The sequence below is a fragment of the Bradyrhizobium sp. HKCCYLRH3059 genome, assembly GCF_051168035.1.
In the GTDB taxonomy this organism is placed as follows: domain Bacteria; phylum Pseudomonadota; class Alphaproteobacteria; order Rhizobiales; family Xanthobacteraceae; genus Bradyrhizobium.
Genome location: NZ_JBNPUF010000011.1, coordinates 1 through 56,819, shown reverse-complemented (window position 1 = coordinate 56,819; position 56,819 = coordinate 1). Strand labels below are relative to the sequence as shown.

51 protein-coding genes and 1 pseudogene (1 of these 52 running past the window's edge) are annotated in these 56,819 nt (G+C 65.7%); 35 read left to right on the top strand and 17 right to left on the bottom strand.

Features of this window, described 5'->3' with window-relative positions; genetic code table 11:
• From ACQR13_RS28290 to ACQR13_RS28260, 7 genes are all read left to right on the top strand, one after another.
• On the top strand, positions 1-687 hold the 3' portion of the coding sequence (locus ACQR13_RS28290) for an intradiol ring-cleavage dioxygenase (protein WP_316192816.1). 198 nt of this gene lie to the left of the window's left edge; only the last 687 of its 885 coding nucleotides appear in the window; the start codon falls outside the window, past its left edge; the stop codon is at positions 685-687.
• Between the two features lie 64 nt (positions 688-751).
• Positions 752-2,146 carry an FAD-linked oxidase C-terminal domain-containing protein gene (locus ACQR13_RS28285; RefSeq protein WP_316166180.1) on the top strand — a complete coding sequence of 465 codons (1,395 nt, stop codon included), beginning with the start codon at positions 752-754 and terminating at the stop codon, positions 2,144-2,146.
• On the top strand, positions 2,143-3,666 hold the full coding sequence (locus tag ACQR13_RS28280; protein WP_316165907.1) for a sugar ABC transporter ATP-binding protein: 1,524 nt from the start codon (positions 2,143-2,145) through the stop codon (positions 3,664-3,666). The genes ACQR13_RS28285 and ACQR13_RS28280 overlap by 4 nt, the downstream gene beginning before the upstream one ends.
• The gene (locus tag ACQR13_RS28275) at positions 3,659-4,609 is read left to right on the top strand and encodes an ABC transporter permease (RefSeq protein ID WP_315713513.1); all 951 of its coding nucleotides are present in this window, start codon (positions 3,659-3,661) and stop codon (positions 4,607-4,609) included. The genes ACQR13_RS28280 and ACQR13_RS28275 overlap by 8 nt, the downstream gene beginning before the upstream one ends.
• Entirely contained in the window at positions 4,606-5,583 is a 978-nt protein-coding gene (locus tag ACQR13_RS28270) for an ABC transporter permease (RefSeq protein ID WP_316169848.1), read from the top strand. Before ACQR13_RS28275 ends, ACQR13_RS28270 begins: the two co-directional genes overlap by 4 nt.
• 38 nt (positions 5,584-5,621) lie before the next feature.
• The gene (locus tag ACQR13_RS28265; protein WP_316192815.1) at positions 5,622-6,596 is read left to right on the top strand and encodes a sugar ABC transporter substrate-binding protein; all 975 of its coding nucleotides are present in this window, start codon (positions 5,622-5,624) and stop codon (positions 6,594-6,596) included.
• A 66-nt stretch (positions 6,597-6,662) separates the two neighbouring features.
• The gene (locus ACQR13_RS28260) at positions 6,663-6,950 is read left to right on the top strand and encodes a YciI family protein (protein WP_315752359.1); all 288 of its coding nucleotides are present in this window, start codon (positions 6,663-6,665) and stop codon (positions 6,948-6,950) included.
• Between the two features lie 156 nt (positions 6,951-7,106).
• On the opposite strand, the gene ACQR13_RS28255 is transcribed toward ACQR13_RS28260, so the two are convergent.
• From ACQR13_RS28255 to ACQR13_RS28225, 7 genes are all read right to left on the bottom strand, one after another.
• On the bottom strand, positions 7,107-8,000 hold the full coding sequence (locus ACQR13_RS28255) for an NAD(P)-dependent oxidoreductase (RefSeq protein WP_434863466.1): 894 nt from the start codon (positions 7,998-8,000) through the stop codon (positions 7,107-7,109).
• Positions 7,997-8,401, bottom strand: a complete 405-nt coding sequence (locus tag ACQR13_RS28250; RefSeq protein WP_315713518.1) for a carboxymuconolactone decarboxylase family protein — start codon at positions 8,399-8,401, stop codon at positions 7,997-7,999. Before ACQR13_RS28250 ends, ACQR13_RS28255 begins: the two co-directional genes overlap by 4 nt.
• Before the next feature lie 210 nt (positions 8,402-8,611).
• Complete coding sequence (locus ACQR13_RS28245; protein WP_315769591.1) at positions 8,612-10,072, bottom strand: aldehyde dehydrogenase family protein; 1,461 nt, start codon at positions 10,070-10,072, stop codon at positions 8,612-8,614.
• Between the two features lie 360 nt (positions 10,073-10,432).
• Positions 10,433-11,410 (bottom strand): HEAT repeat domain-containing protein, encoded by a 978-nt coding sequence (locus ACQR13_RS28240; protein WP_434863465.1) that lies wholly within the window; start codon positions 11,408-11,410, stop codon positions 10,433-10,435.
• Between the two features lie 2 nt (positions 11,411-11,412).
• Complete coding sequence (locus ACQR13_RS28235) at positions 11,413-11,646, bottom strand: 4Fe-4S dicluster domain-containing protein (protein ID WP_006609939.1); 234 nt, start codon at positions 11,644-11,646, stop codon at positions 11,413-11,415.
• Positions 11,647-11,667: 21 nt separating this feature from the next.
• The gene (locus ACQR13_RS28230) at positions 11,668-13,410 is read right to left on the bottom strand and encodes a fumarate reductase/succinate dehydrogenase flavoprotein subunit (protein WP_315752355.1); all 1,743 of its coding nucleotides are present in this window, start codon (positions 13,408-13,410) and stop codon (positions 11,668-11,670) included.
• Positions 13,411-13,522: 112 nt separating this feature from the next.
• Positions 13,523-14,296, bottom strand: a complete 774-nt coding sequence (locus tag ACQR13_RS28225; protein WP_315752354.1) for a ferredoxin--NADP reductase — start codon at positions 14,294-14,296, stop codon at positions 13,523-13,525.
• A 253-nt stretch (positions 14,297-14,549) separates the two neighbouring features.
• On the opposite strand from ACQR13_RS28225, the gene ACQR13_RS28220 reads away from it, so the two are divergent.
• The 6 genes from ACQR13_RS28220 to ACQR13_RS28195 all read left to right on the top strand — a co-directional run bounded on the left by ACQR13_RS28220 (position 14,550) and on the right by ACQR13_RS28195 (position 20,103).
• Positions 14,550-14,840, top strand: a complete 291-nt coding sequence (locus ACQR13_RS28220; RefSeq protein WP_315713523.1) for a gamma-butyrobetaine hydroxylase-like domain-containing protein — start codon at positions 14,550-14,552, stop codon at positions 14,838-14,840.
• Positions 14,841-14,914: 74 nt separating this feature from the next.
• Positions 14,915-15,700 carry a Crp/Fnr family transcriptional regulator gene (locus ACQR13_RS28215; RefSeq protein ID WP_315752353.1) on the top strand — a complete coding sequence of 262 codons (786 nt, stop codon included), beginning with the start codon at positions 14,915-14,917 and terminating at the stop codon, positions 15,698-15,700.
• Positions 15,701-15,863: 163 nt separating this feature from the next.
• The gene (locus tag ACQR13_RS28210; RefSeq protein ID WP_434863464.1) at positions 15,864-17,279 is read left to right on the top strand and encodes an ABC transporter substrate-binding protein; all 1,416 of its coding nucleotides are present in this window, start codon (positions 15,864-15,866) and stop codon (positions 17,277-17,279) included.
• A complete protein-coding gene (locus tag ACQR13_RS28205) occupies positions 17,276-18,163 on the top strand; it encodes an ABC transporter permease (RefSeq protein WP_316165898.1) in 888 nt (295 codons plus the stop codon). Before ACQR13_RS28210 ends, ACQR13_RS28205 begins: the two co-directional genes overlap by 4 nt.
• On the top strand, positions 18,160-19,032 hold the full coding sequence (locus tag ACQR13_RS28200; protein ID WP_315769575.1) for an ABC transporter ATP-binding protein: 873 nt from the start codon (positions 18,160-18,162) through the stop codon (positions 19,030-19,032). Before ACQR13_RS28205 ends, ACQR13_RS28200 begins: the two co-directional genes overlap by 4 nt.
• 312 nt (positions 19,033-19,344) lie before the next feature.
• Positions 19,345-20,103, top strand: a complete 759-nt coding sequence (locus tag ACQR13_RS28195; protein WP_434863463.1) for an SDR family NAD(P)-dependent oxidoreductase — start codon at positions 19,345-19,347, stop codon at positions 20,101-20,103.
• Between the two features lie 13 nt (positions 20,104-20,116).
• Here the strand turns inward: ACQR13_RS28195 and ACQR13_RS28190 are convergent, their stop codons facing one another.
• Positions 20,117-21,142, bottom strand: a complete 1,026-nt coding sequence (locus tag ACQR13_RS28190) for a LacI family DNA-binding transcriptional regulator (RefSeq protein ID WP_315825325.1) — start codon at positions 21,140-21,142, stop codon at positions 20,117-20,119.
• Between the two features lie 18 nt (positions 21,143-21,160).
• Entirely contained in the window at positions 21,161-21,427 is a 267-nt protein-coding gene (locus ACQR13_RS28185; protein ID WP_316192951.1) for a hypothetical protein, read from the bottom strand.
• Here ACQR13_RS28185 and ACQR13_RS28180 point away from each other — a divergent pair.
• The 5 genes from ACQR13_RS28180 (at position 21,366) to ACQR13_RS28160 (ending at position 27,522) form a co-directional block, all read left to right on the top strand.
• On the top strand, positions 21,366-22,505 hold the full coding sequence (locus tag ACQR13_RS28180) for a sugar ABC transporter substrate-binding protein (protein WP_434863462.1): 1,140 nt from the start codon (positions 21,366-21,368) through the stop codon (positions 22,503-22,505). The genes ACQR13_RS28185 and ACQR13_RS28180 overlap by 62 nt on opposite strands.
• Before the next feature lie 76 nt (positions 22,506-22,581).
• On the top strand, positions 22,582-24,123 hold the full coding sequence (locus ACQR13_RS28175) for a sugar ABC transporter ATP-binding protein (protein ID WP_315752347.1): 1,542 nt from the start codon (positions 22,582-22,584) through the stop codon (positions 24,121-24,123).
• Positions 24,120-25,100 (top strand): ABC transporter permease, encoded by a 981-nt coding sequence (locus tag ACQR13_RS28170; RefSeq protein ID WP_315752346.1) that lies wholly within the window; start codon positions 24,120-24,122, stop codon positions 25,098-25,100. The genes ACQR13_RS28175 and ACQR13_RS28170 overlap by 4 nt, the downstream gene beginning before the upstream one ends.
• Complete coding sequence (locus tag ACQR13_RS28165; protein WP_315713532.1) at positions 25,097-26,077, top strand: ABC transporter permease; 981 nt, start codon at positions 25,097-25,099, stop codon at positions 26,075-26,077. Before ACQR13_RS28170 ends, ACQR13_RS28165 begins: the two co-directional genes overlap by 4 nt.
• Positions 26,078-26,538: 461 nt before the next feature.
• Positions 26,539-27,522: a phosphatase PAP2 family protein gene (locus tag ACQR13_RS28160; protein WP_316191440.1), complete on the top strand. Its 984-nt coding sequence runs from the start codon at positions 26,539-26,541 to the stop codon at positions 27,520-27,522.
• Positions 27,523-27,596: 74 nt separating this feature from the next.
• Here ACQR13_RS28160 and ACQR13_RS28155 read toward each other — a convergent pair whose 3' ends face one another.
• The 7 genes from ACQR13_RS28155 to ACQR13_RS28125 all read right to left on the bottom strand — a co-directional run bounded on the left by ACQR13_RS28155 (position 27,597) and on the right by ACQR13_RS28125 (position 35,483).
• Positions 27,597-28,292, bottom strand: a complete 696-nt coding sequence (locus ACQR13_RS28155; protein ID WP_315713534.1) for an ABC transporter ATP-binding protein — start codon at positions 28,290-28,292, stop codon at positions 27,597-27,599.
• Complete coding sequence (locus ACQR13_RS28150) at positions 28,292-29,041, bottom strand: ABC transporter ATP-binding protein (RefSeq protein ID WP_315752344.1); 750 nt, start codon at positions 29,039-29,041, stop codon at positions 28,292-28,294. The genes ACQR13_RS28155 and ACQR13_RS28150 overlap by 1 nt, the downstream gene beginning before the upstream one ends.
• The gene (locus ACQR13_RS28145) at positions 29,038-30,330 is read right to left on the bottom strand and encodes a branched-chain amino acid ABC transporter permease (RefSeq protein ID WP_315752343.1); all 1,293 of its coding nucleotides are present in this window, start codon (positions 30,328-30,330) and stop codon (positions 29,038-29,040) included. Before ACQR13_RS28145 ends, ACQR13_RS28150 begins: the two co-directional genes overlap by 4 nt.
• Positions 30,327-31,274, bottom strand: a complete 948-nt coding sequence (locus tag ACQR13_RS28140; RefSeq protein WP_316165890.1) for a branched-chain amino acid ABC transporter permease — start codon at positions 31,272-31,274, stop codon at positions 30,327-30,329. Before ACQR13_RS28140 ends, ACQR13_RS28145 begins: the two co-directional genes overlap by 4 nt.
• Before the next feature lie 118 nt (positions 31,275-31,392).
• Entirely contained in the window at positions 31,393-32,625 is a 1,233-nt protein-coding gene (locus ACQR13_RS28135; protein WP_316169855.1) for a branched-chain amino acid ABC transporter substrate-binding protein, read from the bottom strand.
• A gap of 246 nt (positions 32,626-32,871) precedes the next feature.
• Positions 32,872-34,143 carry a serine hydrolase domain-containing protein gene (locus ACQR13_RS28130; RefSeq protein ID WP_434863461.1) on the bottom strand — a complete coding sequence of 424 codons (1,272 nt, stop codon included), beginning with the start codon at positions 34,141-34,143 and terminating at the stop codon, positions 32,872-32,874.
• 119 nt (positions 34,144-34,262) lie between these two features.
• Positions 34,263-35,483 (bottom strand): ABC transporter substrate-binding protein, encoded by a 1,221-nt coding sequence (locus ACQR13_RS28125; protein ID WP_316174307.1) that lies wholly within the window; start codon positions 35,481-35,483, stop codon positions 34,263-34,265.
• Positions 35,484-35,765: 282 nt separating this feature from the next.
• Between ACQR13_RS28125 and ACQR13_RS28120 the strand changes: the two genes are divergently transcribed.
• Entirely contained in the window at positions 35,766-36,458 is a 693-nt protein-coding gene (locus ACQR13_RS28120) for a TetR/AcrR family transcriptional regulator (RefSeq protein ID WP_315713541.1), read from the top strand.
• Between the two features lie 51 nt (positions 36,459-36,509).
• Entirely contained in the window at positions 36,510-38,426 is a 1,917-nt protein-coding gene (locus ACQR13_RS28115; RefSeq protein ID WP_434863460.1) for an acetoacetate--CoA ligase, read from the top strand.
• Here the strand turns inward: ACQR13_RS28115 and ACQR13_RS28110 are convergent.
• Positions 38,369-39,157 (bottom strand): annotated as a pseudogene (locus ACQR13_RS28110) (MBL fold metallo-hydrolase); the annotation flags it as partial. The gene ACQR13_RS28115 and the pseudogene ACQR13_RS28110 overlap by 58 nt on opposite strands.
• Before the next feature lie 236 nt (positions 39,158-39,393).
• Here ACQR13_RS28110 and dinB point away from each other — a divergent pair.
• The 15 genes from dinB to garD all read left to right on the top strand — a co-directional run bounded on the left by dinB (position 39,394) and on the right by garD (position 56,632).
• Positions 39,394-40,500, top strand: coding sequence for a DNA polymerase IV (gene dinB / locus ACQR13_RS28105; RefSeq protein WP_434863459.1), 1,107 nt, complete (start codon positions 39,394-39,396; stop codon positions 40,498-40,500).
• Between the two features lie 165 nt (positions 40,501-40,665).
• Positions 40,666-41,487, top strand: a complete 822-nt coding sequence (locus tag ACQR13_RS28100; RefSeq protein ID WP_315713545.1) for a sulfurtransferase/chromate resistance protein — start codon at positions 40,666-40,668, stop codon at positions 41,485-41,487.
• The gene (gene chrA, locus ACQR13_RS28095) at positions 41,484-42,875 is read left to right on the top strand and encodes a chromate efflux transporter (protein ID WP_315752339.1); all 1,392 of its coding nucleotides are present in this window, start codon (positions 41,484-41,486) and stop codon (positions 42,873-42,875) included. Before ACQR13_RS28100 ends, chrA begins: the two co-directional genes overlap by 4 nt.
• Positions 42,876-42,926: 51 nt before the next feature.
• On the top strand, positions 42,927-43,841 hold the full coding sequence (locus tag ACQR13_RS28090) for a DUF1259 domain-containing protein (protein ID WP_315752338.1): 915 nt from the start codon (positions 42,927-42,929) through the stop codon (positions 43,839-43,841).
• Between the two features lie 264 nt (positions 43,842-44,105).
• Positions 44,106-44,774: a Crp/Fnr family transcriptional regulator gene (locus ACQR13_RS28085; protein ID WP_316226219.1), complete on the top strand. Its 669-nt coding sequence runs from the start codon at positions 44,106-44,108 to the stop codon at positions 44,772-44,774.
• An 88-nt stretch (positions 44,775-44,862) separates the two neighbouring features.
• Positions 44,863-45,066 (top strand): YgaP family membrane protein, encoded by a 204-nt coding sequence (locus ACQR13_RS28080; RefSeq protein ID WP_316200731.1) that lies wholly within the window; start codon positions 44,863-44,865, stop codon positions 45,064-45,066.
• Positions 45,067-45,136: 70 nt separating this feature from the next.
• Complete coding sequence (locus ACQR13_RS28075) at positions 45,137-46,024, top strand: MBL fold metallo-hydrolase (protein ID WP_315752336.1); 888 nt, start codon at positions 45,137-45,139, stop codon at positions 46,022-46,024.
• 151 nt (positions 46,025-46,175) lie between these two features.
• Positions 46,176-46,523, top strand: a complete 348-nt coding sequence (locus ACQR13_RS28070; protein ID WP_434863458.1) for a hypothetical protein — start codon at positions 46,176-46,178, stop codon at positions 46,521-46,523.
• A 177-nt stretch (positions 46,524-46,700) separates the two neighbouring features.
• On the top strand, positions 46,701-48,815 hold the full coding sequence (locus ACQR13_RS28065; protein ID WP_315752334.1) for a protein-disulfide reductase DsbD family protein: 2,115 nt from the start codon (positions 46,701-46,703) through the stop codon (positions 48,813-48,815).
• On the top strand, positions 48,812-49,450 hold the full coding sequence (locus ACQR13_RS28060) for a DsbA family protein (RefSeq protein WP_315752333.1): 639 nt from the start codon (positions 48,812-48,814) through the stop codon (positions 49,448-49,450). Before ACQR13_RS28065 ends, ACQR13_RS28060 begins: the two co-directional genes overlap by 4 nt.
• Positions 49,451-49,947: 497 nt before the next feature.
• Entirely contained in the window at positions 49,948-50,850 is a 903-nt protein-coding gene (locus ACQR13_RS28055; protein ID WP_315713553.1) for a LysR substrate-binding domain-containing protein, read from the top strand.
• 134 nt (positions 50,851-50,984) lie between these two features.
• Positions 50,985-51,929 carry a 5-dehydro-4-deoxyglucarate dehydratase gene (gene kdgD, locus ACQR13_RS28050; protein ID WP_315752332.1) on the top strand — a complete coding sequence of 315 codons (945 nt, stop codon included), beginning with the start codon at positions 50,985-50,987 and terminating at the stop codon, positions 51,927-51,929.
• Positions 51,930-52,085: 156 nt separating this feature from the next.
• Complete coding sequence (gene gudD / locus ACQR13_RS28045; protein ID WP_315752331.1) at positions 52,086-53,441, top strand: glucarate dehydratase; 1,356 nt, start codon at positions 52,086-52,088, stop codon at positions 53,439-53,441.
• A gap of 53 nt (positions 53,442-53,494) precedes the next feature.
• Positions 53,495-54,943, top strand: coding sequence for an aldehyde dehydrogenase family protein (locus tag ACQR13_RS28040; protein WP_315713556.1), 1,449 nt, complete (start codon positions 53,495-53,497; stop codon positions 54,941-54,943).
• Positions 54,944-55,090: 147 nt separating this feature from the next.
• Positions 55,091-56,632: a galactarate dehydratase gene (gene garD / locus ACQR13_RS28035; RefSeq protein WP_315752330.1), complete on the top strand. Its 1,542-nt coding sequence runs from the start codon at positions 55,091-55,093 to the stop codon at positions 56,630-56,632.
• The last annotated feature ends 187 nt before the right edge of the window (positions 56,633-56,819 follow it).

Genomic DNA, 56,819 nt, shown 5'->3' with positions numbered 1-56,819 from the left:
AAGCGCCAGGGGTTCATCCTGCTGTCGGATACGCTCGGCGTTTCGATGCTGGTCGACGCCATCAATCATCCGGTGCCGGAAGGCGCCACCGAGACCACGGTGCTCGGCCCCTTCTTCGTCCAGGCGGCGCCAGAACGCGCCAACGGCGACGATATCGCGGGCCCGATGAAAGGCGATCCGCTGCTGGTGACCGGCTCGGTGTCGAGCGCGGACGGCGCGCCGCTGGCAGGCGCCGTGGTCGACGTCTGGCACTCCGACGACGACGGCTATTACGACGTGCAGCGGCTCGAGCAGATCGGCGATCTCGCCATGCGCGCGCGCTTCCACACCGACGCCGACGGCCGCTTCCATTTCTGGTCGATCAAGCCCGCCGCCTATCCGATCCCCAACGACGGGCCGGTCGGCGACATGCTCACGGCGCAGGGCCGGCATCCGTGGCGGCCGGCGCATGTGCATTTCATGATCTCGGCGCCCGGCTTCGAGCGGCTGGTGACGCATGTGTTCGTGGCCGGCGACCAGTATCTCGATTCCGACGTCGTGTTCGGCGTCAAGGACAGCCTGATCCGCGACTTCACGCGCTGCCCGCCGGGCCGTGCGCCAGATGGCCGCATGGTGGCGCAGGGATATTTCCATCTCAACTATGATTTCGGCCTGAAACGGCTTGCGGAGCGCGCCAATCAGGTTTGAGCTGAGCGGACGACAAGGACCGTCAAGAGTCCTGTCATCGTCGAGGAAGCGGACGGGAGGAATGATGGAGTTGCGGGTCGGCACCGGCGCATTGGCCGAGCGGCTTTCGAACCTGATCGGGCCACGCGCGAGTCTCGCGCGGGGCGTGCTGGATCAGCACGGCCGGAGCGAGTCGTACTATCCGGCGATGCCGCCCGACATCGTCGTGTTTCCCGAGACGACGCAGGAGGTCGCCGACATCGTCAGGCTGTGCGCCGAGGCTGCCACGCCGATCGTGCCGTTCGGCGCCGGCACGTCGCTCGAAGGCAACGCTGCGGCTGTCGCGGGCGGGGTCTGTTTCGACTTCGCCCGCATGAACAAGGTGCTGGCCGTGCATGACGCCGACATGGACGTCGTGGTGCAGCCCGGCATCACCCGCAAGCAGCTCAATGCGGCGCTGCGCACGACCGGCCTGTTCTTTCCGATCGATCCCGGCGCCGACGCCTCGATCGGCGGCATGAGTTCGACCCGTGCCTCCGGGACCATGGCGGTGCGCTACGGCACCATGAAGGACAACGTCCTCGCATTGGAGGTGGTTCTGGCCGACGGCCGGGTGATCCACACCGCGAAGCGTGCGCGCAAATCCGCCGCCGGCTACGACCTGACACGGCTGTTCGTCGGATCGGAGGGGACACTCGGCGTGATCACCGAGATCACGCTGAAGCTGCATCCCCTGCCCCAGGCGATCTCGGCCGCAACCTGCAGCTTCCCGACTTTGCACGACGCGGTCGACACAGCGATCGCGCTGATCCAGTCGGCCGTCCCCGCCGCCCGCATCGAGCTCGTCGATGACGTCATGATGCGCGGCATCAATGCCTATTCGAAGCTCGGCTATCAGGAGACGCCGACCCTGTTCCTGGAATTCCACGGCTCCGAGGCCGCCGTCGCCGAGCAGGCGCAGACGGCGGAGGCGATCGCGATCGAGCATGGCGGCCGCGGCTTCGCCTGGGCCAAGGCGGCCGAGGACCGCAGCCGGCTCTGGCACGCCCGCGACAATACGCTGTACGCCGGCCTCGGCCTGCGGCCGGGCGCCCGCGCCGTCATCACCGATGTCTGCGTGCCGATCTCCCGGCTGGCCGAATGCCTTACCGAAACGCGCCGGGACGCCGACGCCAACGGCTTCCTCGCACCGATCGTCGGCCATGTCGGCGACGGCAATTTCCACATGCTGATCCTGATCGATCCAAGCGATGAAAGCGAGCTCGCCGGCGCCAAGGCGCTGCAGGCCCGTATGGTGGCGCGCGCGATCGCGATGGACGGCACCTGCACCGGCGAGCACGGCATTGGCCTCGGAAAGGTCGACTATCTCGAGGACGAGCTCGGCGAAGCCGTCGCGGTGATGCGCGCCATCAAGGCCGCGCTCGATCCGGATGGCCTGATGAATCCGGGCAAGATCTTCGCCGGCGGAGCGCAGGCATGAGCGCCGCAGCCGCCATCGCATCCCCATCGCCTGCGCCGCTGCTGGAGCTGCGCGGGATCAGCAAGACGTTTCCCGGCGTCAAGGCGCTGGACGACGTCTCGTTTGCGATCTACCCGGGCGAAGTCCACATGCTGCTCGGCGAGAACGGCGCCGGCAAATCCAGCCTGATGAAGATCCTGTGCGGCGCCTATAGCGCCGATGCGGGTGAGGTCTATTACAAGGGTAAGAAGGTTGCGATCGCCTCGACGGCCGATGCGCAAGACCTCGGCATCGCCGTGATCTTCCAGGAATTCTCGCTGGTGCCATTCCTCGACATCGCGCAGAACATCTATCTCGGCCGCGAGCCGAAGGGCCGCCTGCCCGGCACCATCGACCGCCGCAAGATCCTGGCCGACGCCAAGCGCGTGCTCGACAGCATCGGCTTCGACATCGATCCTTCTGTCATCGTCGACACGCTCGGCGTCGCGCAGCAGCAGATGGTCGAGATTGCGAAAGCGATCAGCCAGAATGCGCGGATCCTGGTGATGGACGAGCCGACGGCGGCGTTGTCCGACCGCGAGGCGGAGCTATTGTTCGCGCTGATCCGACGGCTCAAGGCGGACGGCGTGGCGATCGTCTACATCTCGCACCGCATGGCCGAGGTGTTCGCGCTTGGTGACCGCATCACCGTGCTGCGCGACGGCCGCCGCATCGGCGATGTCAGCCCCGCCGACGTCACGCCCGACCAGCTCGTGCGCATGATGGTCGGCCGCAATGTCGACATGACCTATCCGCGCCAGTTCGCGGAAGCACCCGGCGAGCTGCTGCTCGAGGTCAAGGGACTGAGCGCCACAACCGGGATCGCCGACATCAACATCGAGGTGCGGCGGGGCGAGATCGTCGGCCTGTGCGGCCTCGTCGGCTCCGGCCGCACCGAGGTGGCGCGCGCGATCTTCGGCGCCGATCCCGTCAGCGAAGGCGAGATCATCTTCGACGGCAGGCCGATCGCGGGCGAGCCCGACATCGCGGCCCGCCGCGGCATCGCGCTGATCCCCGAGAGCCGCAAGAGCGAGGGCCTGGCGCTGCTGCGCTCGGTCGGCGACAACCTCGTGGTCTCGGCGCTGAAGAAGCTGTTTCCCAGCGGGCTCTACGATCCCCGCGGCGCACAGCGCACGGCGGACGGGCTGATCCGGCAATTGCGCATCGCAACACCGAATGCGCGGCAGACGGTCGGCCTGCTCTCGGGCGGCAACCAGCAGAAGGTCGTGATCGGCAAGTGGCTGGCGGCAGGCGCCAGGCTGTTCATCTTCGACGAGCCGACGCGCGGCATCGACGTCGGCGCCAAGTCCGAGATCTTCGCGCTGATCGACCGGCTGGTCGCCGATGGCGCGGCCGCGCTGATGATCTCGTCCGAGCAGATCGAGATCTGCCACGTCTGCGACCGCGCCTATGTCATGCGCGAAGGCCGCATCGCCGGGCACCTGGCGCGCAGCGAGCTGACCGAGGAGAATATCGTGCGACTGGGGATGCATGATGAGTGACGCCACCATCGTCGCGCCGCTCCGAACGCTGCAGCGCATCCCGGGCGTGGCGATCGTGCTGGTGCTGTTGATCGCGCTGTTCGGCGCGATCGCGCCGGGCTTCCTGTCGGCCGCGAACCTGTCCAACGTGCTGGTGCAGTCGACGATCCTGACCATGCTCGCGCTGCCGATGACCCTGATCATCATGACCGAAGGGCTCGACCTGTCGATGGGCGCGGTGCTGACGCTGACCTCGCTCTGCGTCGCCATCGTCTCGCTCGCGACCAAGTCCGTGCTGCTGGGCCTCGGCGCCGCGGTGCTGGTCGGCACGGCGTTCGGCACCGTCAATGGCTGGCTGGTCGCGATCGTCGGGATTCCGCCGTTCGTGGCCACCCTCGCCACGCTCGGCATGGCGCAGGGCCTGTCGCTGATCGTGAGCGACGGCCAGAGCGTGGTCGGCATTCCCCACGGCGTGCGCGACATCTATTCGGCGACGCTGCTCGGCATCCCCGTGCCGATCGTGATGGGGCTTTTGACCTACGCTGCGTTTCACGGCCTGCTCTATCACACCAGGTTCGGCACCTACATCTTCGCGCTCGGCGGCAATCGCGAGGCGCTGCGCTATGCCGGCCTGTCGCCGACACGACTCCTGATCGCGGTCTACGCGATCGGCGGCACGATGGCTGGCATCGCCGGTCTGCTGATGACCGCGCGGATGAATTCGGGACATCCGACCGCAGGGCTCGGGATGGAGTTCGACGCCATCGCGGCGGTCGCGGTCGGCGGCACCTCGTTCGAGCGCGGCAATGGCTGGCTGCTCGGCACCGTGCTCGGCGTCGTCGCCGTCGGCGTGCTGCGCAACGGACTCAATTTGGTATCGCTGCCGTCCTCGGTGCAGGTCGCGAGCGTCGGCGCGCTGGTCATCATCGCGATGTTCCTCGACGGCCTGCGGAGCCGGTCATGACCGACATCGCCAAGGACACGCTGCCGCCGCCGCGCTCGCTCCTGTCGCAGAACGCCGCGCAGGTGTTCTATCGGATGCTCGCCGCGCTGCTGATCTGCGCGGCGCTGACCGTGCTGAGCGACTCCTTCCTCAGCCTCGGCAACATCCTCAACGTGCTCAGGCAGGCGAGCCTGACCTTCTTCATCGCCTCCGGCCTCACCCTGGTGGTGCTGACCGCCGGCCTCGATCTGTCGGTCGGCGCCAACGTTGCCTTGTCGGCGTGTCTCGCCGGCACCGTGATCCATCAGACCGGCTCGCCCGCACTCGGGATCCTGACCGGGCTGCTCGCCGGCGGCAGCGTCGGCTTCCTCAATGGCTTCATGGTCACGGCGCTGCGCATCCCCTCCTTCATCGCCACCTACGGCATGCTCTGGGTGCTGAACGGCGTCACCTACTGGTACATGGCGGGCGAGACGATCCACGGCTTTCCCGCGGGCTTCCGCCAGATCGGCAGCGGCTATCTGCTCGGGCTGCCGATCCCGGTCTATCTGCTGCTGGTGTTTCTCGCGATCGGATCGTTCTTCGCGCAACGCACGATCTGGGGCCAGGAGATCTACGCCATCGGCGCCAATCCGGTCGCGGCCCGGTTGTCCGGCATTCCGGTCGCGCGCCGGCTGCTGCTCGTCTACACCGTCTCCGGCACCATGGCCGGGCTCGCCTCCATCATCTTCCTGTCGCGGCTCAACTCCGCCGAAGCCGACATCGGCGAGAGCCTGACCTTGCCGGCCATTGCCGCGGTGCTGATCGGCGGCACCTCGCTGTTCGGCGGCGTCGGCACGGTGTTCGGCACCTTCATCGGCGCCCTGATCCTGACGCTGGTGCTGAACGGCATGAACCTGCTCGCGATCAGCGCCAACTGGCAGCCGCTCGTCACCGGAATCATCGTGATCGTCGCCGTCTGGCTCGACATGAAGACCCGGCGCCGGGCGCAATGAACCTGGAAGACAACCAAAAAACGAGGGAAGGAAACGATATGCAACAACGGATCACGCGCTGTCTCGCTCTGTCACTTCTGATCGCCGCAGGCGCGACGCAGGCCCGCGCCGACGGCGAGACCATCGCCGTCTTCACCAAGAACCAGACCAATCCGTTCTTCCAGACGGTGCGCGTCGGCGCCGACAACATGGCGAAGGTCCTCAACGCCAAGATCCTGCACTACATCCCGACCAAGTCGGACTCGATCCCCGAGCAGCTCAGCCAGATCGAGGACGTCGTGGTAAAGAAGCCGAGCGCGATCGTGTTCACGCCGGTCGACTACAAGGCGATGGTGCCCGGGGTCGAGAAGATCAACGACGCCAAGATCCCCGTCGTCAACATCACCGACCGCTCCGCCGGCGGCAAGTTCGTCGCCTTCGTCGGCGCCGACGACTACAGCCTGGGCCTCGAGACCGGACGTTTCCTGCTCAAGACGCTCGGCGGCAAGGGCAACATCGTCATCATCGAAGGCGTCAAGGGCTCGCTGACCAATGTCGACCGCGTCCGCGGCTTCAACGACGCGCTCAAGGAGAACCCCGGCGCCAAGCTGCTGGCGTCGCAGCCCGGCAACTATCAGCGCCTGCAGGCCCTGCAGGTGATGGAGAACCTGATGCAGTCCAATGCGCAGATCGACGGCGTGCTCGCCGCCAACGACGCCATGGCGGTCGGCGCGATCGAGGCGCTGGACGGCGCCGGCCGCAAGGCGCAGGTGATCGGCATCAACGGCACCAAGGAGGCGATCGACGCCATCAAGTCCGGCAAGCTGCTCGCCAGCGGCGACTACAACGGCTTCGCCCAAGGCTGCCTCGGCACCATGATGGCCGTCCGCGCATTGCGCGGCCAGCCCGTCATCAACGAGATCGTGCTGAAGCCGACCGTCATCACCAAGGACAACTATCAGCCGTTCGACGTGACGCTGGAGCAGCGCACCTGCCCGAGCTTCGAGGATGCAGGCAAGCTCAGCGCGAAATAGGATCAGCCATCAGTCGGGAAGCAGGACGGCACGCAGCCGTCCTGCTTCACTTTGCGGAGAGAATTCATGCTGTTTGCGATTCACGCGCTCGACAAGCGGGACGCGCTGCCGGTCCGGCTTGCCAACTACGACGCGCACAAGGCCTATCTCGGCGACAGCGCCCGCCTGCCCGTCACCATCGTGATGTCCGGCCCGCTCGTCTCCGACGATGGTTCGACGATGATCGGAAGCCTGTTCCTGGTCGAGGCTCCCGGCCGCGCCGAGGTCGAAGCGTTCAACCGCGCCGACCCGTTTGCCGCGGCCGGGATCTGGGAGAAGGTGACGATCACCGGGTTCCTGCGGCGCCAGGGTTAATCCGACTGCGTCACGCGGATCTCAGCAGTTGCAGTTTCCGCCGTCACCCGGAATCTGGAAATTGTCAGGTGTGGACGCAAAACAATCTCGAGATTCCGGGTTCAAGGCCCGCGGCCTTGCCCCGGAATGACGGTGGTTGCGACGCAGTAGTACCAGTCACCCCTTCAGCTCGACGCCGGCCAGCGCCTCGCTCAGCTTCGCCAGCGCCGTGTGATCCTGCCCGGGTCCGAGCATCCCCTGCGCGCTGGCGCTGAGCTCGCGGCAGAGGTTGGAGAACGGCGCGGCGACGCCGGCTGCACGCGCGACCTCGAGCGCGATCGACAGGTCCTTCACCATCAGGTCGAGCCCGAAGCCGCTGTTGAATTGGCGCGACAGCACGAACTGCTTGAACTTCTTCTGCGTCGAGTTGTTCATGCCGGTCGAGGCGTTGAGCACGTCGGTCATCAGGCCGGGGTCGATGCCGAACTGCTGGCCGATCAGCAGCGCCTCGACGCCGATCAGGAAGCCACCGGCCGAGACGAGGTTGTTGAGCGCCTTCATCGCCTGGCCCGAGCCGAGGCCGCCGATGCGGTGGATCGTGGTGCCCATGGCGCGCAGCAGCGGCTCGACGCGGTCGAGCGCGCCCGGCTCGCCGCCGGCCATGATCGCGAGCTCGCCGGTCACGGCGCGCGGCACGCCGCCGCTGACGGGCGCATCGAGCATGGTGACGCCGAGCGGGGCGAGATCGGCGGCGATCGCCTGCGTCGCCGACGGCGCGCCGGAGCTCATGTCGATGACGATGTGATCGCGCGTCAGGCCGGCGCGCAGTGCGCCGGCGGCGTCCGCGACATGTTTGCTGGTCGGCAGCATCGTGATGATGACATCCGCCTGCCCCGCCGCGGCCGCGAGGTCGCCGGCCTCGACACCGCCAACCTTGGCGACGAACTCAGCAGCCCGCCCGCGCACGGCGTCATTGACGGCGACCGCAAAGCCGGCGCCGAGCAGGCGCGCGGCCATCGGCCAGCCCATGTTGCCGATGCCGACGAACAGGACCCTTTGCGGCGCGCTCATGCGCCGTCCTTCTTGGCGATGGCACCTTCCGCGACCAGCACCTCGTGCGCGGCCTTGAACGCCTCGAGGCCCGCGGGAATGCCGCAATAGACGGTCGCGTGCAGCAGGATCTCCTTGATCTCGTCGACCGTGACGCCGTTGGTGAGCGCGCCCTTGACGTGCAGCTTCAGCTCGCTCGGCTTGCTGAGCGCGGTCAGCATCGCGAGATTGATGATGCTGCGGGTGCGGCGATCCAGTCCTGGCCGGGTCCAGGCATAGCCCCAGCACATTTCGGTGGTGATGTGCTGGAAGGCCATCATGAAGTCGTCGGCCTTGGCGAGGCTGCCATCGACATAGGCCGCGCCGAGCACCTCGCGGCGCACCTTCAGGCCCTTCTCGAACAGTTCTTTTTCGTCGCTCATCCGCTCGTCTCCTTCTGCAAACCCTGATGTCGTCTCGCTGTTTGAGCATGATCTCCGCGCAAACGCCTTCGGCGTTTGTCGCGAGGGACAACCGGCTTCCACTTTTCCGGATCCTGCTCTGGCGCCTCGCCGCGCGGACTGACAACGACAACGCCGGGCGGCATTGTCAGTGACGTCCGCACGGCGGAACTGATCGGAACTCCCACTCCGCTAGCCGTGCTTGACGATCAGGGTCTTCATCGCGGCAAGCTCGTACAGCGCCTCGAACCCCTTCTCGCGGCCGTGTCCCGATTTCTTCATGCCGCCGAACGGCAGCTCGATGCCGCCGCCGGCGCCGTAGCCATTGACGAACATCTGGCCGACCTTGACCTTGCGCGCGACGCGCATCGCTCGCGAGCCGTCGCCCGACCAGACGCCGGCGACCAGGCCGAAATCGGTGGCGTTGGCGAGCCTGACGGCGTCGGCCTCGTCGTCGAACGGCATCGCCGCCAGCACCGGACCGAACACCTCCTCGCGCGCCAGCTCGGAGTCGCGCGCGACGTGCTGATACAGCGCCGGCGCCACATAGAAGCCCTCGCTCGGCACGCCCTCGGCGATCCTGCCGGTCGCCACGCGCCTGGCGCCGCCGCTTTCGGCACGCGCCAGCATGTTTTCGATCCGCGTCTTCTGGACCGCGCTGATGACCGGACCAAGATCGAGATCCATCTCCGGCGTGCCGGCCGTGATCTTCTCGAAGCGGAGCGTAAGGTCGGCCAGGAAGCGGTCCCAGATCGAGCGCTCCACCAGCACGCGCGAGCCGGCCGAGCAGGTCTGGCCGGCGTTCTGCACGATCGCCGCGGCCACCGAGGTCAGCGCGGCATCGAGATCGGCGTCGGCGAACACGATCTGCGGCGACTTGCCGCCGAGTTCGAGCGTGCAGCCGATGTGGTTCCTCGCGGCCGCCGTCTGCACGAGCGTGCCGACCTCCGGGCTGCCGGTGAAGGAGATGAAATCGATGCCGTCATGCGCCGACAGCGCCGCACCCGCCTCCTCGCCAAGACCCGGCACGACGTTGATCGCACCGGCCGGGAAGCCGGCTTCCGCCGCGAGCTCGGCAAGACGCAGCGGCACCAGGCAGGCCTCCTCGGCCGGCTTGATCACGGTCGCGTTGCCCATCGCCAGCGCCGGCGCGACGGTGCGGCCGAACATCTGCCCCGGATAGTTCCACGGAATGATATGGCCGGTGACGCCGAGCGGCTCGTACACCGTGGTGACGAAGAAGCCGTCGAGAAACGGGATGGTGTCGCCATGCACCTTGTCGGCGGCGCCGCCGTAATATTCGAAATAGCGCGCGACCGCGACAACGTCCGCCTTGGCCTGCTTCATCGGCTTGCCGGTATCGGCCGCTTCGAGCTTCGCGAGCTCCTCGGCATTGTCCTCGACGAGGCGGCCGAGCTTCGACAACAGGCGCCCGCGGTCCACCGCGGCGAGCCGGCCCCACGGGCCTTCCAGCGCGCGGCGCGCCGCCGCCACGGCAAGATCGATGTCGGCCGCGTCACCGGCGGCAATCGAGGCGATCACCTGTCCGGTCGCCGGCGCCAGCATCGCAATGGTGCGGCCCGACTGCGCGGGCTGCCACTTGTTCTCGATGAAGACGCCCTTGGCGGCAGGCAGTTTGACATTGGCGTTCATGGCAGCTCTCCGACTTCCTTTGCAGCTCGTCCGCGGGTCATATCAGACCTCGGCACGGCGCATCCCCTCGCGGCCGCGCGACAGCCGGTCGGCAATGGAGGCGTGTCACCAGGGCCGGACTGACCGGCCCCTCTCTCCGTTTGCGCTGCAGCGGTCATGATGCCCGATGGATGCGTCCGACGTTTCTGTCAGACAATCCGGGAGCCGTCCAGAACGGGACGTGGGGCGCACGAGAACGTGCGGCGCGCGGCCCTGCGGGACTCGCGCGCGATCGGCCGCGACATGATCGTCGCAAGGCTCGTCATCTGGCTGACCGCCCGGTCCGCCAGGCGGTCGGGAACGCTCGTGGCCGGCGCGCGATTACGCGCCGGTTCTCGCCTTGCTCGCCGCGATCTGGTGCAGCGCCCATCTCGCATTCTTGCGCACGTCGGGATCGAGATCGTCGGCGACCAGCGCGAGGTACGGCTCGCCGTCGGGCGCAGCGATCTCGCCCAGCGCAGCCGCCGCCTCCTTGCGCAGATTGGCCTGCTCGTGGGTGATGCAATGGCCGATCGGCCGCACCGCATGCAGCACCTTCATACGTCCGAGGCTGCGGATCGCCTTCAGGCGCACCTGCCAGAACTCATCCGCCAGGCAGGCGATCAACGGATCGGCGGCGACTGCACCATTGACGTTGAGCCCGAGCGTCTCGGCCGCCATCTCCCGCACCATCCAGTCGGAATCCTTGAGCGCGCGGGTGATGGTCTCCGCGGCGATCTTCATGTGCGAGAAGGCGAGCGCGCTGACCGCCGCGCGCCGGACATGCGCATCGGGATCACTGATCAGCGCCGTCAGCGCCGGAATCGACTCCTCGAGCTTGAGGAAGCCGATGACGCCGATCGCCTGCACGCGGACCGCGGCATCCGGATCCTGCAGCGCCTCCAGCGCCGGCTTGAGCGTGTCCTTGCGCCGCAGCTCCTTCAGCGCGCGCAGCGCGCCCATCCGGACGAAGGCGTGGGCATGCTTCACCAGCGGCAGGATGGCGTCGGCCGAAGCGGGATCCTTGAACTCGGCGAGACTGTCGGCGGCTGCCGATGCGACGATCCGCTCGGGATCGACGAGCAATTGGACCAGCGCCTCCGCCGCCTCCGGCCCGTCGAACTCGCCGAGCGCCATGGCGACCTGCTGGCGCACGCCGGCGTCGGGATCGACGACCATCTTCGCCAGATGCGCGACCGCGGCGGGATCGCCGGAATGTCCCAACGCGATGATCGCGACCCGCCGCTCCGCCGGATCGGCAGCACCGAGCCGCTCGTCGGCGTCGTCGAGATCGTCATAGGCTTCGAACGGGCTCGACATGGTCACCTCAACAGATAGGGAATGTTGACGGTGACGGCGCCGGTCGGGCAATCCGCCTCGCAGGGCATGCAGTACCAGCATTCGTCATAGGCCATGAAGGCCTTGCCGGTCATGTCGCTGATCCGGAGCACATCGAGCGGGCAGACGTCGACGCAGACCGTGCAGCCCTTGTCGGCGATGCATTTGGCGTCGTCGACGACGACCGGGACCGACGTCTGATAGGTTGCAAGAGGCATGTCTCGTTCTCCTTCTGATCGTCAGGCGCTGGCGCGGATGCGCTGCTTGTCGTAGAGGTCCTTCTCATCGTCCGCGATCGGCACGACATAGGGCTGCACCGCCCGCTTCTCGCTGGTCATGCGGCCGTCCAGCTTGCTCAGCAGCGTGTGACAGAACCAGTTCTCGTTGTCCTTGTCCGGAAAATCGGTGCGCCAGTGATAGAGCCCCCAACGGCTCTCCTCGCGGAACAGCGAGGCATGGGCGGCCATGTCCGCGCAATCCATGATCGACTGTACCTCCAGTGCGCGCAGCAATTCATGCGCGTTGCGTGCGATCATGCGCTCCTGCATGTCCTCGCGGACCTCGGCGAGCCGGCGCATCCCGAGCTCGTACTTCCGCGTCACCTTCGGCGGCTGCAGATAGTCGTTGACCAGGCGCCGCGTCTTGTACTCGATCTGGTTCGGCGGAATGCCATCCTCGCGCTTCGTCGGCGCCAGCACGCGCTCGCGCTCCAGCGCGATCTCGGCGGCATCGATGTCGCCGAAATCATGATTGTCGGCGAACTCCATCGCGTCGAGCCCGGCGAACGAACCGTTGGTGAATGCGCCCAACATATAGTTGTGCGGAACGCTGGCCATGTCGCCGGCCGCATAGAGCCCGGGGACGGTCGTGCGGGCATTGTCGTCGACGAACACGCCCGACGCGCTGTGGCCGGAGCAGAAGCCGATCTCCGAGATGTGCATCTCGATCGATTCCTTGCGGTAGTCGACGCCGCGGCCCTCCTGAAACAGCCCCCGCGTGGGCCGCTCGACCTTGTGCAGGGTGTGCTCGATCTCCTCGATGGTCTTGTCGTGCAGGTGCTTGAGCTGCAGGAACACCGGCCCCTTGCCGGACAGCAGCTCGTTGTAGAATTCCAGCATCATCTGGCCCGACCAATAGTCGCATTCGATGAAGCGGCGATCCTCGTTGTTGGCGGTATAGGCGCCGAAGGGACCGGCGACATAGGCGCAGGCCGGACCGTTGTAGTCCTTGATCAGCGGATTGATCTGGAAGCATTCGAGATTGGCGAGCGCCGCGCCCGCGTGATAGGCCATCGCATAGCCGTCGCCGGAATTGGCGGCATTCTCATAGGTGCCGAACATGTATCCCGAGGTCGGCAGGCCGAGCCGTCCCGCCGCGCCCATGCACAGGATGACGGCCTTGGCCTTGATCACCAGCATCTCGGCGGTGCGGGTGTTGACGCTGACGGCGCCGGCGATGCGGCCATCGCTCGACTTCAAGAGCCGCGTCGCCATGTAGCGGTTGGAGATCAGGATGCGTGCGCGGCGCAGTTGCCGGTACAGCGCCTTCTTGACGGTCTCGCCGTTCGGCATCGGCAGCACGTAGGTGCCGATGTGGTGCACCTTCTTGACGGCATAGTCGCCGTTCTCGTTCTTGAGGAAGCGGATGCCGAAGCTGTCGAGCTCCTCGATGATCCCGTAGCAGCTCTGGGCGTATTTGTAGACCGCCTTCTGATCGACGATGCCGTCATTGGCGATCGTGATCTCCTTGGTGTATTGCTCCGGCGTTGCATAGCCGGGGATGACGGCGTTGTTCAGGCCGTCCATGCCCATCGAGATCGCGCCGGAGCGCTTGACGTTCGCCTTCTCCAGCAGAACGACGTTCGCCTTGGGATTCTTCAACTTGGCCTTCAGGGCAGCCATCGGGCCGGCGGTGCCGCCGCCGATCACCAGCACGTCGCAGGACACCTCCGAGAGGCCGTCGACGATCTCATCCATTGCCATTCTAAGCTCCTGCTTGGCCGGGGTCACACCGGTCCGGACCAGACTTGTTCAGCGGGGGCACCCGGCGATAGCAATTAGTTGTCGCCTGAGCGCATTTCTTCGCGCCGGCCAATCAGCGCTCGACGAACGCCTTCTCGACCACGAAATGGCCGGGCGTGCTGTGGTTGCCTTCGACGAAGCCGCGGCCCTCCAGCATGGCCTGGAGCTCGGCCAACATCGCCGGGCTGCCGCAGAGCATGACGCGGTCGGTCTCGACATCGAGGTCGGGCCCGCCGATGTCGGCGAACATCTGCCCCGATGCGATCAGGTCGGTGATGCGGCCGCGGTTGCGGAACGGCTCGCGGGTCACCGTGGGGTAATGAAGCAGCCGGTTCCGGACCAGCGGTCCGAGGAATTCGTGGCCGCGCAGGCCATCGACGAGCTGCTCGCCATAGGCGAGCTCCGAGACCTGGCGGCAGCCGTGGGCCAGCACGATGGTCTCATAGGTCTCGTAGATGTCGGGATCCTTGACCAGGCTGGCGAACGGCGCCAGCCCGGTGCCGGTCGACAGCAGCAGCAGACGCCTGCCCGGAATCAGGTTGCCCGCGATCAGCGTTCCCGTCGCCTTGCGCCCCACCAGGATGCGATCGCCCTCTTTGATCTTCTGCAGCCGGGAGGTCAGCGGCCCGTCCGCTACCTTGATGCTGAAGAACTCCAGCTCCTCCTCGTGATTGGCGCTCGCCATGCTGTAGGCGCGCATCAGCGGCCGGCCGTCGACCTCGAGCCCGATCATCGCGAACTGCCCGTTCTGGAAGCGGAAGCCGGGATCCCGCGTGGCGGTGAAGCTGAACAGCGAATCGGTCCAGTGCCGGACCGACAACACCGTCTCGGTCTGAAAAGCGCTCATCGTCGTCTCCTGAGGCGTGGGGCGCGCCGTGTGCGGTTGCTGACGACGATGTCGCGGAAACGGCGCGGTTCGGCAATTTCGAACGCGCCGCGGCGGTGGATTAGTTGCAAAGATTGTTCCGCGGGAAGGCGAGCGCGCGGCAACGAAGCACCTCGCGCTCCACATTCCGTCGAACAAGGCAATTAGTTGCTGGGGGCCCTGGTCCGTCTCCCCTAGCGTGACGACGCCGGCTTCGGCACAACCAGGAGGCGCCATGATTCCAGCCGATACCCTCAACAGCGAAGTCAGTCCCGACCTGGCGTCGTTACGGCTGCGGAATGCCGGCGGCGCTCCCGCCGAGCTGTCCGCCGAACGGCTGCGGCTGTCCTGCATGTGCGCGCATTGCAGGCGGGCCCGCCTCGACGGCCGCTTCCCGGCGCAGTTTCCCGGGATCGGCATCGTCGGGGTCGGAGATCTCGGTTACGGCTTGAACATCGCGTTTTCCGACGGCCACAATCGCGGCATCTATCCGAAATCATACCTTTGGGAACTCGTTGCCGCCTGAGGTGCGTCGCGCGGTGACGGATGGCACGAACATTGCTCCGCTTCTGATCAGTATGATCAATGCGGAGGCAAGACATGTTGCTGCAGGCAGCCAAATCAGCTGCGGACGCCGTGCCCTCTCCCATGACGTCAGCGCGCGCGGTGACCAGTTCGTCGCTCCTGCTCACCGAAAGCCAGCAATCCATCGGCGGCCCGCCGTCGCTGATCGAAAGGCTCAGCCTGCGCGAACGTGAGCAGGTGCTCAAGCAGGGCCGCCGCAAGGTGCTGAACCGCGGCCAGACGCTGTTCAGCCAGGGCGCCAGGCACGACGGCATCTTCCTGGTCGAGAGCGGCCGCATCCGCGTGTTCTATACGTCGCCGCAGGGGCGCGAGATCACACTGGCCTATTGGCATGTCGGCAATTTCGTCGGCGGTCCCGAGGTGTTCGACACCGGCGTGCATCAATGGTCCGGCATCGCCGCCAGCAACGCCAGCGTGATCCAGCTTCCCGGCAAGGAGCTGCGAACGCTGGTGGCGGAGATCCCCAATCTCGCGATCGGACTGATCGAGGGGTTGAGCTTCAAGGGAAAATGCTACTCCGCCCTGGCCCAGATGCTGGGGACGCGTTCGATCACCGAGCGGCTCGCTCATCTGCTGCTGCATCTCGTCGACCTCTATGGCGTGGACGATCCCGACGGCAAGGTCATTGCCGCGGCCTTCACCCATGCCGACATCGCCCACATGGTCGGGGCGACGCGGCAGTGGGTGACGATCAGCCTCAAGCGGATGCAGGAAAAGAATATCGTCCGCACCAGGCGTTCGCAGATCGTGGTCTGCCGGCCCGACGTCCTGGACGAGATGCGCGGCCAGGCCGCGGATTAGCCGGCCTGCTCATGCAAGCGGCTGTCATGAGCGAAATTGCCCAAGGAGTACGCAACCGGATTTTGACGGCAACTAATCCACCCGCTGCCGAACTCCGGATTTGCGCTCGTGGACGCGGCCTTCATCATGGCGCCATCAGCCATCCAACCGAACGGGGATGAGAATGGTCCGCTGCCGTCACGCGCTCTTGCTATCCGTCACCTGTCTGTCCCTGATCGCGGCGCAGCCCGTCGCAGCAGAGACAGTCACGATCGGCATAGGCACCCAGGACACCACGACAAACACGGTGACGGCCGGCACCATCGTGCGGCAGCTTCACCTGCTGGAGAAGTATCTGCCCAAGGACGGCAAATACGCCAACATCAAGTTCGAGATCGAGTGGCAGAACTTCACCTCCGGTCCGCCCGTCACCAACGGGATGATGGCGAACAAGCTGCAGTTCGGCATGATGGGCGACTACCCGCTGATCGTGAACGGCTTCACCTTCGAGAACAATCCCGAGAGCAAGAGCCGGCTGATCGCCGTCGCCGCCTACAGCCTCGCCGGCTCCGGAAACGGCATCGTCGTTCACAAGGACTCGCCCTACTACGAACTCTCCGACCTCAAGGGCAAGCTTGTCAGCGTGCCGTTCGGCTCGGCCGCACACGGCATGGTGCTGAAGGCGCTTCAGGACGGCGGCTATCCGGCGGATTTCTTCCAGCTGGTGAGCCAGACGCCGGAGGTCGGCTCGACCAACCTGCAGGAAAAGAAGATCGACGCGCACGCCGATTTCGTGCCGTTCGCGGAGCTGCTGCCGTTCCGCGGCTTTGCGCGCAAGATCTTCGACGGCGTCCAGACCAACCTGCCGACATTCCATGGCGTCGTCGTCCGCACCGACTTCGCGGAAAAATATCCCGAGGTCGTCATCGCCTATGTCAAGGCGGTGATCGCCGCCAACCAGTGGCTACGCCAGGATCCGAAAGCGGCGGCCGAAAAGATCCAGGAATGGACCGGGATCAACAAGGAGGTCGTCTACATCTTCCTCGGCCCCGGCGGCAACATGACCACGGATCCGACGATCAAGCCGGCGCTGGTGGATGCCGCCGCGACGGACGTCAAGGTGCTGCAGAGCCTCGGCCGCATGAAAGAGTTCGATCCGAAGACATGGGTCGACGACAGCTACATCCGCAAGGCCTATGCCGAGCTGAAGCTGGACTACGACAAGGATCTCGCCAGCACCGCGAACTACGAAATCTCCGGCGAGGACAAGTTCTGCAACAGGCCGATCACCGAGCCGCGCAAGGCCGGTGAGGTCTGGGTCGACGGCGAGGGCATCACAGCCTTCAGCAGCGCTACCTGCACGCTCGGCGCCTATGCCGACTACAAGGCCAAGGGCAAGAAGATCAACGTCGCCTACGTCTTCGACACCGCGCGCGGCATCAAGCTGTTCGCCGACCAGGCGTTCTTCGCCGCGGCCAATGGCGAGATCGCGCCGTTCCTGCTGAAGAAGGATGCCGAGGCCTATGCCGCCAAGATCGGCGGCAAGGTGATGGGACTTGATGACGCCGTGAAGCTGGCGGTCGCGGGAGGCAAGACTTGAGCAGCCCCGCTTTGATGACATCCCCCGACCAGGCCGCGGCGACCGCCGCGCCTGGCACCGCGATCCCGCCGAGCCGTCCGGACGTCTCCGCCCGCGCGGCACGCTGGTTCCGGCTGAACCAGGACAGGCTGCAGTCGGTGCTGATCGGCACCGCGTCGCTGATCCTGTTCCTGATCGGCTGGCACCTGCTGACGACCTACCGCGTCGTCTTCTTCGTGAAGTTCACCAACGTGCCGGCGCCGCTGGCCGTCTATGCGAGCTTCACCAAGGCGATCCACGATCCGAAATTCCTGATGCACATCCTGCTCAGTTGCCGCCGGATCTTCATCGGGTTCTCGCTGGCCGCACTGGTCGGCGTGCCGCTCGGCCTGATCATGGGCCGCTTCAGGCTGGTGCACGAGATCGTGTTTCCGGTCGCCGAGGTGCTGCGTCCGATCCCGGCGATCGCCTGGGTCCCGATGGCGATCATGCTGTGGCCGACCAACGAGCAGAGCATCGTCTTCATCACCTTTCTCGGCTCGTTCTTTCCGATCCTGGTCAACACGCTGCACGGCATGACGCTGGTCGACCCCGTGCTGGTGCGGGCCGCCAAGTGCCTCGGCGCGCGGGAGACCGCGATCTTCCGCGAGGTCTATTTCCCGGCGTCGCTGCCGCACATCTTTACCGGCCTCACCGTCGGCATGGGCGTCGCATGGGTGTCGCTGATCGCGGCCGAGATGATCTCGGGGCAGTTCGGCATCGGCTACTTCACCTGGGAAGCCTATTCGCTGGTCCAGTATGCCGACATCGCGCTCGGGATGATCGCGATCGGCGTGCTCGGGCTCGGCTCGAGCCTCGTGATCCGCGCAGCCGGACAGTTGGTGATGCCCTGGAGGTCGCGATGAGCCAAGCCGCAGCGGATACGAGACAGGGCCATATCGAGGTCTGCAACTTCGCCCTGAGCTACGAGACCATCGACGGCGCCGTCGAGGCCGTCACCGACACGCAGATCCACGTCGAGCCCGGTGAGTTCGTCTCGATCGTCGGACCGTCGGGTTGCGGCAAGTCGACACTGCTCAACGCCGTCGCGGGTTTCCTCAAACCCACCAGCGGCGTCGTCACGGTCGACGGCCATGCCGTGACGGGTCCGAGCGCCGAGCGCGGCATGGTGTTCCAGCAATATTCGCTGTTTCCCTGGAAGACGGTGCGCGAGAACGTCGAGTTCGGGCTGAAGATGCGCGGCATGCCGAAGTTCGAGCGCGCACGCGCGGCGCGCACTCTGCTCGGGCTCGCCGGCCTCGAGGCGTTCGAGAACCATTATCCCGAGCGCCTCTCCGGCGGCATGAAGCAGCGCGTCGGCATCGTGCGCGCGCTCGCCACCGGTCCCAAGGTGCTGCTGCTCGACGAGCCGTTCGGCGCGCTCGACGCGCAGACCCGCATCATCATGCAGCAGATCCTCACCAACATGTGGCAGCGGCTGAAGATCTCGGTGCTGTTCGTCACCCACGACATCGACGAGGCGATCTTCCTGTCCGACCGCGTCTACTGCATGACCGCGCGCCCGGGCTCGATCAAGGCCGAAATCCAGATCCCGCTCGAGCGCCCACGCCAGCAAGCGATGATGATGTCGTCGGAATTCCTGGCGCTGCGGCGCGGGCTGATGTCGCTGATCCGCGAGGAAAGCCTGAAGGCGATGGGCGGCGAGATCACCGATCTCGGCATGCAGGGACTGAGTATCGAGCTGCAGGGTCAGTCGATCGCCGAAATCCTCTGAGGCGCTCGACCCGCGACGTCCGCTCCAGCTACGCCCGAAAGCGCCCGATGGTCGCACCCGGGCGGCGCATCAGTGCTGGCGTCCCTGCCGGTCCTGACGCAGAATGCCGGAAAGCCAAACAAGGACATCGCAGGGGGAGCGCCCGGATCCGTCAGCATCGACATCGGGCGCGAGAGTTGCTCGCAGGCGCACACGAAGGGGTACAGGCGAACGCGCACCGGCTGTGCATCGCACGGCACGGACGGCGTTCGAGATGCAGCCAGTGTCGTCGCCGGGCGCGGCTGCTCTCCAGGCGCAACTGAGAGGAAGCCAATGCAGGGCACCATCTATCCGAGCCTCAAGGATCGGGCCGTCCTCGTGACCGGCGGCGGCTCCGGCATCGGGGAAGCCATCGTGCGCAATTTCCTCGGCCAAGGCGCGCGTGTCGGATTCATCGACATCGATCTGGAGGCGTCGCAGCAGCTGCTGGCGAGCCTGCCCGCGGAGGCGAAGGTGCACTTCGCGCATGCCGACCTTCGCGACATCGGTGCGCTGAGGGCTGCGGTCGCCGGCGCCCGTGCGGCGCTGGGGCCGATCACCATTCTGGTGAACAACGCCGCGCGCGACGACCGCCACGCGATCGAGGACGTCACGCCGGACTATTGGGACGAGCGCATCGCCGTGAACCTCAAACATCAGTTCTTCGCGGCCCAGGCGGTCGCGCCGGACATGATCCAGGCCGGAGGCGGCGCGATCGTCAATCTCGGCTCGGTGAGCTGGGTGCTCGGCCAGGGCAACATGCCCTGCTACACCACGGCGAAGTCGGCGATCCAGGGACTGACCCGCGCCCTCGCCCGCGATCTCGGACCCAATAACGTGCGGGTCAATTCCATTCTTCCGGGCTGGATCATGACCGAGCGGCAGCAGAGACTCTGGCTGACGCCCGAGGGCGAGGCCGAGCTCATGCGCCGCCAATGCCTCAAGCGCAAGCTCGTGCCGGACGACATCGCCCGCGTGGTGCTGTTCTTCGCCGCCGACGACAGCGGCGCCTGCACCAACCAGAACTACATCGTCGACGGCGGCTGGGCCTGAGGCTCGACCATCATCACGAAGCCACGAGGTGCGGTCCGGTGCTGCCGCGTGCGACGATCTCGAAGCCGAGGTCGATCCGCCGCGTTCTCGGCCGCTTGCCGGTGGCGATCACCTGAAGCACCAGTTCGGACGCCACGCGCCCCATGTCGGCGCGCGGCGTCAGCACGGTCGACAGCGGCGGATTGGAGGCCGCCGCGAATTCCAGGTCGTTGAAGCCGATCAGCGAGATCCGGCGCGGGACCTCCAGCCCCGCCTGCTGGCAGGCGAATAGCGCACCAAGCGCGATGTTGTCATCGCAGCAGAAGATCGCATCGGGAGCTTCGCTCGCGAGCATCTCCTCGGTCAGCTTCCGCCCCAGCGAGATCGTCGCCTGCGCCGGCAGCCAGGCCACCAGCGACGTGCCGTCCAGCCCCGCTTCGGCCAGCGCCGCACGATACCCCTCGAGCCGGGCGCGGGCCCGGTCGTCGCGCTGTCCCGAGAGATAGGCGATCCGCCGATGTCCCAGCTCGATCAGGAAGCGGGTCGCGGCGTAGCCGCCCTGGCGCTGCGAAAGTCCGACATTCAGATCGATCGGATCGTCGGTCAGCTCGAATGTCTGCACCACCGGAATCCGCGAACGTTCGAGAACGCGCCGCGCGGCCCGCGTCTGGTTCACTCCGACCAGGATCAGCGCCTCGATGTTCTGGCCCAGCAAGGTCCTGATCGCGCCCTCTTCCTCCTCCGCCGAGTAGCGGCTGCTGACGACGACGGGACGAAAGCCGAGCGGCAGCAGGGTGTCGTAGATCGCCTGCAGGTAGTCCGCGAAGATGCCGTTGGAGAGCGACGACACGACGATGCCGATCGAATGCGTGCGGGTCGAGGCGAGCCGGCTCGCCGCGAAGTTCGGCACATAGGCCAGCCTGTCGACCGCGGCATCGATCCGCTTGCGCAACTCCGGCGACACCATATCGGGCCGCCGCAGCGCCCGCGACACAGTGACAGCGCTGACATGGGCGATGCGCGCGACGTCCTCCAGCGTGGTGCGACGCTTCTGAGACATGATCCTTGCAACATTGATTCACGCGGATTTGTCCGAACCATATTCATGACATGCGACCGGCCGCTTGGCAAAAGCCGCGCGACGGTAATTGACAGCGCTGTCATTGATCAGTAACGCTTGGCGGGTCGAGATGACGAGCAATGCTCGCACAACCTCAGGAAACAAAGAGGCGTCTCGCACATGCGTCATTGATTTGGCGCCACAACAACAGGGGAGGTCACGAATGTCGTCCATGTCGATGAGGGCGCGATGCCTTGCCACTTGTGCATCGCTGGTGTTGGTCACGGCGTTTGCCGGCAAGGCGCTGGCGGAGCCGGAGATGGTCAAGGGACCGGCGACCGAGCCTGAATGCATGGTGCCGTGGACCACGGACACCAAGTTCTTCAAGTTTCCGGCCAAGAAGGGCCCGTACCGCATCGCACTGGCGAACGGCTACATCGCCAATACCTGGCGCATCCAGATGATCCAGACCGCGAAGGCCTATGCGGCGCAGCCGGAGATCAAGGCCAAGCTGAAGGAATTCAAGGTCGTCTCGACCGGCGAGGACGTGCCGGCCCAGATATCGGCAATCAACAACTTCATCGACTCCGGCTATGACGCCATCGTCGTCAACGCGCAGAACCCGACCGCGTTCGGGCCGGTGATCAAGCGCGCCAAGCAGGCCGGCGTGATCCTCGTCGCCTTCGACAACATCCTCGCGACGGAAGATGCGATCAACGTCAATGTCGACCAGAAGGGTCTCGGCGAACTCTGGGCGAAGTGGCTGGTCAAGAACGTGCCCGGCGGCGGCAAGGTGCTCGAGGTGCGCGGCGTCGCCGGCACCTCGGTCGACACCGATCGGCACAACGGCTTCCACTCCGTTCTCGATGCCTCCGGCAAGAAGTGGCAGGTCACCGAGGTCGTCGGCAAATGGGACGACGGCGTCGCCCAGAAGGCCACGGCGGATGCGATCGCGACCAATGGCCCGTTCGATGCGATTTCCGGCCAGGGCGGCGACACCGGCATCGTGCAGGCCATGCTCGACGCCAAGCACAAGATGGTGCCCTTCGGCGGCGAGACCGAAAACGGCTTCCGCAAGTTCTGCGCCGCCAAGGCGTCCGAAGGCCTGAAATGCTCTTCCGCCGGTACCGGACCTGCGCAGGTCGCGGTCGCGATCAAGGTCGCGCTCGCCGCGTTGGAAGGCAAGGTGGTGCCGCAATCGGTCAAGCTGCCGCTCGCCGTCGTCGAAGATCCGAACTTCAAGAAGGATCAGGACTACTTCCCGGCCCAGTCCGACAACTTCTTCGTCGGCAACTCCTTCCCGACCTGCGGCATCAACTTCACGGCGCAGGAGATCATGGGTCAGTCGAAGGAAAATCAATAGGCCGGTGTGATCGCTGGTCCGCGAGTTCTCTCGCGGCCAGCCCGTCCCTATTGCCCAAACGACTGAGGGAGCAAGCATGATCGCGGCCGAGCCGCTGTTTCGCGCCGAAGGACTGTCCAAGCGCTACGGCGGCGTGATCGCTCTCGACGGTGCGGACCTGGAGGTCCATCCCGGCCGCATCCACGCCATTCTCGGCGAGAACGGCGCCGGCAAGTCGACGCTGATCAAGCTGATGGTCGGCGTGGTCGCGCCGGACGAAGGCCGGATGACGCTTGAAGGACGCGCGGTCGCCTTCAGCGGTCCCTCCGCCGCGAACGATGCCGGCGTCGTCTGCATCTTCCAGGAGCTGTCGCTGATCCCCGACCTGTCGGTCGCCGACAACATCATGATCTCGCATCCGCCGACGCGGTTCGGCATGATCGACCGGCGCGCCCAGCGCCGACTTGCCGAGGAGGCGCTGCACCGCGCCGGCGCCAGCGACATTCACCCGCGCGCGCTGGTGAAGGACCTGCCGCTGTCGCGCCGCCAGATGGTCGAGATCGCGAAAGCCCTGTCGCGGCAGCCGAAGATCCTGATCCTCGACGAGGCAACCTCGGCGCTGACCGCATCCGACGTGACCAAGGTGTTCAAGGTGCTGAAGCGCCTGCGCAGCGAGGGGCTGGCGCTGCTCTACATCTCCCATCGCATGCACGAGATCGCGGAGCTCGCCGACGATTGCAGCGTGTTCCGCAACGGCCGCCGCATCTCGACCTTCCGGGCCGGCACCAAGACGGATGCCGAAGTGATCGAGCTGATGATCGGCCGTGAGTACAAGCATGCCTTCCCGGAAAAGCCGCCGCGCAAGACCGATGGGCGGCCGCCCGCGCTGCAATGCAGGAGCATCAGTTGGGGCGACCGGCTGAAGGACATCTCGTTCTCGCTGCAGGCCGGCGAGATCATCGGTCTCGGCGGGCTCGACGGCCAGGGCCAGCGCGAGCTGCTGCTGGCGCTGTTCGGCGTGCTGCGCGACTGTCGCGGCGACATTCTGATCGACGGCAACAAGGTGACGATCGACAGCCCCGTCACCGCCAAGTCGGAGCGCATCGGCCTCGCCCTCATTCCGGAGGACCGCAAGACCGAAGGACTGATGCTGCCGATGTCGGTGCGCGACAATCTCTCGGCCGCCGCCTTCGACCGGTTCGCGACATTCGGCATCATCGACCGGCAGCGGCAATCGATGCTGATCGAGGAGATGATCCGCCTGATCGAGATCAAGACCGCCTCCCCCGACCTCGCCGTCAGCGCACTCTCCGGCGGCAACCAGCAGAAGGTGGTGATCGCGAAATGGCTGATGAACAAGCCGCGCATCATCCTGCTCAACGATCCGACGCGCGGCATCGACGTCGGCACCAAGCAGGAGATCTACCGGCTGCTGCGCCGGCTTGCCGACGAGGGCGCCGCGATCCTGCTCTATTCGACCGACTATGACGAGCTGATCGGCTGCTGCGACCGCGTGCTGGTGATGTACGATGGCGCGATCAGGCGCGAGCTCGCGGGCGCCGAGATCACCGAGCGCGCGCTGGTCAGCAGTGCGCTCAATGTCGACGAAGGCGAGCGAGCGGAAGCGAGTCTGGCATGACCGAGTGGCGGTACTGGCTCTCCGAACAGCGCGGCACCCTGCTCGCGATCGGGATCTTCGTCGCGATGTTCCTGCTCTATGCGACCAATCATCCGGCCGGCTTCAGCGCCAACATGGTGCAGACCGCGGCCAACAAGGCGACGCTGCTGGCCTTTGTCGCGATGGCGCAGGCGATCGTGGTGATCACCGCCGGCATCGATCTGTCCGTCGGCATGATCCTGACCCTGACCAACTGCCTTGCATCCTGGATCGTGGTCGGCACCGCCACCGAAACCGCGCTCGGCGTGGCCGGCGTGCTCGGCACCGGCATCGTCTGCGGCATGATCAACGGCGCGATCGTGATCTTCGGGCGCCTGCAGCCGATCGTGACGACGATCGCCACCGGGGCGATGTACTACGGCATCGCGCTGTTCCTGCGGCCCAATCCCGGCGGATCCGTCAACGAGACTCTGGCGGATGCCTTGACGGGAAGATTGTTCGGCGTGCTGCCCACGAGCCTCGTGGCACTGGCTGCGGCGGCGCTGCTGATCTGGGTTCCCTATAGCCGCTCGGTCGTCGGCCGCGCCGCGTTCGCGACCGGCTCCTCCGAGGTCGCAGCCTACATGTCCGGCGCGCCGATCCGCGCGGCCAAGTTTGTCGCCTACACCTTGGCTGGCCTATTGTCGGCGATCGGCGGCCTGTTCCTGACGTTCTTCTCCTACACGGGCGAAGCCGCCTATGCGAGTGGCAATGCCTACACGCTGTTCTCGATCGCGGCCGTGGTGCTCGGCGGCGTATCGCTGATGGGCGGACGCGGCAGCGCGATCGGGGCGATCTTCGGCGCGCTCGCCTTCCGCACCATCGGCGATCTGCTGTTCGTGTTCGATTTCGATCCGCTGTGGCAGCCGCTGTTCCAGGGTCTCGTGCTGATGCTCGCGGTCTCGATCGGCGCGTTCGGTCTGGTGCGGGTGCGCAATCGGCTGGAGTGGTTCGGATGAGCGACGCAACGGCACCACGACCGACCCATCGCGGGATCGCCATGCTGCGTCGGATCGATCCGGCGGTGGCGGCCTCGTTCGGCTGCATCCTGCTGCTGCTGCTGGTGGGCAGCCTCTATTCGCGCAGCTTCCTGTCGCCGGATTATCTGCTGCAGCAGTTGAAGGTCGCGAGCTTCCTGGGCGTGATCGCCACCGGCATGATGCTGGTGATCCTGCTCGGCCAGATCGATCTCTCGGTGCCCTGGGTTGTCACGACGGGCGCGATGATGGCCTGCGCGGCGGCCGCCCATGGCACGACCGGCGCCATCATCGCGATTCCCTGCGGCATTCTCTGCGGAGCCGCCATCGGTCTCCTGAACGGCATCGGCGTCGCCTATCTGCGCATTCCCTCGATGATCATCACCCTGGCGACCAACGCGGTCGCGCAAGGGCTGATGGTCGCCTACACCGGAGGCTTCGCGCCGCAGGATTCCGCCTCCAAGGCGATGCGCTATCTCGCCACCGGCAATATCGTGCCCGGCCTTCCCAACGCGGTGCTGGTGTGGGCGATCATCGGCGGCGCCGCGATCTGGCTGCTGTCGCGGACCACGTTTGGCCGCGCCATCTATGCCATCGGCAATCGCGAGCGCGCGGCCTATCTCTCAGGGATCGATACACGCCGCATCACCATGCTGGCGTTCGCGCTGTCCGGCGCCCTCTCCGCCTGCGGCGGCGTTCTGCTCGCGGGCTACGCCTCGAAGGCGGCGCAGTCGATGGGCGACGCTTATCTGCTGCCCTCGATCGCGGCCGTCGTGCTCGGCGGCACGCACATCCTCGGCGGCCGCGGCAGCTATCTCGGCACCGTCGCCGGCGTCGTGCTGATCACCCTGCTGCAATCCATTCTGTCGGTGATGCAGATCAGCGAGGCCGGTCGCCAACTGATCTACGGCGCGGTGATCATCCTGATGCTCCTGATCTACGGCCGCCAGAAGCTGTGATGCATGCGACGTCGCGACGGACTTTGCTGACGGCGACCACCTCTCGCGCAAGCCCGCGAGCGATCGGCCGCTGACCCCACAGCACCACCACAAGTAGCTCGCCCGCAACGACTGGCGAAGCCCTTCAAACCAAAGCTGCCTCGGATTCGCTCTCGGTCTCTTCTCACCGATTCACCCGCTTTCTATGGGCGCGAAGGCGGCCTCATCGCCGAATGTGCTTTCCTGTCCGGCACAACCGAAACAGGGTTCCAGGCTACGCTTGATTAAGCATCGTTGCACGGTATCTGCGTATTTTACCCGCCGAGGTTGATTTATTGGCCCGACCGGCCGTAACAAGACACCGACGGGAAACAAATCGAAATCCATTTGAAATGTGAGAGCGGACGACAATGTCGGACACCGCAGCCGGTGGTCTATTGCCTGATCTCAGCCGCCGCTGGCTCCCCTGGACAAAGAGCGTCTTGCAACGGGCGCATGACAGCGAGGATGCCGCGACGGCCTGGGCCGTGTTCCGGTTCAACTGGGCTGTCATGACAGCTCTTTGGGTGCTGTTCGGACTGTGCCTGATCTTCACGGATTTTCGCATCGAACCCGTCGGCTACATCATCGTGCTATCGACATCGGCCATCTATGGTGTCATCGGCTACGCCAACGCACGGTCGGCGCGGCGTGCCAAACCCTGGATGTTCTCATTCCTGACGGGAATGGCCCAGACCACACTGGCATCCACCGTGCTGGCATCACTGTCCTACATTGCGACGGCCGCCAACCTGCCGCTTCAGGACGCCAACCTGCTCGCCCTCGATCGCGCCCTTGGCTTCGACTTTCGCGACTACTTGTCGTTCGTCAATGACCGCCCCTGGGCCGTCCTGAGCCTCGCGTTCGGCTATCGATCCATTTCCTGGACGATCTGCATCATCGTCGTGGCCCTTCCCTTGCTGGGCCACTATCGCCGGTTCGCGGAGTTCAACCTCGCGATCAGCCTGACGCTGGCGCTGACCTGCATCATCACCTTGTTTGTCCCTGCACTCGGCGTGTATCACGCGTTGGAGCTGCCGCCGTCCGCCTACGCAAACCTCATCCCGCAGGCCTATTTCGACACGGCGCGCGAGGTGCCCCTGGTTCGCGATGGGACGCTGCGCCTGTTGGATACCAGCCATCTCGCGGGGATCGTGACCTTTCCGAGCTTTCACGCGGCAGCCGCGGTCCTCGACGGCTGGGCATTGTGGTCATTGCGCTGGTTGCGACCGTTCAATGTCCTGATCCACGGCGCGATGCTGCTCTCGACCCCAATCGGCGGCGGACATTTCCTCGTCGACATGATCGCCGGCATCGCGATCGCGACGGCGTCGATCTGCATCGCGCGCCTTGTTGCCCTGAGGCTACGCGAACGCCACGCCACGTTTCCGCGCCGCATGCTGCGACATCCATTGCCTCAGACCTGAAGGATTTGGACAAGGCGGGTGTCTGTGGCACATCCGCCAGAGCTGCATCGGCGAAAACGTGCCGGCGGCTCCTCTCATACTTCGAGCCACTCCTGCCGGACCGCGGTGTTGGCCTTGAGCTGATCCGGTGTCCCTTCGAACACGACGCGGCCGTGGCCCATGACATAGACGCGTTTCGAAATGCGCATCGCGATCGAGAGCTTCTGCTCGACGAGCAGGATCGCGACGCCCGCCGCTGCGATCCGGGCAATCAGATCGCCGACCTGCTGCACGATCAGCGGCGCCAGACCTTCGGTGGGCTCGTCGATCATGATCAGGTCAGGGTCGCCCATCAGCGTGCGGCAGGTGGTCAGCATCTGCTTCTCGCCGCCCGACAGCACACCCGCAGGCGTATCGGCGCGCGCGGCGAGATTGGGAAACATGTCGAGCATGTCCTGAAGGCGCCACTTCCCCGGCCGCCGCGTGTCCTTGATGCCGAGCACGAGGTTTTGCCGAACGGTGAGGCTCGGGAAGATGTCACGGTGTTCAGGCACATAGCCGAGCCCAAGGCGCGCGATCTTGTAGCTCGGCAAGCCGGCAATGTCCCGGCCCTTGAAGCGGATCGTCCCCTGCGGACTGACCTCGCCCATGATCGCCTTCACGGTGGTCGAGCGGCCGACGCCGTTGCGGCCGAGCAGGCTCACCACTTCGCCGGCGGCGACGTCGAGGTCGACGCCCTGCAGAATATGGCTCTTGCCGTAGTAGGCGTGGAGGTTCCTGACCTCGAGCATCAGTGGGCCTCCTCGCCGAGATAGGCTTCCCTCACCTTCGGGTCGCGACGGATCTCCTCCGGCGTGCCCGACGCGATGATGTGGCCATAGACCAGCACCGAGATGCGATCGGCGAGACCGAATACCACGCTCATGTCGTGCTCGACGATCACCAGCGTCCGCCCCTCGGTGAGCCGCCGGATCAACGAGACCGCGCGCTCGGTCTCCGCGTGACTCATCCCGGCGGTCGGCTCGTCGAGCATGACGACCGTCGCGCCGCTCGCGATGGTGACGCCGATCTCCAGCTCGCGCTGCTCGGCATAGGTCAACAACCCCGCGGGAATGTCACGCCGATGCGTGAGATGGATGTCATCGAGGATCTGGGCGGTCCGCTCGCGCACCTCCGGCAGGCTGTCGACGTTCTTCCAGAACGCGTAGCGATGTCCGGTCGCCCACAGCACGGCGCATCGGACGTTCTCCCACACGGTCATGCGAGCGAACACGTTGGTGACCTGGAACGAGCGCGACAAGCCGCGCCGATTGATCTCGAACGGCCGCAGGCCGGAGATGAGCGTGCCGTTCAGCCTCACCTCGCCGGAGGTCGGCCTGATGTGTCCGCTGATCAGGTTGAACGTCGTGGACTTGCCGGCGCCGTTCGGGCCGATGATGGCGTGGCGCTCGCCCTTGGTGACGCTGAGATTGAGGTCGCGGATGACGCCGACATTGCCGAAGCGCTTTTCGACGGCGCGAACTTCGATCGCTGCGGTCATGCCAGATACCCCCGATCACGCGCCACGGTGGCGGCCCTGTCCCAGGCTCCGGCGATCCGCTGCCACGTCGACCGCGCGACAAAGAAGCCGGCGACCACCAGAATCGCGGCGACGCCCCATGTCGCCGGCGATTGCGGATTGAAGGCCACGCCGAACAGGTTGATGGCGTCACCACCCGAATAGCGCGCGACCGTCTCGATGGTCAGGATGACGCCGTAGGCGAGCGCCGCGGTCGGCACGACCGCAACGAGATAGGACGGGATCACCATTCCGAGCGTTCCGGCACGGACCAGCGGCCGGTGCATCATCAGCAGACCGGCAATGCCACCGGGTGAGAACATGACGATGCCGATGAAGATGATGCCAAAGTAGAGCTGCCATACGCTGGTGAGGCTCGTCAGCCCGAGCTGGAGATAGGTCACCAGGATCGCGCCGAGGATCGGACCGAAGAAGTAGGCCGTCCCGCCGATGAAGGTCGCGAACAGCACCAGGCCCGACTGGATTGCACCGAGATAGGCGGAATTCGCGATCTCGAAGCTGATCGCCGCGAGGCCGCCCGCGACGCCGGCGAAGAATCCGGCAAAACAATAGGCGAGATAGCGGACGACGTGCGGGTCGTAGCCGATGAACTGGACCCGTTCGGGATTGTCGCGCACCGCATTGCTGATCCGCCCCAGGGGCGTCCGGGTCAGCGCATACATCGCGATTGCCGACAGCACCAGCCAGAACGCGATCAGGTAATAGACCTGCAGCTGCGGCCCGAAGGTCCAGCCAAACATGCGCGGCAGAGCGGTGCGGTCCGTGGTGATGCCGGCTTCGCCGCCAAACACCGAGCGCAGGATCAGCGACGACGACGCCACGAGCTCGCCGATGCCGAGCGAGATCATCGCAAACACCGTGCCGGCGCGCTTGGTCATGACCCAGCCGAGGATGATCGCGAAGGCGAGGCCGCCCAGCCCGCCGAACAGCGGAATGAAGGGCAGCGGAATCGGCCAGCCATGCGCCACCACCGCATTCATCATGTGACAGGCCGCGAAGCCGCCCAGGCCGTAGTGAACCGCGTGACCGAACGACAGCAATCCGGTCTGACCGAGGAGGATGTTGTAGGAGAGCGCGAAGACGATCGCGATCCCGATCAGGCTGAACGAGGTCAGCGATCCGCCCGAATTGAAGAGCAGCGGCAGCACGATCAGCGCCGCCACGCCGATCACCCAGACGGCATAGAAGCGGAGACGGGATCCGGCGGGCTTTGCCGCGAGACGAGACGCGGAGGTCACTGCTGCGGTCATGATTCGCGAGTCCCCATCAGGCCCACGGGGCGCACGATCAGGACGAGCACCAGCAGCAGGTAGGGAACGATCGGTGCGACCTGCGCGATCGTCACGTTCCAGATGTCGGTGAGCACCGATGGCCCGGCGGATGGATCGAGCGGGCCGAAGGCGCTTGCCAGCGAGCCGTTCAGCGCGACGGCGAAGGTCTGCACCAGGCCGATCACCAGCGAAGCGATGAAGGCGCCCGGCAGCGAGCCCAGGCCGCCGAACACGATCACCACGAACAGGATCGGCCCGAGCGCCGCGGCCATGTCGGATTGCGTCACCAGAGCGGGACCGGCGATGACGCCGGCGAGACCGGCCAGCGCGCTGCCGACCCCGAACACCACCATGAACACGCGTCCGACATTGTGGCCGAGATGGCCCACCATGTGGGGATGGGTCAGCGCCGCCTGAACGATCAGGCCGACCCTGGTGCGCTTGAGCACGATCAGCAGCGCCACGAAGATCGTCACCGACACCGCCAGCATGAACAGCTTGTAGGCCGGATAGTTGGTCGAGAAGATCGTGAACGCGGGAAAGTCCAGCAGCGTCGGGACGCGATAGTCGAGCGGCGTCTTGCCCCAGATCATCGAGACGACTTCCTCGATCGCGAATGCAAGGCCGAAGGTCAGCAGCAGCTCGGCGACGTGGCCATGCTTGTGCGTGTTGCGGAGCCCGTAGCGCTCGACGGCCATGCCGATGGCCCCGACGAGGAGCGGCGCCAGCAGCAGGGCCGGCCAGAAGCCGACCCATTTCGTGAGCTGGAAGCCGAAAAAGGCGCCGAGCATGTAGAAGCTGGCGTGAGCAAAATTGAGCACCCCCATCATGCTGAAGATGACGGTCAGCCCGCTCGACAGCAGGAACAGCAGCATGCCGAACAGCACGCCGTTGAGGGTGGAGATGACGATGAGTTCAAGCACGGTGCACCCGCGAATGTCCGGGGCTTCGATGCCCCGCCGCTCATTCCCTAACAGATCGACGCAGGGCCGACGCCGCTTCCCGCACGGTGAGGACGTGCGGGAAGCCAGCGCGGATCGGTTACGGCCGCGCCATCTTGCACGTCGTCGACACCATGGCCTGGGGCGTATCGACCCTGGAGACCAGGTGCCATCCCCAGCCGGTGTTCTCCTCGTCGAACGGCTCGTTCGCCGCGAGCTTGCCGAAGGACGAGACGTAGATCGGCTGCAAGAACTGGTGATCATCCTTGCGCATGAAGCCGGTGCCGCCATCCAGCACCTCGAGCTTGAGGTCCTCGAGCGCGGCCGCGACCTTCACCGGATCGATGGAGTTGGCCTTCTCGGCCGCCGCCTTGAACATGCGCATCTCGTTGACCGCCCGCGGATACCACAGCGACATGTTGACCTTGGCGCGGAACGCCTTCTCGTAGTCCATCGCAGCCTGATGGCCCGAATTGGCGAAGCCTTCGGTGAGCTGGAAGACCTGATGATCCAGGCCCGTCTGCTTGATGGCGGTCGGGCCGCCGGCGCCGCCCGCATAGTAGGTGTACCAGTTGACCTTCAGGCCGGCATCCGCGGCGGCCTTGAGCAGCAGCGCGATGTCCTGGCCCCAATTGCCGGTGATGACGCTGTCGGCGCCGGACGCCTTGATCTTCGCAATGTAGGGCGAGAAGTCCGTGATCTTCAGCAGCGGATGCAGCTCGTCGCCGACGATCTGGACGTCGGGTCGCTTCGCCGCCAGCATCTTGCGCGCATCGCTGCGGACCGACTGGCCGAACGAATAGTCCTGATTGATCAGATACACCTTCTTGATGGAAGGGATGTCCTTCATGTAGTTGGTGAGCGCCTCCATCTTGATGTCCGAGCTGGCGTCCCAGCGGAAATGCCAGTAGCTGCATTTCTCGTTGGTCATGCTCGGATCGACGGCGGCATAGTTGAAGTACAGCACTTCCTTGCCGGGGTTGCGCGTGTTGTGCTTGTTGACGAAATCCTCCAGCGCGAGCCCGACGGATGATCCGTTGCCTTGCGTGATGTAGCGGACGCCGGCGTCGATCGCCTTCTGGGCCTGGATCAGGCTCTCTTGCGGATTGGTCTTATTGTCGAACGGCACGATCTCGACCTTGTGGCCGAGAATGCCGCCCTTGGCGTTGAGCTCGTCGGCCAGGTATTGGAACGTCTTCAGGCCACCCTCGCCGATGCTGGCGCCGCCGCCGGACAGCGGATCGATATAGCCGATCTTGACGGTGTCTTCGGCCTGCGCGGCATGACCGAGCATCGGGACGATCAGGGCAATGGCTAAAGTTAACTTGCGCATAGTCTTGTTTCCTCGCTGGCTGTCGACTTCAGTCGATCGATACGCATGATCGCGCAATTTGAAGAAGCAATGAGCAGAATAACGGCCGGATGACAAGCTCGGCATGACGTGAACGCCAGTTGCAGCTCCGGCAATGTGGAGGACAGGCCGCCCGCCGCCGATCGGACGTTTCATTCGGCGGAATGTTGGCGTCCACATCTTGGACGAACCCGCCGGGCACCCGGGGGGTGACAAGCGCTGCCCCGTTCATGTCGCTTGTTCCGCAAGCTGGGACAGCGCGGCGTAGGTTCCACGCTGATAGACAGGAAGAGCACGGCGGCCGGCAGCACCGCGCCCAGTGGCAATCGTGGCCCCTGTTCCCGCCGAGACCGGCACGTGATGCTGAATCAGATAGATCATGATCAGGTCATTGACGGGATCGGCCTGCCACCAGGTGCCGAAGATGCCCGGCCAGGTGATCGTGCCCGGTGCGCCACAGGCATAGGGATTGTCGGCGGCATCCTCGACGATCGCAAGCCCGAGCCCAAATCCGCAGGTCTGCCACAGCGGCATGCCGGCGAAGGGAATCTGGCGCTGCGCGTCGATCAGCCGGTTGGTGCGCATCAGGTTGACGGTTTCGGGCCGCAACAGCCTGACGCCGTCCAGCTCGCCGCCTCCGAGCAGCATGCGCGCGAACCGATGATAGTCGGGCGCGGACGAGATCAGCCCGCCGCCGCCCGGCGTATAGGCCGGCGGCTCGTCATACATGACCGGCTCGACCTTCGCGAGCCGCCCCGCCGTCTCGTCATATCCGTACAGGCTCGCCAGACGATCTCGCTTGGCGTGCGGCAACCAGAAATCGCTGTCGACCATGCCGAGCGGCGCGAAGATCCGCTCCTGTAGCACCTGCCGAAGCGGCCTGCCTGCGACCCGGCCGATCAGGAAGCCGAGAACGTCGGTCGAATGACCGTAGTGGAAGCAGTCGCCGGGCTGATACGCCAGCGGCAGCGTGCCGAGCGCCGCGAGCCATTCGTCGGGCGTCGACCGGTTCATCGCGGGATCGCCGAGCGCGCGCTCATAGGCGACCTTCAACGGGCCTTCCGAGAAGAACGCGTAGGCGATGCCCGAGCGGTGCGTGAGCAGATCCTCGATGGTGATTGCGCGCCGGGCGGGCACGGTCTCGTCGAGCGGACCGGCGGCGTCGCGCACGACCCGCAGATCGGCGAGCTCCGGAATCCAGCGGGAGATCGGGTCGGCCAAGGCGATCCTGCCTTCCTCGACCAGCATCATCGCCGCCACCGAAGTGATCGGCTTGGTCATCGACGCGATCCGGAACAACGTATCCGGGCGCATCGGGCTCCTGGTTTCGACATCGCGCCAGCCGATCGTCTCGGCATGAACGATCTCGCCGCCGCGCGAGGTGAGAGACACGATGCCTGCGAGCTCGCCGCGATCGACGAATTCGGCGAGTGCCGGGCCGATCGCCGCAAGCGCCGCAGGATCGAAGCCCCGACGGCGGCGGACGGCTTCACTGGTCATCAGCGGCGCTCCGACGGACAGAGTTCAGTTTTCGGCGCCGGCCGGCGCGGGTGACGGAGAGACAGCGGGGTATCCTGGCGCGCAAGCGGCGCTCGGTCAGGCCATGGCCGATGAGAGGATTAGTCCGCCTTGACGTCGTCGGTCAGAATCGGACCCGATATGATCCAGCGCTGACCGTCGAATTTCATCATCTGGAATTGCTTGCTGATGCGGTAGTCATCGGGGGTTGTCGTCACCGACATTCCCGGCAGCCCGAGATCGGGAACGAAGCCCTTGATGCTGGTCGCCTGCTTCATGATGTTGGCGCGCGTCAGCTCGTCGCCGCATTGCCTGAGAATGTGGACAAGCAGGGCCGCCGTCGAGTAGCCATAGGTCGCAAAGCCGCTGTTGGCGTCCTCGCCGGGCGCGTATTTCGCCATGAACGCCTTGTAGCGCTTCATGCCCTCGTCATCGGCCCATTGCGGATCGAGCGGATCCTTGCCGTAGGCGACCGAGATGATGTCCTTGGCATTCTCGAGCCCTGCGGGCACGAGCACCTGACCGACCGCCGTCGCGTTGACCTCCAGGATGTGGACGGGCTTCCAGCCAAGCTCGGCGGCCTTCCTGATCGATTGCGCCGCGAATTTCGGCGTCGACATGTTGTAGAACAGATCGGCACCTGAGGCCTTGAGCGTCACCAGCTGGGAATCAATCGTCGGATCGGACAGCTCGTAGGACATCTCTTTCACGATCATGCCGGCCTTGGCGCCGAGCCCGTCCTTCAGCCCCTTGACGTAGTCTTTGCCGAGGTCGTCGTTCTGATACAGGATGCCGATCTTCGCGTTCGGGTGGTTCTCCAGAATGTATCTGGCGTAGATGTGCGCTTCCGACTGGTAGTTCGGGTTGGCGGAGATCGTCCACGGAAAGTTCTTGGGATCGGTGAAGCGGGACGCTCCGCTTCCCGCCAGAAGCTGCGGAACGCCCTTGCCGTTCAGATATTTCTGGACCGCAGCGTTCGGCGGCGTGCCGATGATCTGGAACGTGGTCAGCACCTCGTCGCTTTCGACCAGCTTGCGCACCTGCTCGACGGTCTTCGGCGGGCTGTAGGCGTCGTCATACTGGATGAGGTTGATCTTGCGCCCGTTGACGCCGCCCTGCTCGTTGATCATGCGGATATAGGCCGCTTCCGCCTTGCCGATGGCTCCGAAAGCGGAAGCCGGCCCGCTGAGCGGGTTCGTCTGGCCGATCTTGATCTCGGTGTCGGTGGCGCCGACGTCGTATTTCTTCTGCGCGAACGCCGGGGCTGAAAGCGCCACGCCGAGCATCAGCACGGCAGCCGCCGTCGACTCGATCCGTGTCATGTGTCCTCCCGTGAGCGGCTGATCCATGGCCAGCCGATTGTCTTTGATGATGTCCGCGCACGACGAGACCGGCAGCGCGTTGCCCGCCGCCCGATCGTCGACCGCTTTTCATCAGGTCTCCGAGACCTACCGTCCGGCCGGCCGACGGTCAAGTTCATTCATTTAGCGCTAAATGAAAATGTTGGAAGCCCGAAGTCCTGCTTGACCGGGCGCGCCCACCCCCTCATCGTCAAACACCAACGGCGCCGTTCCTGTCTGCGCCGATCAGGGACCACGGAGAGCATGCCAGCACAGCCGAAATCCGAGGGACGCCGCACGCGCGCGGAACAGCGCGCGACGACGGTGAAGCTGATCCTCGACACCAGCGAGGAGCTGTTCGCGCAGCTCGGCTATTTCGGCGTGACGATCAAGGATGTCGCCGACAGGATGGGCATCCATCCTGCGCTGATCCATTACTACTTCGAGGGCAAGAGGGCGTTGTTCGATGCCGTGTTCGAACGCCGCATGGAATATGCTGTCACGGTGCGCACGGCCGGGCTGGATGCCTACGAGGCCAAGGTCGGAGATCGTCCGACCGTTGAAGGCGCGCTGCGTGCCTATTATGACGGCGCGTTCGACGTCTACGTCAACGAAGAGGACAACTGGCGACACTTCGGCCGCATCTTCGCGCAGGTCGCCAACGCGCCGGGCTATGGCGTGGAGATGATGGACACCTATCTCGATCCCATGGTGCTGCGTCTCATCGGGCTGCTGCAGAAGGCGTTGCCCGACGCCACGCCTGAGGACCTGTTCTGGAGCTTCCAGTTCACCTCCGGCGCCTACTCGCTGATCCTGTCACGGACCGGCCGGATCGACCGCCTGTCCGGCGGCCTGTGCAAGTCCGACGATTTCGCCGCGGTCCGCGAGCGGTTCGTGACCTTCATGGCCGGGGGCTTCAACGCGCTCTACAAGCGGCGGAAGCAGAAGTCGAAATGAGCGCCTCTTGGCGTCTCCTGGCCGTACCATGCAAACAAGCCGGAACGAATGATGATAGCTCCCTACGTCCCGCAAATGGCTCTCTATCGGCAATGGCTGAGGGACAATCGCGGCCTCCACTTCGAGAACTTCGAGGAGATGCGGCAATGGTCCATCCGCGACCTCGACGGCTTCTGGCGCAGCATCTGGGACTATTATGACCTGCAGTCGCCGACCGCGTTTTCGACCGTCCTGGGCAAGCGCACGATGCCGGGAGCGGTCTGGTTTCCGGGCGCTTCGGTCAACTACGCCCAGCAAGTCTTTCGTCACGTCGAAGCCGCCGATGCTGCGGCCCTGCCTGCGATCATCAGCAGTCACGAGGACGGCAGGCTCACGGAGACGACCTGGCCCGAGCTCCGGCGAAAGGCAGCCGCCCTGGCGCTGCATCTGCGCGAGCAAGGCATAGCGCCCGGCGACCGGGTCGCCGCCTATCTGCCCAACATACCCGAAGCCATCATCGCGTTTCTCGCTTCGGCGAGCATTGGCGCGATCTGGAGCGTTTGCGCCCCCGACATGGCCGCGCCCGCCGTGATCGACCGGTTCAAGCAGATCGAACCCAAGGTGCTGATCGCCTGCGATGCGGTCACCTATGCCGGCCGCCGGCACGATCGCCGCGGTGTCATCGAGGAGCTGCGCCGGTCGTTGCCGACACTCGGCCACGTCATCCTGCACAGTGACGATGCCGGCGCGCCGGTGAGCGGCGGGGTTCGTCTCTCGGACGTTCTCGCAAGAACGAGCCCTGGCGTCGATGCCTTCGAACCGGAGTGGCTTCCGTTCGATCATCCGCTCTGGATCGTCTACTCGAGCGGCACCACCGGGCTGCCGAAGCCGATCGTGCATGGTCACGGCGGCATCATCATCGTCACGCTGGCCCTGCTCGGGCTGCACAACGACATCGGCTGCTCCTATCAGCCCAATTCGTTCGGCGAGCGCTATCACTGGTACAGCTCGACCGGCTGGATCATGTGGAACAACCAGGTCGGCGCGCTCCTGAATGGCACCACGTGCTGCGTCTTCGACGGCAGCCCCGCCGGGCCGAAGGATCGTCCGGACTGGACTACGCTGTGGCGCTTCGTGGCGAATTCGAAATCCACCTTCTTCGGTGCGGGCGCGGCGTTCTTCGCGAGCTGCGTCAAGGCGGACATCAACCTGGCCGACGCGGGCGATCTGTCCCATCTGCGTTGCCTCGGGTCCACCGGCTCGCCGCTCAGCGCCGACACGCAGGCCTGGTTCGATCAGCGGTTCGCGGCGCTGTCGCAGGTCAATGGCAGCCGGGCGCAGGCGCAAATGTGGTGGGCCAACATCTCGGGCGGCACCGATTTCGCCGGCGCCTTCATCGGCGGCAACCGCGAATTGCCGCAGGTGCCCGGAACGATGCAGTGCCGCGTGCTCGGAGCAGCTGTCGAGGCCTTCAACGACCAGGGCCAGCCTGTCATCGGCGAGGTCGGAGAGCTCGTCTGCACCGCGCCGATGCCGTCGATGCCGCTGCGGTTCTGGAACGACGCGGGGAATGTCCGCTATCTCGCGAGCTATTTCGACGCCTTCGAGACGCGCGAGGGCGGGCCGGTCTGGCGGCACGGCGACTGGCTCAAGGTCGATCCGGACGGCTCCTGCGTGATCTATGGCCGCAGCGACGCGACCATCAATCGCCACGGGCTGCGCATGGGGACGAGCGAATTGTACTCGGCCATCGAAGCGCTGCCGGAGATCCTGGATTCGCTGGTCGTCGATCTCGAATATCTCGGCCGAGACAGCTACATGCCGCTGTTCGTGGTGCTGCGCGACGGCGTCGCGCTCGATGCGGCGATGAAGCGGAAGATCAACATGGCGGTGGAAGCCAGCCTGTCGCAACGTCAGGCAGCTCGTCCTGAACCACATTTGCTGGACGTCGCCAGCCCGGCGGCCTCCGCGGCCGTCAGGTGGCCGTAGTCGCGAGCCATGGCCGAATCGCGCCGGAGGAAGGTCGCCTCGATCACGAGCATGTCCGCGTCGCGGACGTGCTCGCGCAGACCCTCGGTCGTTTCCGCATCGCCGGCGATGACGAGCTTCTTCGCCCCCTGCGGAGGCCCCAGAACATCCTCGGGATCGATGGTTCGGCCGTCCTCCAGCGTGACCGGCCGGCCCTCCGCCAATGCCTTCCGCACGGGCCCATCAGGCACCGCGAGCGCTGCCAGACGATCTGGCTTCAGATGCCGGCGCGCTCGACTCACAAATGCGAAGCCGAAGCTGTCGGTGTCGCGGTGCCGGACGGGAAAGCAGTTGATCGTAAACTCGCCGGCGTCGAGAACCTCCCCGCGCCTGAGCGGAACGAGCTCAAGCGAGATCGGCGCGCGGCCCTCGCCCCACAGCCCTGCGAGCATTCGGACCACCACATCGAGCGTCTCGGGGCCGCCGTGGACGCGCATGATGTCAGCGCTCCTGCGCAGCCGCAGGGTGGAAAACAGCCCGGGAATGCCGAGGACATGGTCGAAATGGCCGTGGGTGAGCAGGATCCGATCGAGCCGGCGAAAGCCTGCCCCACTGCGGAGCAGCTGACGCTGGGTCCCCTCGCCGCAATCGACGAGAATGCGATGCCGGCCTGCTCGAACGAGAAGGCCGGGATGATTGCGGTCCGCCGACGGAACGCTCGCCGAGGTCCCCAGGAAAGTGAGATCGAACATCACAGCTGCTTCAGGCCCATGGTCGCAACGTCGTGAGCGGCTTTGACGACAGGTCCCGGCTGCGTTGCTTCGTCTCGATCACGGTCGGCGATCCCTTTTCTCATGAGCGTGTTTCCGTCGTCGCCGATTGAAGGCTGAGGGAGAGACAGACGTCGCAACGTCATTGTAAGGGACGTTGTTGGCAGCCAGCACTTGGCTGTGCAGACTTCATCGCCGCGCTCTGATAGAGCTTGGCCATGCCAAGCTCCGGCCCGGAACAGGATGGCGCGCCGACGGCCATTCGCAAGATCATCCACATCGACATGGATGCATTCTACGCGTCGGTCGAGCAGCGGGACAATCCCGAGCTGCGCGGCAAGCCCGTGGCCGTCGGGGGATCGCGCGAGCGCGGCGTGGTGGCAGCCGCAAGCTACGAGGCTCGGGCGTTCGGCGTGCGCTCGGCCATTCCGTCGGTGACGGCAAAGCGCCAGTGCCCGCACCTGATCTTCGTCAAGCCGCGCTTCGAGGTCTACAAGGCCATCAGCCAGCAGATCCGCGCCATCTTCGCCGAGCACACGCCGATCATCGAACCTCTGTCGCTGGACGAGGCCTATCTGGACGTCACCGAAAACCTGCAAGGCATCCCGCTGGCACGCGACATCGCCTTGCAGATCCGGGCCAAGATCAAGGCCGAGACCGGGCTCAATGCCTCCGCGGGAGTCTCCTACAACAAGTTCCTCGCCAAGCTGGCCTCGGACCATCGCAAGCCCAATGGGCAATACGTCATTTCGCCGGAGATGGGTCCGGCCTTTGTGGAGGGGCTGCCGGTCGGCAGGTTTCACGGCATCGGCCCGGCGACCGCAGCGAAATTCAACGCGCTCGGAATTCATACCGGGCTCGACATCCGCAACCAGACCCTGCCCTTCCTCCAGCAGCACTTCGGCAAGGCCGGCCACCACTACTATTGGATCTCGCGCGGCATCGACAATCGCCCGGTCCGAGCCAATCGCATCCGCAAATCAGTCGGCGCCGAAAACACCTTCTCGAGCGACCTGACCGACTTCGAGCCGATGCTGGCGGAGCTGCAGCCGCTGATCGACAAGGTCTGGCAGCATTGCGAAACCAGCGGCAACAGGGGCCGGACGGTCACGCTGAAGGTCAAGTTCGCGGACTTCGAAATCATCACACGCAGCAGGTCCATCGCCAACCTGGTCGCGAGCCGGGAGGATCTGGCACGCTTGTCCGTCGCGCTCCTTCAGAGCGAGATGCCCCTGGCCAAGCCGGTGCGGCTCCTCGGCGTCTCGCTGTCATCCTTGCAGCAGCAAGACATCGCAGTGGAAGCCCAGCTGCCCCTGCTGATCTGAGGCGGGTCGACCCCAATGGCGACCGCGGCGGTCCCCCGATCGTTCCAGCACAGGGATGGGTTGACAGCCGAACAATCGAGCGCTTTATTCTGCCGCACGGGGATGTGCGATCTCCCCGCGAGGCGACATGCCCAAGAATCGCGTCCTGGTCACCAAGGGCGCAGCATGTCATCATCATACACCTCGATCTCACCCGAAAAATTGTCTCGACTGATCGGCACGGCGACCTCGCCACGGCTCGTTGACGTGCGTGTCGACGAGGATTTCGCCGCTGACCCACGCCTCATCCCCGGCGCCGTCAGGCGCTCCCATCTCGACGTCCAGCAATGGGCACCGAGCTTCACCGGCCAATCGGTTGTCGTGATCTGCCAGAAAGGCAAGAAGCTGAGCGAAGGTACCGCGGCCTGGCTCCGGTGCAGCAACGTCGCAGCCGAGGTCCTCGAGGGCGGCCACGTCGGCTGGACGGAGTCCCAACTCCCGACCGTGCCCGCAGACAGGATTCCCGCGAGGGACGACCGCGGCCGCACCGTCTGGGTCACGCGATCACGTCCCAAGATCGACCGCATCGCCTGTCCATGGCTGATCCGTCGCTTCGTCGACCCTGCAGCGGTCTTCCTGTTCGTGACGCCGGCCGAAGTCGAAGCCGTCGCCGAGCGTTTCCAAGCCACTCCCTTCGACATCGAGAATGTCTTCTGGAGCCACCGCGGCGAGCTTTGCACCTTCGACGTCATGGTCGAGGAGCTCGGTCTGCGGACACCACCCTTGGAACGACTCGCCACGCTGGTGCGGGCCGCGGATACGGCGCGACTTGATCTCTCGCCCGAGGCTCCCGGCCTCCTTGCCGCTTCACTCGGGCTGTCGCGAATGTACGACGACGATCTGGAGCAGTTGAGCGCGGGGCTGCTGCTCTATGATGCCTTCTACCGCTGGTGCCGGGACGCCACGAAGGAGGCGCACAACTGGCCGTCCAGCAAGGTGAAGTCATGACGGACCTCGTAGCATCGCGGAAGCCGGTTGCGGCCGAGCACGCCCATGGCATCTCCTTCAACGACGCGCTTCTCGTGTGGATCCGGGTGGCCTGTCTGAGTTTCGGCGGCCCCGCCGGCCAGATCGCGGTCATGCATCGCATCCTCGTCGAGGAGAAGAACTGGATCTCGGAGAGCCGCTTCCTGCACGCCCTGAACTACTGCATGCTGCTGCCGGGACCCGAGGCGCAGCAGCTTGCGACCTATATCGGCTGGCTGCTGCACCGGACCACCGGCGGCATCGTTGCGGGCACACTTTTCATTCTGCCCGGCATTTTCGCCATCATGGGCCTCAGCTACATCTATGCGGCCTATGGCAATGTCGGCGTCGTCGAAGCCTTGTTCTTCGGCCTCAAGGCGGCCGTGCTGGCGATCGTGATCCAGGCCGTCGTCCGCGTCGGCAAGCGCGCGCTACGCAATCGGATCATGATCGGACTGGCGGCCGCAGCCTTCGTCGCGATCTTCTTCTTCCGCGCGCCGTTTCCGATCATCATCATTGCTGCCGGAGTCATCGGCTTCGTCGCTGCCCGCCTCGGCCGGCCGGAATTCGCAGCCCTCGAACACGGCGGCAAGAACGCCGGTGCGATCGACAGCATGCTCGGCGAAGCCGTGCCGGATCACGTCCGTCCGAACGCTTCGCGCGCGCTGCGCGTGGCGGCCGTCTGGCTCGCGATCTGGCTCGCCCCCGTCTTCGCACTGCTGATCCTGCTCGGGCCGAACGACGTCTTCGGTCAGATCGCTATCTTCTTCAGCAAGATGGCGATGGTGACGTTCGGCGGCGCCTACGCCGTGCTCGCCTACGTCGCGCAACAGGCCGCGGAGTACTATCACTGGGTTGCTCCGCGCGAGATGCTCGACGGCCTCGGCATGGCTGAGACGACTCCCGGTCCCCTGATCATGGTCGTCCAGTTCGTGGGCTTCATGGCCGCGTTCCGCGGCGCGAGCGGGCTGTCTCCCATGCTCGCAGGCACGCTGGGCGGACTGCTGGCGACGTGGGTGACGTTCGCGCCCTGCTTTCTCTGGATCTTCGTCGGCGCGCCCTACATCGAGGCGTTGCGGGGAAACAAGGCGCTCGGCGGCGCGCTCTCGGCCATCACCGCCGCCGTCGTCGGCGTGATTCTCAATCTCTCGATCTGGTTCGCGCTGCACACCCTCTTCCGCGAGACCTTTCCGATCCAGGGATTCGGACTGTCATTCGACGCGCCCCGGCCGATGAGCATCGACCTGCCGGCCGTTGTCCTGTCGGTTGCGGCCGCCACGGCCATTTTCCGCTTCAACGTGGGAATGCTCGTCGTGCTCGCCGCCTCGTGCATCGCGGGCATCCTGATGCGCTTTGCGGGCGTCATCTGAGAGCACGCTGCGACGGAACACGGGGCAGTGCCAGACCAAAAGGAGCGAACGATGAGAAGCACGATCTGGAGTCTGTTGGGCCTCGGCGCCTGCCTCCTCGCACACGGCGCCGGACCGATCGTCTCGACGGCGCGCGCACAGGACATCGATTGGCAGAAGGTCGACGAGACATTGGGCCGGAAGCCGTCCGTGGCGGGAGACGTCCGCCGGTACGGCTTCCCGCGCACCGATCTCTCGGTGACCCTGGACGGCGTAACCATCAGGCCGGCGCTCGCGCTCGGCGGCTGGGTCGCGTTCAAGCCGGCGCATGGCGCCACCATGATCATGGGCGATCTCGTCCTGCTGGAATCAGAGATCAACCCGGTGATGGCGAAGATGATCGCCGGCGGGCTCGAAATCAGCGCCGTGCACAACCATCTGCTCCGCGCGAGCCCAGCAACGTCCTACATGCATGTCGTCGGTCACGGAGATCCGGTCAAACTCGCGTCCGCCATCCGCGACGCCCTCGCCGACAGCAAGACACCGTTGACGGTTGCGGCGTCGCCGACCACGCCGCCGCCGGCCATCGATCTCGACACGGCACAGCTCGATCAGATCCTTGCGGTCAAAGGACAGGCCAATGGCGGAGTCTATCAGTTCAGCGTGCCGCGACGCGATCCCATCGTCGAGGGTGGACTATCCTTGTCTCCCGTCGCGGCGATGGGCGTCGCGACGGGCATCAACTTCCAGCCGACCGGCGCAGGCAAGGCCGCCGTCACCGGTGACTTCGTGCTGAGCGGGGAGGAGGTGAACCCCGTGATCCGGACGCTCCGTGCCCACGGCATCGAGGTCACGGCACTGCATAGTCACATGCTGGACGAACACCCCCGCCTCTTCTTCATGCACTTCTGGGCGAACGATGATGCGATCAAGCTCGCCAAGGGTTTGCGGGCGGCGCTCGACAAGACGGCAAGCACCAAGAGCTAAGAGCAAAGAGCGAGGAAAGGCGCGGTCCGAGAGTGTGCGGGCCTTGCTCTGCCGGCAGGTGCGGCAACCTTTTGGTCTGACCCACCTGCAACGGCCGCGCATGCGTGAGACGCCGATCGGTTGCAAGGCAACGCGCTGCCGGAGTCCATGCGAGCTCTCTCGTGGTTCCGAAGATTGGGGACGGGGGCAGATCCCGTCCCTCGACCCACGCGCGATCCTATGGCAAGTCTGGACGACGCCGATGTGGCGCAGCCGGATGTCGTGATGCCGTCGAAGCAGGACTGGACGCTCGCTTTCCCGCCGTTGCGGCAATTGCCGGAGGAGATCTTCGCGCAGTTGCGCGAGGCCAGCCTCATTGTCGAGCTTCCGGAAGGCAGCCGGATCTTCGGCCCCGGCCAGGCGCCGGACTCCTTCCTGCTGCTGCTGGACGGGACCATCCGCGTGCAGCAGACGTCCGAGTCCGGCCGCGAGATCGTGCTCTACCGCGTCCAGGCAGGCGAGAGCTGCGCGCTGACCACGGCCTGCCTGATGGGTTACGAGGAATACCAGGCCGAGGGCATCGCGGAAACCCGGATCCGTGCAGTGGCGATCCCGCGCGCGCTGTTCGACGGGCTGATCGCCAGCTCGCGCGAATTCCGCCAGTTCGTCTTCACCGCGTTCAGCCGCCGTGTCACCAATCTCTTCCGCATCATCGAGGAAGTCGCGTTCGAGCGGATCGATGTGCGGCTCGCGCAGAAGCTTCTGGATCTCGCCGGGGCGAAGCAGCAGATCGCTGCGACGCATCAGGAGCTCGCCAACGAGCTCGGCAGCGCGCGCGAGGTCATCAGCCGGCAGCTCAATGAATTCGCAAGGCGCGGCTGGTTGCGAATGGCTCGCGGAATCGTCGAGATCACCGACAGACCGGCGCTCGTCCAGCTGGCCCAGCATGGCTAGGAACCGGCGTCTCTTGGTGACTTAGTTACATACCCGCGCAATGTCCCGCTCTATCGTCTGCATCATCGCAAGCCAAAGGGAGCGCGACATGACACAGAACATTGGCAAGATCGACCGGCTGCTCAGGATCATCGTCGGACTCGCCATCCTCAGTCTCACGGTCGTAGGGCCGCACACCTTGTGGGGCCTTCTGGGCCTGATCCCGCTCGGCACCGCACTGACCGGCTGGTGCCCGCCCTACGCGATGCTCGGCATCAATACCTGCGGAACGAAGTCCAATCCGACGTCTTAGACCGTTCTGGACGACAAAACGGGGCGTGGGCGGCGATGCCGCCCCAGAGCCAAATCGTGGAGCAGCAGCCATGTCCTATCCAATCGATCTCGGCGTGCAGCCGAAGGTGGCCGGATTCTTCGATCCTGACACCAGCACGATCAGCTACGTGGTGAAGGACCCGTCATCGCCGTCCTGCGCGATCGTCGATCCCGTCCTCGACATCGACTACGCGGCCGGCCGCATCAGCACCCGTTCCGCCGACATGCTGATCGACTACGTGAAGATCAACGGCCTCAGGCCAGAGTGGCTGATCGAAACGCATGCGCATGCGGATCATCTCTCCGCTGCGCCCTATATCCAGGACAAGCTCGGCGGCAAGATCGGCATCGGCGAACATATCCTGACCGTGCAGGAGACCTTCGGCAAGGTCTTCAACGAGGGCACGGAATTTCGCCGCGACGGCAGCCAGTTCGACCGGCTGTTCAAGGATGGCGACACCTATCAGGTGGGACAGATGACGGCCTTCGTGATGCACACGCCCGGCCATACGCCGGCCTGTGCCACACATGTGATGGGCGATGCCGCTTTCGTCGGCGACACCCTGTTCATGCCGGACGGGGGAACGGCGCGGGCCGATTTTCCAGGCGGCAATGCGCGCACGCTGTACCGCTCGATCCGGAAGATCCTTGAGACGCTGCGGCGCGAGACCCGACTGTTCATGTGTCATGACTATGCCCCAAACGACCGCGCGGTGCGCTGGGAAACGACCGTCGGCGAGGAGCGACTCCACAACATCCACGCGCGAGACGGGATGACCGAGAACGAGTTCGTCGCGCTCCGCGAGGCCCGCGACAAGACGCTCGGCATGCCGCGCCTGATCATTCCATCACTTCAGGTCAACATCCGCGCCGGACATCTGCCTCCCGCGGACGCGACGGGAAAGACATTCCTGAAGGTACCGATCAACGTACTTTGAGAACCACTCGCTTTGCTCACGCGATGCCGGCTTGGCCGCGAGCTCGCGGTGTCACGAAGATGTCAGTTGCCAAGAGCGGCCGGTCTGCGCGACCAGTCCAAACTGGAGAAATTGATCCAAGATGAGGCGTGCTGATTTCGAGATGCCAGCGATGACACGCCGCCTGATAGCGGCGCTGATCGCGCTCGTCTTGAGTCTGGCGCCTCTGCTCGGAACGTTCGAGGTTGCAACGGCAGACGCCGGCGCCGGTGCCGGTGCGCACCAATGGTCCCGAACGACCACGAGCGCGCCCAAGCCCTGCAGGAAGGCCGTCATCCCGGGCATGATCAACACGTGTCCGTTTGCCGCGGCTGGTCTGACCGCCGTCCCGGCGAGCGACTGTGCGGCGGCGCAGCCGGTTGCCGCCTCCCGGACGCTGTCCTGGCGCCCCTATGACGAGGCGCTGACAACGCAATGCGACGCGTCCTCGCCCTACCGTCCCCCCTGTCGCCACGCCTGATCCTTCCGTCGTCATCGGCTTACGGGCCGCGTAACGTCGTGACTTGAGCGGACGAATATCCACCATCGATCGTGCGTCGTGCAGGTCGGCTTAAGGTGCCCATTGCCAGGCGCGCCTTGCGCCGGGTCGCGCAGCGCAACTGCCACGCAATGCACGATCAGCGCGCGGGAGATCATCATGTCCATCCGTCATCTTGGCCGGCTCGCATGGCTGCTCGGCCTGCTCCATCTTGCGGCGACGACCGCTGTCGCGGGCGAGCTGCGCCCGCAGGCGAACGTCGACACGCGCCTGCTGGTCGGCGACGTCACGCGAGCAGACGGCGGCCCGGCCGCGGCATGGGCCGGACTGGATGTCAGGCTGGATGCAGGCTGGCACACCTATTGGCGCTCACCCGGCGATGCCGGCGCGCCACCCGAATTCGACTGGAGCGGCTCACGCAACGTCGCCGATGTCACCGTCGAATGGCCGGCGCCGAGCCGCTTCAGCGAGCAGGATATCGACACGTTCGGCTACGCTGAGCACGTGCTGTTTCCGTTGCGCGTGCGGCTCGAGGATGGAGCGGCGCCCGCACATCTCACACTGAAAACGGTGCTGTTCGTCTGCTCGGTCATCTGCACCCAGCAGGAGGCCCATCTCGAGGCCGACATCCCCGCCGTCTCGCACCGGCCGAACGATCAGGCGCTGATCGACGAATGGCGGCAGAGCGTCCCCCGCGCGAGCTCGCCGGGGCTCTCCATCACGGCGTTGCGCATCGATCGGCAACCAAAGCCGCATCTGCAGCTCGAGGCGCATGCGACGCCGCCACTGCACGCGCCCGACGTCTTCCTTGATGGGAACGATGCCGTGTCCGGCGGCCGTCCCCAGGTGAGCCCGATGTCGGACGGCGGCGTACGGATCACCGTGCCGGTGCAAGGCTTCGATCAGGCCGGTCCGGGACAACGCCTGCGGGTCACCCTGGTCGATGGCGACCGATCGATCGAGGCCATGCTTCCGGTGGATGCCGATCAAGCTGCTCGCGCTTCTGCGGCCAAAGCAGCCACACCGGCACCGCGTCCTTCGGCGGCATCGATCTGGACCATGCTCGGCGTGGCCCTGCTCGGCGGCTTCATCCTCAACTTCATGCCCTGCGTGTTTCCGGTGTTGTCGCTGAAGCTCGTTTCGCTGGTCGATCACGATCCCGCACACGCGCCCTCGCCGCGCCGGGCATTCCTGGCGACGGCGGCCGGCATCGTCGCCTCGTTCGTGACACTTGCCACCGTCCTCTCCGCACTCAAGGCCGCGGGCGCCGAGGTCGGCTGGGGCTTGCAGTTTCAGCAGCCCGCTTTCCTCATCGCGATGATCATCGTGCTCGCGGCATTCGGTGCCAACCTGCTCGGCCTGTTCGAGATCAGCCTGCCGTGGTGGATCGCCGGCCGCCTTGGCAACGCCGCGAGCCACAGGACGATGGCAGGTCATGCCATCAACGGCTTCGTCATGACGCTGCTGGCCACGCCGTGCTCCGCGCCGTTCGTCGGGACCGCCGTCGCTTTTGCGCTGTCGCAGGCCGCACCGCAAATCCTGCTGGTGTTCACCACGCTCGGGCTCGGCATGGCTGCGCCATATCTGTCTCTGGCCGCGGCGCCAGGCCTTGCCGCACTCTTCCCGCGGCCCGGCCGCTGGATGCTGAAGCTGCGCGTGCTTGCAGCGCTCGCGATGGCGGCGACCGCGCTATGGCTGCTGATCGTGCTCGCCGACATCAGTGGACCCTCGACTGCGGCCGTCCTTGCCGCTGCGCTGCTCGTCCCCGCTCTGATCATGGCGTCGCTCCGTTTCCCGTTGCGGCGAACGATCGCCGGAGCCGGCCTCGCCGGCACGATCGGACTGGCGCTGATCGCCGCCACCTCCGTCAAGCAGCCGGACGGCGCAAGCCGGCCGGCCGGAATCGCCTGGCAGCCGCTGGTGCCCGCCGAGATCACGGCGCAGGTGCGGGCCGGTCACACGGTCTTCGTCGACATCGGCGCCAGCTGGTGCGTCACCTGCAAGGTCAACGAGAAGCTCGTGCTCGACAGCACGGCCGTGCGCAGCCGACTGGCGTCGGGCGTCGTTGCCGTCAAGGCGGACTGGACCTCACCCAGCGACGCGATCGCGACCTATCTCCGATCCTTTGGCCGCTACGGCCTGCCGTTCAACGTCGTGTTCGGCCCCGGAGCTCCTAACGGCATCCTGCTCCCCGAACTGCTGACGCCGCAGACCGTGCTGGACGCCATCGACACCGCCTCGACCATCCCTCATCAGGAGAACGACAAGTCATGACCACGAAGACCTTTGCCGCATCGATCGCCATGCTGCTGCTGTTGACTGCGGCCATCCTGCCGATCCAGTCTCGCGCCGAGGACGACGACACCGACATTCTGAGCGAAGCGCGCATCCTGCACGATCCCGCCATCCCTGCTGTCGGAAACGCCGAGGGCGACATCACGATCGTCGAGTATTTCGACTATCAGTGTCCGTATTGCCGCAAGATCAGCCCGGAGCTCGCCAAGGTGGTTCGCGACGACGGTCACGTCCGTCTCGTCTTCAAGGATTGGCCGATCTTCGGCGGCGCCTCGATCTACGCGGCACGCCTCACCCTGGCGGCGAGATATCAGGACAAGTTCGCCGAGGCCCATGAGGCGCTGATCTCGCTCAATGAGAAGCTGTCCGAGGCCAAGGTCGATGCGGCGCTCAGCGGTGCCGGAATCGACCTCGCCCGCGCCAAGGCCGACCTCGCGGCCAAGCACGCCGACATCGACGCCGTGCTCGCGCGCAATCACGAGCAGGCCACGGGCCTCGGCTTCCGCGGCACGCCGGCCTTCATCATCGGCCATTTCCGCATCCCCGGCGTCCCCAATGCACAGGCTTTCAAGCAGGCCATTGCGGATGCCCGCGCTGCTGCATCCGCCAAGTGAGCAGGCACCTGACGCTCGCCATGGACAGCCGCAGCGCCGCGCCCGCAACGTGCGGCTCAGTAGCTGGCCACAACGGAGAAGGAGATCTCGTTCCGGACGTTTGGGACAGCGGAGCTTCCTGATTCACTTCCGCGATAGGATAGAGTGAGGTCGTGATGCGGTTGGCCGGCACGGTCAGGCCGATCTCGGCATTGGCGAGGTGGCAGCCGGGGTCGTCGGCCGCGGCATGGCCGGCGATGCGCGGCGCACGCCGCGGGCGTATTGCATTGCAGATGTCAACATGTGCGCGGGCACCACGGCGGCCGGCGACTCGGGATTGCATCATCGCTTCGCTCCGCGCATGACGGCCGCGGCAGGCAGTGGCCCCGCCTGATGCGAACCGCCGAGCTGGGCGCGTCTGCCAAGCCGCGGCCGATGATCCCGCCAACATTCCCACGGCACCCAATCGATGCTACCAAGCCCGCACAATCCGCCGTATCCATGCCGAGGACGCATCGATGTTCGACCTCAACCAGCTGCGCTGCTTCGTCACCGTGGCCGAGGAGCTGCATTTCGGCCGCGCCGCGATCCGGCTCAACATGACGCAGCCGCCGCTGTCGCGGCAGATCCAGGTGCTGGAGCACATCATCGATGCGGTGCTGCTGGAGCGCACCAGCCGCTCGGTCAAGCTGACGCCGGCCGGGCGCAGCTTTTTGCCCGAGGCACGGCGCATCCTGAAAATGGCCGAGAGCGCCGCCCAGGTGGCGCAGCGCATTGCCAGCGGCAAGAGCGGCTCGCTCAAGATCGGCTTCACCGCGGCCGCGGCTTACAGCTTCCTGCCCGATCTGGTCGCCGCCTGCCGCAGCGAGCTTCCAGAAGCCGATCTGTCGCTGAAGGAAATGGTCTCCGGCGACCAGATCGAGGCGCTGGCCTCCGGCCAGATCGACGCCGGCCTGCTGCGGCCGCCGATCGCGCGCCCCGAATTCGCCACCCGCCGCGTCGTCGCCGAGCCGCTCTGCGCCGCGCTGCCGCGCCGCCATCGTCTCGCCTCCGCCGAGGCCGTGTCGATCCGTGATTTCGACGGCCAGAACTTCATCATGTATTCGCAGACCGAGGCGCGCTATTTCCACGATCTCCTGGTGTCGCAGTTCATGCGTGCAGAGGTGTTGCCCCGCTACGTGCAGCATCTGAGCCAGATCCACTCGATCCTGGCGATGGTGCGCGCCGGCCTCGGGCTTGCGATCGTGCCCGAAGCTGCCTCCAGCCTGAAGATCGCCGATGTCCGGCTGCGGCCGCTGAAGCTGCGCAACCCGACGCCGGCCGAGCTGTTCCTGGTCTGGCGGCGCGATCACGACAATCCGCTGCTGCCGGCACTGGTCGAGCTGGCCGGCAATCTCGCCGTGCAGCACGCGGAAGATTGATATCTGATCCGCATCAATCGATACCGTCATTGGCTTGGACCGGCATCGAACTTGGTCCTACGACATCGCCCGGGGGAATGCGCGCCGGCGCCGGCCGCGCCCGTTCCCAAGGACATTCGTGAAGGACCCGCGCGATGAGCAAGATGACCCCGACGGAAATGGCTGCGAAGATCGGCAGCGGCCTGCTCTCCTTCCCCGTGACGCCGTTCAAGGCCGACTATTCGTTCGACGAGGCCACCTATCGCGCCAACATGGACTGGCTGTGCGGCTATGACGTCGCGGGCCTGTTCGCTGCCGGCGGCACCGGCGAGTTCTTCTCGCTGACCGCGGCCGAGGTGCCGGAGGTGGTCAAGGTCGCGGTCGACGAGACCAAGGGCCGCGTGCCCGTGCTCGCTGGCACCGGCTACGGCACCGCGATCGCGCGCGAGATCGCGATTGGCGCCGAGAAGGCCGGCGCCGACGGCCTCCTGCTGCTGCCGCCCTATCTGATGCATGCCGAGCAGGACGGCCTCGCCGCCCATGTCGAGGCGGTCTGCAAATCGGTCAAGATCGGCGTCATCGTCTACAACCGCGACAACGCCATCCTGCAGCCGGACACCCTGGCACGGCTGTGCGAGCGCTGCCCGAACCTGGTCGGCTACAAGGACGGCATCGGCGACATCGAGCTGATGACCCGTGTCTACACCAGGATGGGCGACCGCCTGACCTATATCGGCGGCCTGCCGACCGCCGAGACCTTCGCCCTGCCCTATCTCGACATGGGCGTGACGACCTACTCCTCGGCCGTGTTCAACTTCGTGCCGGAGTTCGCGACGAACTTCTATGCCGCAGTGCGCAAGCGCGACCACGCCACCATCCATGCCGGATTGAAGGATTTCATTTTGCCGCTGATCGCGATACGCAACCGCAAGAAGGGCTACGCGGTCTCGATCATCAAGGCCGGCATGAAGGTGATCGGCCGCGATTCCGGCCCTGTCCGCCTGCCGCTGACCGATCTGACCGCGGAGGAGATGGCGGAGCTGACGGCGCTGGTGAAGGCGCTGCCGGGCGCCGTCTCGGCACAGCAGGCGGCGGAGTGATCTTGCTGTCATTCCGGGGCAAGGCCGCAAGGCCTTGAACCCGGAATCTCCGAGTTGATGGATAAGAAGAGACGCAAGCCAATCTCTGGATTCCGGGTTCAGCCCTGACGGGCTGCCCCGGAATGACGGAGATAGGAAGAAGACCGGGAGGAGCACATGAGTCACGCAGCCACCAGCACCGGAATCTCCGGCGCGCCGATCGTCACCGGCATGGAGGTCATTCCGGTGGCCGGCCGTGACAGCATGCTGCTCAATCTCAGCGGCGCGCATGGGCCGTTCTTCACCCGCAACCTCGTCATCCTCACCGACAATGCCGGCCACACTGGCGTCGGCGAGGTGCCCGGCGGAGAGAAGATCCGGCAGACGCTGGAGGATGCGAAGAGCCTGATCGTGGGCAGGAGCATCGGCGCCTGTAACACCATCCTCGCCACGATGCGTACCGCCTTCGCCGATCGTGACGCCGGCGGCCGCGGCAAGCAGACCTTCGATCTGCGCGTCATGATCCATGCGGTGACCGCAGTCGAATCCGCGCTGCTCGACCTGCTCGGCCAGCATCTCGGCCTGCCGGTGGCGGCCCTGCTCGGCGAAGGCCAGCAGCGCGCCTCCGTCGAGGCGCTCGGCTATCTGTTCTTCATCGGCGACCGCAAGAAGACCGACCTGCCCTACGCCACCGGCGAGCGCGAGAAGGACGGCTGGTATACGCTGCGACATCAGGAGGCGATGACGCCCGAAGCTGTGGTGCGGCTCGCCGAGGCGACGCACGACGCCTATGGCTTCGCCGACTTCAAGTTGAAGGGCGGCGTGCTCCGCGGCGAGGCCGAGATCGAGGCGGCGACCGCCATGGCAAAACGCTTCCCGCAGGCGCGCGTTACGCTCGACCCCAACGGCGCCTGGTCGCTCGATGAAGCGATCCGGCTGTGCAAGGACATGCACGGCATCCTGGCCTATGCCGAGGACCCCTGCGGCGCCGAGGCCGGCTTCTCCGGCCGCGAGATCATGGCCGAGTTCCGCCGCGCCACGGGCCTGCCGACCGCGACCAACATGATCGCCACCGACTGGCGGCAGCTCAGCCATGCGCTGCGGCTCGGGGCGGTCGACATTCCCTTGGCCGACCCCCATTTCTGGACCATGCAGGGCTCGGTGCGCGTCGCCCAGACCTGCCGCGACAATGGTCTGACCTGGGGTTCGCACTCCAACAACCATTTCGACATTTCGCTGGCGATGTTCACCCACGTGGCCGCCGCTGCGCCGGGCAAGGTCACCGCCATCGACACCCACTGGATCTGGCAGGACGGCCAGGCGCTGACCAAGGCGCCGCTGCAGATCAAGGGCGGCAGGATCGCCGTGCCCGAGCAACCTGGGCTCGGTGTCGAGGTTGACCGCGGCGCCATCGAAAAGGCCCATGCGCTGTACAAGAGCCACGGGCTCGGTGCACGCGACGACGCCGTCGCAATGCAGTATCTGATCCCCGGCTGGACCTTCGACGACAAGCGCCCCTGTCTCGTGCGATGACGGGGGCGATCGGTTAGATTGTCCGAGCAATCGCGCAAAGTCTGGAGAACAACATGAACGCGATCCTCAAGAATTTCATCGCCGGCGAGTGGGTCGACGGCAGCGGGGTGACCCGCAACATCAACCCGTCCAACACCAACGACGTCGTCGGCGAATACGCCAAGGCCGACAAGGCGCAGACCGAGAAGGCGATCGCCGCCGCCAAGGCCGCCTTCCCGGCCTGGTCGCGCTCGACGCCGCAGGAGCGCTATGACGCGCTCAACAAGATCTCGGCGGAGATCCTGTCGCGCAAGGAAGAGCTCGGCCGCCTGCTGGCGCGCGAGGAGGGCAAGACGCTGCCGGAGGGCATCGGCGAGGTCGCCCGTGCCGGCCAGATCTTTGCGTTCTTTGCCGGCGAGGCGCTGCGCCTCACCGGCGAGAAGGGCGCCTCGGTCCGTCCGGGCCTCGACGTCGAGATCACCCGCGAGGCCGTCGGCGTCGTCGGCATGATCACGCCCTGGAATTTCCCGATCGCGATCCCCGCCTGGAAGATCGCGCCCGCGCTCTGCTACGGCAACACGGTCGTGTTCAAGCCGGCGGAGCTGGTGCCCGGCTCGGCGCATGCGCTGTCCGAGATCATCGCGCGCTCCGGCCTTCCCGCCGGCGTCTTCAACCTCGTCGTCGGCTCCGGCTCGGTGGTCGGCCAGACCCTGCTCGAGCATCCGGATGTTCACGCGATCTCCTTCACCGGCTCGGTCGGCACGGGGCGCAAGATCGCGCAGGCCTGCGTGCTGTCGAACCCGATGAAGAAGTTCCAGCTGGAGATGGGCGGCAAGAATCCGATGGTCGTGCTCGACGATGCCGACGTCAAGGTCGCGGTCGAAGCCTGTGTCAACGGCTCCTATTTCTCGACCGGCCAACGCTGCACGGCGTCCTCGCGCCTGATCGTCACCGAGGGCATCCACGACAAGTTCGTCGCGGCGATGACCGAGCGGCTCAAGGGCCTTGTGGTCGATGACGCCGTCAAGCAGGGCACCCATATCGGCCCGGTGGTCGACGCCAACCAGCTCGAGCAGGATCAGCGCTATCTCAAGATCGGCCAGGACGAAGGCGCCAAGCTCACCTGGGGCGGCGAGCTGCTCAACCGCGAGACGCCCGGCTTCTACATGCAGCCAGCGCTGTTCACCGAGGCCACCAACGCGATGCGCATTGCCCGCGAGGAGATCTTCGGACCGGTCGCCTGCGTCATCCGCGCCAAGAACTACGACGAGGCGCTGGCGATCGCCAACGACACCGAGTTCGGCCTCGCGGCCGGCGTCTGCACCACCAGCCTGAAATACGCCTCGCACTTCAAGCGCAACAGCGAGGCCGGCATGGTGATGGTCAATTTGCCGACCGCCGGCGTCGACTATCACGTCCCGTTCGGCGGCCGCAAAGGCTCGAGCTACGGCGCCCGCGAGCAGGGCTCCTACGCGCGGGAATTCTACACGACGGTGAAGACGGCCTACACCTTCCCGGTGTGAGCCTCGTCCGCCGTGAGCTAACAGACGGGCCGCATCGACGGTCCACTCCCTCTCCCCGTTCTTACGGGGAGAGGGGATGAAAGAAGGAAGTAGGCGGGCACGGCGCTCCGCGCCTTTGCCCACCCACCGGAGCGGAACGGAGCCAGCATGAACCAGCAGGTCGTCGCCAACCAGGAGCCCCGCATCATCAAGCTCAACGCGCGCGACAACGTCGCGATCGTGGTGAACGATTTCGGCCTGCCTGCCGGCACCAAATTTCCCGATGGCCTGACGCTGAGGAGCTTCGTCCCGCAGGGCCACAAGACCGCACTGGTCGACATCGCCGAGGGCGCGCCGATCGTCCGCTACGGCGAGATCATCGGCTATGCGAAGTCGCCGATCGCATCCGGCGAATGGGTGGACGAGGCTCGCATCGACATGCCTGAGGCTCCTGCCCTCGATCAGCTCGAAATCTCCACCGCGGTGCCGGGGCCGCTGCCGCCGCTCGAAGGCTACACCTTCGAAGGCTATCGCAATCGCGACGGCTCGGTCGGCACCCGCAACGTGCTGGGCATCTCGACCTCGGTCCAATGCGTCAAGGGCACACTGGAATTCGCGATCAAGCGCATCAAGAGCGAGCTGCTGCCGAAGTACCCGAATGTCGATGACGTCGTCGCGCTTACCCACGCCTATGGCTGCGGTGTCGCGATCACGGCGCCAGATGCCGTGGTGCCGATCCGAACCCTGCAGAACCTCGCACTGAACCCGAATTTCGGCGGCGAGATCCTCGTCGTCGGCCTCGGCTGCGAGAAGCTCGCGCCGGAGCGGCTGCTGCCGGAAGGCACTGAAGACTCGATCGTCCGAATGCAGGACGAGGCCTTCGACGGCTTCGGCGCCATCGTCGACGCCATCATGACCCAGGCCGATCGCCGCCTTGCCGAACTCAACAAGCGCACCCGCGAGACCTGCCCGGCGTCCGATCTCGTCATCGGCCTGCAATGCGGCGGCAGCGATGCGTTCTCCGGTGTGACCGCCAATCCCGCAGTGGGCTTCGCGGCGGACCTGCTGGTGCGCGCGGGCGCGACCGTGATGTTCTCGGAGGTGACCGAGGTTCGCGACGCGATCCAATTGCTGACCCGGCGCGCCATCAACGAGGACGTCGGCCGCGCGCTGATCCGTGAGATGGACTGGTACGATTCCTATCTCGCGCGCGGCGGCGCCGATCGCAGCGCCAACACGACGCCCGGCAACAAGAAGGGCGGCCTCGCCAACATCGTCGAGAAGTCGCTGGGCTCGATCGTGAAGTCGGGCTCCGGTCCGATCCACGGCGTGCTGGCGCCGGGCGAGAAGGCCAGGCAAAAGGGCATGCTGTTCGCGGCGACGCCAGCCTCCGACTTCATCTGTGGCACCCTGCAGCTCGCATCTGGCATGACCTTGCAGGTGTTCACCACGGGCCGCGGTACGCCCTACGGCCTTGCGGCGGCGCCCGTCATCAAGGTCGCGACCCGCAGCGAGCTGGCGCGCCGCTGGAAGGATCTGATCGACTTCGACGCCGGCCGCATCGCCACCGGCGAGATGACGATCGAGGAAACCGGCTGGGAGTTGTTCAAGCTGATCCTCGACGTCGCCTCCGGCCGCACCAAGCCATGGTCGGACCGCTGGGGCATCCACAACGATCTGACCTTGTTCAATCCGGCTCCGGTGACCTGAGGGAGGGCTCACCCTGCCATGCCAATTGCCTCGCTCAAACCTCTCCCCGTCATTGCGAGCGAAGCGAAGCAATCCAGGGTCCCGCCCACCATCCTGGATTGCTTCGCTTCTGTTCAGCCCGGAGACATAGCTTACACCTGTTCGGGGACATAGTTGACAGTTTTGGGGTCGCGCAGATCAATCGCTG

Bases quoted from the DNA above. Each gene is read 5' to 3' on its own strand.
- ACQR13_RS28285 (WP_316166180.1), top strand. From the start codon at position 752: ATGGAGTTGCGGGTCGGCACCGGCGCATTGGCCGAGCGGCTTTCGAAC.
- ACQR13_RS28075 (WP_315752336.1), top strand. From the start codon at position 45,137: ATGTCCTATCCAATCGATCTCGGCGTGCAGCCGAAGGTGGCCGGATTC.
- ACQR13_RS28085 (WP_316226219.1), top strand. From the start codon at position 44,106: ATGCCGTCGAAGCAGGACTGGACGCTCGCTTTCCCGCCGTTGCGGCAA.
- ACQR13_RS28130 (WP_434863461.1), bottom strand. From the start codon at position 34,143: ATGACCAGTGAAGCCGTCCGCCGCCGTCGGGGCTTCGATCCTGCGGCG.
- ACQR13_RS28175 (WP_315752347.1), top strand. From the start codon at position 22,582: ATGATCGCGGCCGAGCCGCTGTTTCGCGCCGAAGGACTGTCCAAGCGC.
- ACQR13_RS28265 (WP_316192815.1), top strand. From the start codon at position 5,622: ATGCAACAACGGATCACGCGCTGTCTCGCTCTGTCACTTCTGATCGCC.
- ACQR13_RS28240 (WP_434863465.1), bottom strand. From the start codon at position 11,410: ATGTCGAGCCCGTTCGAAGCCTATGACGATCTCGACGACGCCGACGAG.
- ACQR13_RS28165 (WP_315713532.1), top strand. From the start codon at position 25,097: ATGAGCGACGCAACGGCACCACGACCGACCCATCGCGGGATCGCCATG.
- kdgD (WP_315752332.1), top strand. From the start codon at position 50,985: ATGAGCAAGATGACCCCGACGGAAATGGCTGCGAAGATCGGCAGCGGC.
- ACQR13_RS28120 (WP_315713541.1), top strand. From the start codon at position 35,766: ATGCCAGCACAGCCGAAATCCGAGGGACGCCGCACGCGCGCGGAACAG.
- ACQR13_RS28125 (WP_316174307.1), bottom strand. From the start codon at position 35,483: ATGACACGGATCGAGTCGACGGCGGCTGCCGTGCTGATGCTCGGCGTG.
- ACQR13_RS28170 (WP_315752346.1), top strand. From the start codon at position 24,120: ATGACCGAGTGGCGGTACTGGCTCTCCGAACAGCGCGGCACCCTGCTC.
- ACQR13_RS28255 (WP_434863466.1), bottom strand. From the start codon at position 8,000: ATGAGCGCGCCGCAAAGGGTCCTGTTCGTCGGCATCGGCAACATGGGC.
- ACQR13_RS28220 (WP_315713523.1), top strand. From the start codon at position 14,550: ATGATTCCAGCCGATACCCTCAACAGCGAAGTCAGTCCCGACCTGGCG.
- ACQR13_RS28195 (WP_434863463.1), top strand. From the start codon at position 19,345: ATGCAGGGCACCATCTATCCGAGCCTCAAGGATCGGGCCGTCCTCGTG.
- ACQR13_RS28115 (WP_434863460.1), top strand. From the start codon at position 36,510: ATGATAGCTCCCTACGTCCCGCAAATGGCTCTCTATCGGCAATGGCTG.
- ACQR13_RS28150 (WP_315752344.1), bottom strand. From the start codon at position 29,041: ATGACCGCAGCGATCGAAGTTCGCGCCGTCGAAAAGCGCTTCGGCAAT.
- ACQR13_RS28260 (WP_315752359.1), top strand. From the start codon at position 6,663: ATGCTGTTTGCGATTCACGCGCTCGACAAGCGGGACGCGCTGCCGGTC.
- ACQR13_RS28055 (WP_315713553.1), top strand. From the start codon at position 49,948: ATGTTCGACCTCAACCAGCTGCGCTGCTTCGTCACCGTGGCCGAGGAG.
- ACQR13_RS28245 (WP_315769591.1), bottom strand. From the start codon at position 10,072: ATGAACGCCAATGTCAAACTGCCTGCCGCCAAGGGCGTCTTCATCGAG.
- ACQR13_RS28230 (WP_315752355.1), bottom strand. From the start codon at position 13,410: ATGGCAATGGATGAGATCGTCGACGGCCTCTCGGAGGTGTCCTGCGAC.
- ACQR13_RS28040 (WP_315713556.1), top strand. From the start codon at position 53,495: ATGAACGCGATCCTCAAGAATTTCATCGCCGGCGAGTGGGTCGACGGC.
- gudD (WP_315752331.1), top strand. From the start codon at position 52,086: ATGAGTCACGCAGCCACCAGCACCGGAATCTCCGGCGCGCCGATCGTC.
- ACQR13_RS28190 (WP_315825325.1), bottom strand. From the start codon at position 21,142: ATGTCTCAGAAGCGTCGCACCACGCTGGAGGACGTCGCGCGCATCGCC.
- chrA (WP_315752339.1), top strand. From the start codon at position 41,484: ATGACGGACCTCGTAGCATCGCGGAAGCCGGTTGCGGCCGAGCACGCC.
- dinB (WP_434863459.1), top strand. From the start codon at position 39,394: ATGCCAAGCTCCGGCCCGGAACAGGATGGCGCGCCGACGGCCATTCGC.
- ACQR13_RS28145 (WP_315752343.1), bottom strand. From the start codon at position 30,330: ATGACCGCAGCAGTGACCTCCGCGTCTCGTCTCGCGGCAAAGCCCGCC.
- ACQR13_RS28270 (WP_316169848.1), top strand. From the start codon at position 4,606: ATGACCGACATCGCCAAGGACACGCTGCCGCCGCCGCGCTCGCTCCTG.
- ACQR13_RS28235 (WP_006609939.1), bottom strand. From the start codon at position 11,646: ATGCCTCTTGCAACCTATCAGACGTCGGTCCCGGTCGTCGTCGACGAC.
- ACQR13_RS28155 (WP_315713534.1), bottom strand. From the start codon at position 28,292: ATGCTCGAGGTCAGGAACCTCCACGCCTACTACGGCAAGAGCCATATT.
- ACQR13_RS28070 (WP_434863458.1), top strand. From the start codon at position 46,176: ATGACACGCCGCCTGATAGCGGCGCTGATCGCGCTCGTCTTGAGTCTG.
- ACQR13_RS28060 (WP_315752333.1), top strand. From the start codon at position 48,812: ATGACCACGAAGACCTTTGCCGCATCGATCGCCATGCTGCTGCTGTTG.
- ACQR13_RS28065 (WP_315752334.1), top strand. From the start codon at position 46,701: ATGTCCATCCGTCATCTTGGCCGGCTCGCATGGCTGCTCGGCCTGCTC.
- ACQR13_RS28215 (WP_315752353.1), top strand. From the start codon at position 14,915: ATGTTGCTGCAGGCAGCCAAATCAGCTGCGGACGCCGTGCCCTCTCCC.
- ACQR13_RS28250 (WP_315713518.1), bottom strand. From the start codon at position 8,401: ATGAGCGACGAAAAAGAACTGTTCGAGAAGGGCCTGAAGGTGCGCCGC.
- ACQR13_RS28100 (WP_315713545.1), top strand. From the start codon at position 40,666: ATGTCATCATCATACACCTCGATCTCACCCGAAAAATTGTCTCGACTG.
- garD (WP_315752330.1), top strand. From the start codon at position 55,091: ATGAACCAGCAGGTCGTCGCCAACCAGGAGCCCCGCATCATCAAGCTC.
- ACQR13_RS28210 (WP_434863464.1), top strand. From the start codon at position 15,864: ATGGTCCGCTGCCGTCACGCGCTCTTGCTATCCGTCACCTGTCTGTCC.
- ACQR13_RS28090 (WP_315752338.1), top strand. From the start codon at position 42,927: ATGAGAAGCACGATCTGGAGTCTGTTGGGCCTCGGCGCCTGCCTCCTC.
- ACQR13_RS28280 (WP_316165907.1), top strand. From the start codon at position 2,143: ATGAGCGCCGCAGCCGCCATCGCATCCCCATCGCCTGCGCCGCTGCTG.
- ACQR13_RS28180 (WP_434863462.1), top strand. From the start codon at position 21,366: ATGTCGTCCATGTCGATGAGGGCGCGATGCCTTGCCACTTGTGCATCG.
- ACQR13_RS28200 (WP_315769575.1), top strand. From the start codon at position 18,160: ATGAGCCAAGCCGCAGCGGATACGAGACAGGGCCATATCGAGGTCTGC.
- ACQR13_RS28080 (WP_316200731.1), top strand. From the start codon at position 44,863: ATGACACAGAACATTGGCAAGATCGACCGGCTGCTCAGGATCATCGTC.
- ACQR13_RS28275 (WP_315713513.1), top strand. From the start codon at position 3,659: ATGAGTGACGCCACCATCGTCGCGCCGCTCCGAACGCTGCAGCGCATC.
- ACQR13_RS28225 (WP_315752354.1), bottom strand. From the start codon at position 14,296: ATGAGCGCTTTTCAGACCGAGACGGTGTTGTCGGTCCGGCACTGGACC.
- ACQR13_RS28135 (WP_316169855.1), bottom strand. From the start codon at position 32,625: ATGCGCAAGTTAACTTTAGCCATTGCCCTGATCGTCCCGATGCTCGGT.